The sequence below is a fragment of the Bacillus sp. DU-106 genome (assembly GCF_004799705.1).
In the GTDB taxonomy this organism is placed as follows: domain Bacteria; phylum Bacillota; class Bacilli; order Bacillales; family Bacillaceae_G; genus Bacillus_A; species Bacillus_A cereus.
Window position 1 is genome coordinate 3,616,075 of the sequence record NZ_CP026607.1, and the last position, 57,671, is coordinate 3,673,745.

Genomic DNA, 57,671 nt, shown 5'->3' on the forward strand with positions numbered 1-57,671 from the left:
AAATCTATAAACACTTGTTGCATAAGTGGATCAAGTCCAGATGTTGGTTCATCTAAAATTAACACCTCTGGATCGTGCATAAATGCAGCGACTATCCCTACTTTTTGCTTCATTCCTTTAGACATTTTGCGAATCGGTGTTTTCACATCAAATTGCAGACGCTCTATCAGTTCATCTCGTCTTTTCGTATCCTTTAATCCACGCATTCCCTGCATTAATTTTAAAAACTCTAATCCATTCATTCCTTCAATAAAAGAAATTTCACCTGGCAAGTAACCAACTTCCCTTTGAATTTTCGCTGCTTCATTCCAACAATCTAATCCAAAAATTGTCGCTTTACCAGCTGTCGGTTTTATAAATCCCATTAAATTACGAATCGTCGTTGATTTTCCGGCACCATTCGGTCCTAAATAACCAAATACTTCTCCCTCTTTTACATCAAATGTAATATGAAACAAACCTTTTCCATTCGAAAACTGTTTTGTGACATCTTGAACTGAAATCATAATTCCACCTCATTTTTTGAAATATTTAATGTTTGATATTTCAAAATTATTGTACTCCTCATCTTCCATATTCGCAACAACTTTTTGAAATATTTATTAGTCCATATTTCAAAATTATTGTTTTCCATTATTTTTTCTTGTATATTTTAAGTGAGGTGATTGCATTGAACGGCTTTGAAAGAGTAAAAGAAAAGAAAAAGCGTGCCATTAAAGAAGCAGCATTCGTATTATTTTCAGAACGTGGATTTAATGAAGTGAAAATAGAACATATCGCAAAAGAAGCAAACGTTTCTCAAGTTACAATTTATAATCATTTCGGAAGTAAAGATGCGTTATTTAGGGTGCTTATACAAGAATTTATCATATCTGAATTTCAATATTATAAAGAGCTTGCAGAAGAAAAATTACCTTTTCATGATATGATGCAAAAAATGATTGTAAGAAAAATGAATACTGGCGGATTATTTCAACCTGATATGTTACTACAAATGATGCAAAGGGACGAAGAACTCCGTAAGTTTATTTATAGTTATCAAAATGAAAAAATCCTACCCTGGTATTTAGAAATATTAGAACAAGCTCAGCGCAAAAACGAAATTAATCCACACCTTACTAAAGAAATGATGTTACTTTACATTCAAATGTTTACAAAATTAGGTGATGAATTTGGAGCACAACTTCTTGAAGGAGATCGGGAAAAACATATAAAAGATATCGTTACGATGTTCTTTTATGGACTGTCCGTCCCAGAAAAATAATTGTTTCTAAAAAACAAATACAATCACCAAAAAGCCCTTTGGATATTTAAATCTCAAGGGCTTTTTCATATCAAATAAATAGCTAAAACTAACTTTATCTTAAAGAAGTTAAATGCTGCTTTATAGATAACACCTTATTATAGATTAACTCTTTTAGCATAACAGGCTGAATTGAAATAATCGTTTCACCGAAATTCAGAAAATAATTTGAAATAAAATCAGATTCTTGCTTGTTAAAATAGCCTGTTATAATGTAATTTTCATTTTCCTTTTGCAACCTCATGGAAGGGTAATTCTCTTTATCAAAAATGTCTTTTCCTTTTTGATTAACAATGACGCTAAAATCAATTGCATCAGACTTTCTGTGAAAGGTAGTAAGATAACTTAATAATTCTTCAAGATTTTTTGGATGAACATTGCTTGTTTCCACAATAGAAAGAATTTTATCACATCTAATTATTTGAACATGATTTGTCTCAAAATTAAAGATTTTAGCATACCACTGGCCAAATTTAGATTCTATTCGAATAAATTGGGCAACCAATGCTTTCTCCTCACCTTTTTTTAAATATGTTAAATGATAAACTTGCTCAGCAAAAATTCCCTGTAAAATTTCTTTTAAGAACGGACTAAAATTACTATGATTTGTTACTTCAAAGGAAAGCGTTCGTTCCATAATTGAAATATTTTTACTCACATTATCAGGTAATACATGTTTAAATTTATTTTCAAGCGCAATACTTTCTACATTAAATGGTTTTGTCTTGTATCCATTTAGCGTAAGAATTGAAAAGTATAACGCATACATTTCATCCACACTAAAATAAATTGGCGATAACACACTATTTTCTATAATTTTATAACTTCCATTTCTACCTAATTCAGAATATATGGGTACACCTATTTCTTCCAATGATTGAATATCTCGCAACGCAGTACTTTTAGAAATATCATATCTAGCCATTAAATCTTTTAAATTAAAATATCTTTTATTATTTAAGAAAATAAGCATGTCATTTATTCGTTCAGTTTTTTTCATATTTCCCTCCCAAAAAGGTATCATGTATTGAAACCTTTTTAATCTATATTATAATTATCAACTAATAAAGGAGTTATATATTTATGACATTAGAGATAGCTATTTTTCTTTCAATGAACGGGCAAGCAAAGGAGGCGATTAACTTTTATACACGTAATTTAGAAGCCAAAAAATTAATGATTGTTACGTATGAAGAACTGGCGAAAAGAGATAGTTCTTTTAAATTTACAAGTGAAAATAAAGATCATATTGCTCACTCTGTTTTACAAATTGGGAATACAAAGCTAATGATAGCAGAAGATACAATGAAGCATAATGAACGTTATAACGTTGGAAATAACATGTCACTTTGCATTCAAAGCGCTAATTTAGAAGAAATACAACGGTTTTATAATAATTTAATTTCCGATAAGCATGTGAAAATAATCTCTCCGCTAGAAAAAAATATATTTAGTGAAGCATATGGTATTATTGAAGATCCTTATGGCATACAAATCCAATTAATGTATGATAAACGACTAAACTAATTAATTAATCATATTCACATATTCCTAATAAAAAAGACACGAATTTCGTGTCTTTTTATTTTATAGAAATGACTCTACCCTTTTCACTACTTTCAATCGCTAATTGAATCATTTTAATAACATCTAAACCTTCTTTTGCTGTTACAGGTAGTTCCTCACCATTGAATATACTATCTCGTACACCTTTATAATAATTGTCATAACAACCGACTTCTGTTGGAATACGCTCTAAGCTTTCTTCTGTTTCTAAAGTAGCAAAATTCTCTTCATCGTCTACTCCATAACCGTTATCACCTGGCTTCATTCCATTTTTTAATTGCTCTTCCTGCGAATCCATACCGTACTTCACGATAGAACCTTTCTCTCCATGCACTATAAAATGTGGTCCAGCTTTTTTCACATAACTGCTACTACGTAAAATGACACGTTTAACTCCGTAATGAAGTACTATGTGGAAATAATCATCCACCTCTGCACCTGGTCGTTGTTTTATTACATCTGCACTTATCGCATCTGGTTTCCCGAATATTGATAACGCTTGGTCAATTAAATGTGATCCTAAATCGTATAATATACCGGAGCCTGGTAGATTTTTTTCTCTCCATCGATCACGTACATGTGGACGGAAACGATCAAAATTCGATTCATATGCGTATACATTCCCTACTCTGTTTTCTCCTAACAATTTCTTAATTGTTAAGAAATCATTATCAAAACGACGATTATGATATACGCTTAACATTACATTATGCTGCTCTGCTAATGAAATAAGCTCTTCCCCTTCTTCAATTGAGACAACAAATGGTTTTTCTACAACAACATGCTTACCTTTTAAAATTGCTTCTTTTACATATGGAAAATGAGTTGTATTAGGTGATGTAATAACAACTAAGTCAACATCAGCTCGCTTCACCAATTCATCAATTGTACTAACAACATTAGCGTTTGGTAATGTGTCTTTTACTACCTCTTCTTTTGAGGATAATACAGCACGAATATCATATTCTTCTATTGTTTGTAATAGTGGGATATGAAATGTCGTACTAGAAAAACCAAATCCTACAATCCCTACACCTATTTTTTTCATGTTGCCCCTCCATTTGTGCCGCTTTAACGAGCAGTAAGATTCCTAACCCAAAATTCAGTGAAAGCTAAGGAATTAGGTGAGGAATCAACTGCTTGTTAAAGCCCGATTAGTTGAACTTTATGAGAACGATTTCATTCAGTTATTATAACAAGATTATTATTATTTACATAATAAATTGCCTAGAAAAAAGCATCTTGCTACTATTCATAGCAAGATGCCCTCTTTATTCTGGTCTTTTCTTCGTCCACGTTTCTACTACTTCACCAGTATCATTAACATCTAGCACAAGGCTACCATTACTATACCGGTCTTTATTTCGATACGCTTTCGGATCAATTTCTTCTACAATGTTTTTCTCTGTCTTCATGTAAACTAATTCATCGTCCCGAACGATTTCAATACCGACAATGCGGTACGGATTACGTTTTAATTCTTTGAAAATAACAAGACCTCGCTTCGCCCTCGTTGATTTCTCAATTTCTGATGCTTTTAGGCGTTTTACAGCACCGCGCTGTGTTACGAGAATAAGTTGATCTTTGTCACCATTTAACGGTTTACCAGAAGCGACATAGTCATCTTCTTTTAAATTAATTGCTTTCACTCCAGCAGCTCTTACACCGACTGGACTTACTTCCTCTTCATGGAAAATAAGTGCATATGCACCGTGTGTAGCAAGAACGATATCACTCGTTCCATCTGTCGCAAATATATCGACAACTTCATCATCTTTTTTCAAGTTTACAGCAACGAATGCTCTTGAATAACGCTGAACTTTATATTGATTTAATTCTGTTTTCTTTATCATACCATTTCTTGTTACAAATACGATAAATCGTTTTTCTTCCTCAAAGTTCGGTACAACCGTTGCCCAAATGATTGTTTCATCCCGGTCGAGTGAAACGATATTAGCAACGTGCTGACCTAAATCTTTCCAACGAATATCTGGCATTTCGTATACTGGCAGATATATATAGTTTCCTTTATTCGTAAATAAGAGGATTGTCTCTGTCGTATTCGTATCGAATCGTTCAAGTAAGATGTCACCCTCTTTCATACCGAAGTCTTTGCCGTTTGAGGCATTATGTGAGCGCCATCCAGTACGTTTCACATATCCTTCTTTCGTTACAGTAACGATGACATCTTCTTGTGGGATCATCACTTCTACATCGATTTTAATTTCCTCGATTTGATCTTCAATAATCGCGCGTCGATCATCACTATACGTTTTCTTAACTCTCTTTAAATCAGTTTTAATTACTTGAAGCAATCTTTTTTCACTTTGTAAAATTGCCTGTAGCTCAATAATTTTCTTATTAAGCTCATCTGCTTCTTCTTGTAACGCCGTAATGTCTGTATTCGTTAAGCGATATAATTGCAAGGAAACAATTGCTTCTGCCTGTGCTTCTGTAAAGCCAAATTTTGCACTTAAATTATCTTTCGCGTTACGTTTATCTTTTGAAGCTCGAATTGTCTCAATTACTTGGTCTAAAATCGATAATGCTTTCTTTAAACCTTCTACAATATGTTGACGATTTTCTGCTTTTCTTAATTCATATTGCGAACGTCTCGTAATAACCTCTTTTTGATGTCCAATATAAGCATCTAAAATTTTCGGTAATGTCATAAGTGTTGGACGACGATTATTGATCGCTACCATATTAAAGTTATATGGAATTTGCAAATCTGTATTTTTATATAAATAATTTAAAATACCTTCGGAGTTTGCTTCTTTCTTTAATTCAACAACAATTCGTAAACCAGTACGATCTGTCTCATCACGCACTTCAGCAATACCATCTAACTTTTTATCTAGACGTAATTCATCCATTTTCTTTACAAGGTTTGCCTTATTCACTTCGTAAGGAATTTCAGTGATTACAATTTGTTGTTTCCCACCGCGCACTGTTTCAACTTCTGCTTTTCCGCGAATAATAATTTTACCTTTACCTGTTTCATACGCCTTTTTAATACCATCAATCCCCTGAATAATACCACCTGTTGGGAAATCTGGTCCTTTCATAACTGTTAATAAATCGTCAACAGTACTATTTGGCTTATCGATACGCATCATTGTAGCATCAATAACTTCTCCAAGATGATGCGGAGGAATTTCTGTTGCATAACCAGCGGAAATCCCTGTAGATCCGTTCACTAATAAATTCGGGAACGCTGCTGGTAATACAACTGGTTCTTCACTCGTATCATCAAAGTTTGACACGAATTCAACTGTTTCTTTATCAAGATCACGTAATAATTCAGATGCGATTGGTGATAAACGAGCTTCCGTATAACGCATCGCTGCCGCTGGGTCCCCATCAACACTACCGTTATTACCATGCATTTCAACTAAAACATTACGTACTTTCCAAGTTTGGCTTAAGCGTACCATTGCTTCATATACAGAGGAATCTCCATGTGGATGATAATTACCGATAACATTACCTACTGTTTTAGCTGATTTACGAAACGCTTTATCATGTACATTACCTTCTACATACATAGAATATAAAATACGTCTTTGTACTGGCTTTAAGCCATCACGTGCATCTGGAAGTGCACGATCTTGAATAATATATTTACTATAACGTGCAAAGCGATCACCTAACACGTCTTCAAGCGGGAGGTCATGAAACTTCTCTGCTTGCATGTTATTCCACCTCCGTCTCCATAATCATTTCATTTTCTAAAATATTTCCTTCTTCTTGCATACCAAACTGTACATTACGTTCAATCCATTTACGGCGCGGTTCTACTTTATCGCCCATTAACGTTGTAACGCGGCGCTCTGCCCTAGCTGCATCATCAATTTTCACGCGAATTAATGTACGCGTTTCAGGATTCATTGTTGTTTCCCATAATTGATCCGCATTCATTTCACCAAGTCCTTTATAACGTTGTAACATATAGCCTTTTCCAACTTTTTTCGTTACACCGTCTAATTCCTCATCTGACCAAGCGTATTCAATTACCTCACTCTTACCTTTTCCTTTACTTACTTTGTATAAAGGAGGAAGTGCGATAAATACTTTACCAGCTTCGATAAGTGGCTTCATATATCTGTAGAAGAACGTTAATAACAATACTTGAATATGAGCCCCATCCGTATCGGCATCGGTCATAATTACAACTTTATCGTAGTTAATATCTTCAACATCAAATTCATTTCCTACACCGCCGCCAATCGCATAAATGATTGTATTAATCTCTTCATTTTTAAAGATATCAGCAAGCTTTGCTTTTTCTGTATTAATTACTTTACCACGTAACGGTAATACGGCCTGGAAACGTCGGTCTCGTCCTTGTTTCGCAGAACCACCGGCAGAGTCACCCTCTACTAGGTACAGTTCATTTTTTTGCGGGTTACGTGATTGTGCAGGTGTTAATTTCCCGCTTAACGTACCTTCTGATTTTTTCTTTTTCTTACCACTACGCGCTTCTTCTCTTGCTTTACGGGCTGCTTCACGGGCTTGTGCTGCTTTAATTGCTTTTCTCACAAGAAGTGTAGCTACATCAGGGTTTTCTTCTAAAAAGTATGCTAAATGCTCAGATACAATGGCATCAATTGAAGAACGCGCTTCACTTGTACCTAGTTTCCCTTTCGTTTGCCCTTCAAACTGAAGCACTTCTTCTGGTACACGTACCGAAACGATAGCCGCTACACCTTCACGAATATCTGTACCTTCTAAGTTTTTATCTTTTTCTTTTAATAGTGCTACTTTACGAGCATACTCGTTAAACACACGCGTCATCGCTGTTTTAAATCCAGCTTCGTGTGTTCCACCATCTTTTGTACGTACGTTATTTACAAACGAAAGAATATTTTCTGAGTAACCATCATTAAACTGGAATGCTAGTTCTGCTTCAATCCCGTTTTGTTCACCAGTGAAATATACAACCGGGTGAATTGAATCTTTTTCTTCGTTTAAATATGAAACGAAAGCTTCGATTCCTGTTTCATAATGAAATATATCTTCTAAATCATTACGTTCGTCTTTTATCGAGATTTTCATTCCTTTTAATAAGAATGCAGATTCACGTAATCTCTCACATAATGTTTCATAATTGTAATTTGTCGTGCTGAAAATCGTTGTATCTGGTTTGAAGTGCATTGTCGTACCAGACTCTTTTGTTTTCCCGATTTTCTCTAACGTTGTTGCAGGAACGCCACCATTTTCAAAACGTTGTTCATAAATGTTACCATCACGCTTAATTGTTACTACTAACCATTCTGACAAAGCGTTTACAACTGATGCCCCAACACCGTGTAAACCACCACTCGTTTTATAGCCACCTTGACCAAACTTACCACCTGCATGAAGTACAGTTAAAATAACTTCAGGTGTAGGTTTCCCAAGTTTATGCATTCCCGTAGGCATTCCTCGCCCTTTATCTATAACGCTAATACTATTATCTTTATGTATTACGACTGAAATTTCGTCGCCAAATCCCGCTAACGCTTCGTCAACGGAGTTATCTACTATTTCATATACTAAATGATGCAATCCACGGCTATCCGTACTCCCGATATACATACCCGGGCGTTTTCGAACGGCTTCAAGTCCTTCTAACACTTGAATCGCATCTTCATTATATTGGAACTGATGCTTCGCCAAACTCCTTGCCCCTTTCCTAATCCAAAATCAGAACATATGTTTCTATTATAGAATAACGCCTCGACTATCGTTTTGGCAAGTTATCTTATCTCTTTTATATACCATCTTCAATAGAAAAATCCTTGTTTTCTCACAAGGATTCCTCTAGGCTACTATTTCAGAAAAATAATCGTTTGTCAACGAGAAATGGATATGTATTCCAAGATTACACATTCCAAACCTTTATTATGATCCAAATGATCAAGATCCAAAATGGGATTACAAATAACAATCCCCAAAAACAGCCTTTAAAAAATCTCATGATGAACACCTCGTTCATCGGCCCTACTTATCTATAATGAGGGCTGAATCAATCTTTCTACCTTTAAATCTATACTATTTTGTCATCGCATGTTCTACTTTAATACAACGATCCATTATTACAGTATAGTCTTTTTCTTTTAAAAGTTTATATGTATCCTCATCTTGTACTCCTAATTGTGCCCAAAAAACATCTGCATCAATCTCTACAAATTCTTTTGCAACATCCATTAAAAACTCTGAGCGACGAAATACATTTACAATGTCAACGTGTTCCTTAATATCCTTTAGTGAAGAAACTGCCTTTTCTCCGAGCACCTCATCTACTGTCGGATTAACTGGAATAATGCGGTATCCAGCATCTTGCATTGCTTTTGAAACCATATACGATGTACGTTCTGGCTTATCTGATAATCCAACAACCGCAATTATTTTGCTTTTCTTTAACACTTCACCAATTTCCGTACGAGTTGGGTTTTCAATTGTCATAATTAATCCCTCCTATTCCTTTAGTATAGCCGATAAAGAAAGTCTCTTTCAATATGAAAGAGACTTTCTTTTATTTCGATTATTGATTCTTTGTAGCTGAATTATCTGCTAAAGTAGCCGATTTCGTCATTTTTTGACCGTTACGGTAGAATGTAACTTCTACTTTCTCGCCTACTTTTTTCTTTTCATATAAATATTTACGGAATTGAAGAGCATTCTCTACTTTTTGATTATCTAATGCTACTACAATATCATATTGCTCTAAACCAGCTTTTTCAGCTGGTGATATTGGGTAAATTTTACCTAATACAACGCCGTTTGTTACTTCTTTCGGTACTTTCAATTGATTGACTGCATAAGCTTGCACATCTTCTAGTGAAACAACACCTACTCCAAGAGCTGGACGTTTTACTACTCCATCTTTTTCAAGAGATTCAATAACTGGTTTTGCGATGTTAATTGGAATAGCAAATCCAATTCCTTCAACTTCTTGTTGTGCAATTTTACTTGAATTAATCCCAATTATTTCACCATTTTGGTTAAATAATGCACCACCACTATTACCTGGATTAATCGCTGCATCCGTTTGAATAACTTGTGCTTGCCAATCTGGTCGTTTATCCCCATCAATATCAACCGGAATTTCGCGTTCTTTACTACTGATTATACCTTCCGTTACACTTCCATCAAATCCAAGTGGATTACCGATTGCAATGGCTTTTTCACCCGCACGAAGTTTACTTGAATCACCTAAAGTGGCAACTTTATTTACATTAGATCCATCAATTTCAACAACCGCTAAGTCTAACCAAGGGTCCTTACCAACTAATTTCGCATCAACTTGCTTTCCGTCGCTCAGCTTCACAGCAAGTTTATTTGCTCCATCTACTACGTGGTTGTTTGTTACAATATATGCTTTATTTCCTGCTTTTTTATAAATAACACCTGATCCTGAACCGGCTTGTTGTTCTTGACCTGTCGGTTGCATTGCAAATGGATCAACACTTTGTTGCATATTAATAACACCTACAACAACATCTTTCGCCCCTTCAATCATACCAGGTAAATCAGTTTCATTTTTCGCTTTATTTACAACAGGAACTACAGTACCTTCTACTTTTGAATCCGAACTAAATGATGATACTGGCGCTCCATTATTTTGAGCCCATGGCATATATGGTGCTGCAAAACTAATCGAAACCGCTCCGACTACAGCTCCCACTAAACCTGTGAAGAAATAGCCTTTTTTACTACCTGATTTTCTCACTTCTCTCGTTTCACTATGCTCTTCATTTAAATTTGGTCCGTCGTAATATCCCATGTTTTATTTCCCCTCTCTGGTGAATTCGTATTTTCAGTATAGTCACGTTTTGTGTCCTTCTTGTGAACTCATCGTGAAATCCAATTAAAAAAATACACTTATCTAACATTGTAGACAAAAAAAGTATTTTTTGTACATTTTACCTTCAAAAGAGAGTATAAAATTACCATTTCCCTAGGCTAAATTAAACAAATCGTTCTAGATTATTCTTCAAATTTATAACCAACTCGAATAACAGTACCGATATGCTTCGCTTTATCTCCTAGCTTATTTCGAAGTTTTTTAATATGGGTATCAACCGTTCGGTCATCACCGTAATAGTCATATCCCCATAACTGGTCTAATAAATGTTGACGTGATAACACAATTCCTTTGTTCTCCATTAAATACACAAGAAGTTCAAATTCTTTATGTGTCAATATAATTTCTTCTCCATCTACTAAAACAGTTCTAGATAGACGATTCACTTCTATTCCAGCTAAAGACATAGCATTTTCTTCCGCTACTCCTACCGCACCATCCGCACGTTTCAATAACGTCTTTGCACGAGCTACTAATACTTTCGGGCTAAATGGTTTCGTTACATACTCGTCTGCACCTAATTCGAAACCTAGCAATGTATCATCCTCATCCGAACGTGCTGTCAACATAATAATTGGTACTGCTGATTCTTTTCTAATTCTTCTACAAACAGACCATCCATCTATTTCCGGTAACATAATATCTAACATAATTAAATCAATTTCATGCTCTGCAAATAACTCTAACGCTTTTTTTCCATCTTCTGCTTCGATTACTTCAAAGCCTTCATTACGAAAATAATCACTAACAATTTCACGTAATCTTCTTTCATCTTCAACAAGCAATACCGTTTTGTTCATATAATCTATCCCGCCTTTTTACTCTTTCAATCGAATAATACGTTGATTGGAGCTTCCGCGAAATGGAAGTGTTAAATCTTTTTCCTCAATTTCAAACCTTCCATCGACTAAAACATCCCCATAATGTAACAACTCTATCATATCATTATTTTGAGAACTCTGTATCTCTTCTAACGTATAACCTGTATACATCCATAGGTTTTTTTTCAAATCTTTCACGATTTTTGCTACCATTTTCACTTCAGCAGCTTGAAAAAATGGATCTCCACCTGAAAATGTTACATCAGTTAATGGATTACTTGCAATCTCTTTCACAATTTCTTCTACTGTCATTTCCGTTCCGTTGCAAATATTCCACGATTTCGGATTGTGGCAACCAACGCAACGATGCGGACAGCCCGCAAAAAACACGACTGTCCGCAATCCTTCTCCATCTACTACACTATCATGAATAATATTCATCACTTTCATTTATGTTTCACCCGATCTATCTCTTCACTACGTTTCGCACTATTCCACTTTGACATATCTCCTACAAGATAGCCTGTTATACGGCGAATTCTTTCTATATTAGCCTCATCTTCATTCCCGCAACTTGGACATTCATTCCCAATAACCCCGTGATAACTACAGCACTTACAACGGTCAACAGGATGATTAATTGAACCGTATCCAACGCCATGTTCTGCCATGGCTTGTACAATTTGTTTTAATGCCTTTTTGTTATGCATTGCTGCTCCGTCTAGTTCAATATAAGTAATATGTCCCCCGTTACATAGAGCATGAAACGGGCCTTCTAAACGGATTTTATTTATCGCTTGAATGTTATAATAAACTGGAATATGGAATGAATTCGTATAGTAATTATGGTTCGTTATACCGCTAATCACGCCAAATTCTTTTCTATCTTTTTTCACAAACTTCCCTGATAATCCTTCTGCTGGAGTTGCAATTACTGAGAAATTCAGTTGATGTTCTTCTGTCGCTTTATCCATTCTATCTCTCATAAAGGAAATAATTTCATACCCAAGTTTCCATGATTCTTCATCTTCCCCATGATGCTTTCCTGTTAAAGCTACTAAACATTCCGCAAGACCGATAAAACCAATACTTAACGTGCCTTGTTTTAAAATCGAGGCTACGGAGTCTTCAGGCTGCAACGTTTCTCCACCACGCCATACACCTTGTGAATATAAAAACTGAAAATCTCTTGCTCGCTTCGTACATTGATACGCAAATCTTTCTAATAACTGCTTAATTCCTAAATCTAAATAATAGTTTAGCGCTTCAAAAAACGCTTCTTTTGAACCACTAATTAACGCTAATTTCACTAAATTAATAGACGTAAATGATAAATTCCCTCTACCAATCGCTGTTTCTCCTCCATGTATATTAGACATAACACGAGTACGACATCCCATGTAACATACTTCACTTTCTGGTCTTCCATCATAATGCACTGCATTAAACGGAGCATCTAAAAATGAAAAGTTAGGGAATAATCGCTCTGCGGTTGTCTCTAATGCTAATTCAAATAAATCGTAGTTCGGATCACTTTCTTCAAAATTCACACCTTTTTTCATCTTGAAAATTTGAATCGGAAAAATCGGTGTCTCTCCTTTACCAAGTCCAGCTTGTGTCGCTTTTAAAAGTTGTTTAATTAACATTCTTCCTTCTTTCGATGTATCTGTTCCATAATTAATAGAAATAAACGGTACTTGTCCTCCGCCCCTACTATGCATACTATTCGAATTATGAACGAAAGCCTCACACGCTTGATACGTATCATTTTCCGTTTCTTTCCATGAAAATTCTTCTATTTGTTCTTTCGTAAGCGGATATGATTGTAATCGTTTTTTATGTCTCTCAATTGTTTTTCGTACATAAGGTGCTAAATCAATATCAAAGAGTGCAAACGATTGACCACCATGCTGCATATTTTGATTCGCTTGAAAAATAATAGACGAAAGAGCCAATGCACTTTTAATGTCTTGCGGTTGTCTCATATGTCCATGTCCAGTATGAAAACCATTAGCAAGCATTTGCGCTAACGGAATTTGTGAACAAGTCGTCGTTCCTGTTGCATAAAAATCTAAATCATGTGGATATAATATATTTTCATTTATCGCTTTTTTCACTTGATCTGACAATAAATTCTCAACAGCATAATATTTTGCACTCTCAGATGCGAACGTTCCCATTACGCCCATTGGAGAGCGGCCATCTACATTTGCATTTTCTTGCATCAAATCTTGTTCATTGCCGTGGACTATTGTCTCAAACACTTTCATTAATTCTTCTTCTCCACGTGTATTATTTTGTAACATTTATAACCCTCCACCAATATGTTGTTATCTTTTGATTAAAATGTTACTACATATAGTCTTACTGTTTCTGTGAGAAATGTAACATTACTGTGAAATTTTTTTCACGAAATAATGAATTTTTCATTTACAAAAAAGAAATGTGCTCTTTACAAATGTATGGTACAATATACGGGAAAAACTCTTTTTACCCTTTATCAACACATTTGAATAAAGGAGACTGAACTTATGGTTACTACATATCTTTTATTTATCGTTGCCTACTTACTTGGCTCGATTCCATTTGCACTAGTTGTTGGAAAAATCGGCTACGGAATCGATATTCGTGAGCACGGGAGCGGTAATCTAGGCGGAACAAACACATTCCGCACATTAGGGAAAAAAGCAGGTTTTACCGTTACAATTGCTGACATTTTAAAAGGGACATTAGCAACAAGTCTACCAATGATTTTCGGATTAGATATTCATCCACTATGGTTCGGGTTAGCGGCTGTTCTTGGACATGTCTATCCAATCTTCGCGAAATTCCGCGGTGGTAAAGCAGTTGCAACTTCTGCTGGGGTGCTATTATGCTATTCACCAGTTGTTTTTGCAATATTGGCTGTTGTATTTTTCACCCTTTTATTTACAACAAGATACGTATCACTTTCTTCTATGGTAACAGCAGTTGTTGCTGTTATTGCATCCATTGTTAGCGGGGATAAAATCTTCATTATTGCGATGTGTTTATTAGCAGGTATGGTTATTTATAAACACCGTGCAAATATCGGACGAATTATAAATAAAACTGAACCAAAAGCAAACTTTTCAAAAAAGCAAAAATAAGATCGTAACCCACATAACGCAAAAAGAAAACGTGAAGCATATTAATAGCGTCTTTTTGCGTTATTTTTTATACTAAAGAAAAAGCAACATAATTTGGAGGAACTATACATGAATCTTTCCGTAACAAAAGAAGCAGCACAATGGTATAAAACTGAATTAAACTTACAATCAAATGAAACACTACGCTTTTTCGTACAATACGGTGGTTGCAGTACTGTGCAAAAAGGACTTTCTTTAGGTATTCGTAAAGATGATCCTGCACATCCTGCTGTTCAAATTCAAGAAGAAAGTATTAATTTCTTTATTGAAGGCGATGATGAATGGTTCTTCGATGGACATAATTTATCTGTTACACTTAACGAAGGTGACGACTTCCCACAATTTAATTATGAAAAATAAAAAAACGTGGCTTCTGCCACGCTTTTTTATTTTTTCTTAATTTCCTCATATTTCGCATACCACTCAGGATATAACTTTTTAAATGATACAGGGCGGAACCCTTCTTTTTTCGCACAAATATTCGTTGTGCTTGCAGTAATACACAGTTCACCATCACCATTATATATTTCATATCCATATACAACGCGAAGTGGGCTCACAGTATCTACCCATGTTTTTACGCTTGCTTTTTCTCCGTAACGCATCGCTTTACGGTATGAAATTTGTAAATCTAACACAGGAGAAATAATTCCTTCTTTCTCCATTTCAACATATGAAAAACCTAAATCTTGTATAAGTTTCGTGCGACCTAACTCAAGCCACACTAAGTAGTTTGAATGGTAAACAACACCCATTTGATCTGTTTCCGCATAACGGATTTCAACTTCATGTTCTGCTACAAACATATGTATTCGCCTTCTTTCACTTCTGCTACCTTGCATACATTTAATCATAATACAGTGACATCAAAAATAAAATAAAAATAGTGAATCTTTTCCCGAAAGGAGCAAGCATATGATTCAAATTGTAACGGTTCGTAGTGGTGATAGCGTATATAGCTTGGCATCAAAATATGGATCAACACCTGACGAAATAGTAAAAGACAATGGATTAAATCCAGCTGAAACGCTCGTTGTTGGTCAGGCACTTATCGTTAATACGAAAGGGAATAATTATTATGTACAGCCTGGTGACAGCCTATATCGAATCTCTCAAACATATAATGTCCCCCTCGCTAGTTTAGCTAAAGTTAATAATTTATCTTTAAAATCTATTCTCCATGTCGGACAACAATTATACGTACCAAAAGGTACAAAACGAGCTGTAGAATCCATCGCTTATTTACAGCCTTCCACTATACCGATTAAAGAGAGTTTAGTTAATGCTACACGTGCCATCAATCCATTTTTAACATACTTAGCTTATTTTAGTTTTGAGGCAAAAAGAGATGGCACATTAAAAGAACCTACTGAAACAGCTAAAATCGCTAATATTGCAACGCAGGGTAAAACAATCCCTATGCTCGTTATTACAAATATTGAAAATGGTAATTTCAGTGCCGATCTAACATCGGTTATTTTACGCGACGCAACGATTCAAAACAAATTTATTACTAACATTTTGCAAACAGCTCAAAAATATGGCATGCGAGACATTCATTTCGATTTCGAGAGTGTAGCACCTGAAGACCGCGAGGCGTATAATCGCTTTTTACGAAATGTAAAAACACGCTTACCTAGCGGGTACACATTGAGCACAACTCTCGTACCGAAAACAAGTTCAAATCAAAAGGGAAAATTTTTCGAAGCTCACGATTATAAAGCGCAAGGGCAAATTGTTGATTTCGTCGTCATTATGACATATGACTGGGGATGGCAGGGCGGGCCACCGATGGCGATTTCTCCTATCGGTCCGGTGAAAGAAGTACTTCAATATGCAAAATCTCAAATGCCTCCCCAAAAAATTATGATGGGGCAAAATTTATACGGGTTTGATTGGAAGCTTCCATTTAAACAAGGAAATCCACCCGCAAAAGCAATTAGCTCTGTCGCAGCTGTTACACTAGCTCGTAAATATAATGTCCCTATTCGTTATGATTTCACAGCCCAAGCTCCTCATTTTAATTATTTTGATGAAAACGGCGTGCAACACGAAGTTTGGTTTGAAGATTCACGGTCTGTTCAAAGTAAATTCAATTTAATGAAAGAACAAGGTATAGGTGGTATTAGTTACTGGAAAATCGGTTTACCATTCCCACAAAATTGGCGTTTACTTGTTGAAAACTTTACGATTACGAAAAAGGGCTGACAAAAGTCAGCCCTTTTTGTATATTTTGTTAAGATTCATCTTTGATTTCACTTTTTAATGAGTCAATACTTTCTAAACGTCTTTGATTTTTTGCTTCAATAGCAGCACGATCTTTTTCATTAGAAAGTTCCGCTGTTTCTTTTGCTTCATTAAAGTTATCAACTGTATTTTGCACCATTTCTTGTAACTTTTCAGCGTTGTCACTTCGATTATCTGGATTTGGCATGTACTTCCCTCCTAATATTGTATATACACACCATCTTAAATTACCTATCTTTCCTCAAATTTATACATAAAAAAGGAGAATGTAATATTCTCCTTTTCTTTAACCATTATCAACAATCGGTTGTTTACCTGTTTGATCTTGCATTTGCTTTCCTTTATTTCCACCAGCTTTTTTTGATTGTGTTCCAATATGATTCGGTGCAAAGTCTTTTGAATTTTTTTTCGGATTACCCATTACTATCGCCTCCTTAACACTAGTATCGTACTAGTGTTAAGAATTATTCAGCTTGCTTAAAAAGTTTCATTTCATAACGTTTTTCAATGCGCTCTTCAATGCGATCAATTGCCTCACGATCGCTTAATAATTGTTGTTTATTTTCATTTACAAGTTCTTCAAACGATTTACGGCGACTTCTTCTCATGTTGTTCACCCTCTCTCCTTCGCTTTCTTATTACATAGTATGAGCAAACGAAAAACTCTTTAATCAGATTTGTGAGAAAATTTTATGTTTTAGTACTCCTAAAAAAACTCCGTGTACAATATATTGCACACGGAGTTTTTCATACCATAATATTTAAATACTCTTTCAACTTTTCATCTGCATTCATTTCATTTTCTTTATAATCATGAAGCGCCTGTAATACAAAATCATACTGTTCTAAAATATAACTTTCTAATCTCATAACATCCTCTAAGCTATTAAGCATAATTCTCGTATTACCAACTTCACTTTTTAACGCTGGTTCACATTTTAAGCTTGTACATATTTCTTTCACATCTTCTTCTAATATCTCTGTTAATACATATTTCTTTCGCCCTTTTACCTTTACTCTCATAACTGGATAAAAAGCTTTTATATCTAAATAACTTCCTACGTTCATACAACGTAGCCATTCTACATTCCGTTTATTACATGCAAGTATTTCTTTCACCGCTTCATATACCGCAGTTTCATCAAGCATAGCCTTATTTACTTTTCGTTTCCCTTCTTCTTCAATAGCTGCACACTTTTGATAAACAGCAGCACACGTAATGCAATCGTCAAATGCATTATGAGAGCTTAAACGAATTCCAAGCATTCGTTTTAACGTTTCAAGTTTATGATTAGGCGCATGCTTCATGTATTTCTTCGCTAAAAATACAGTATCAATTACTTTATTTTTAGGTTCAGGCAACCCAAGCATATTTACATTACTTTTCAAAAAGCGCATATCAAAAGAAGCATTATGGGCCACAATAACATTTGTATGTAAAAATGCTAAAAATAAAGGTAACACTTCTTCAATCGTCGGAGCATCTGAAACGCGATAATTAGTAATACCTGTTAAACTCGTTATTCGGTCCGGAATTGGCCGCTCTGGATTCACGTATGAAACAAATTGATCTACTAATTCATGATTACGATATTTCACTGCTGCAACTTGAATAATTTTATCATTATAAGGGTTAAATCCTGTTGTTTCAAAATCAATTACAACATAATCTAACGGTAAGGATACATTCCCCACTCCATACACTCCTTTATCTCTAAACGGTTATATTTCTTACATCATATCATGAAGTGATTACTACTTGAAAAAGAAAAGGCAGAAATGGGAACTCTCCACCTCTACCTTTTCACCATTATTTTAATTTAGCAACTCTTTTCTCCATCTCTTTTTGTGTCATCGGCCCAATAAACTTATCTTGAATGACACCTTTTGTATCTATAAAATACGAAGTTGGAATCGTAATTACTTTATACGCTGTTGTCACATCAATGTTCTTGTCCAATAAAACAGGAAAAGTAATTCCTTTTTCTTTAATAAAATTGCTTACCTTCTCTTCCCCCCCACCTTTTTCTGAAGGCGTATAATTGACCGCTAAAATTTCTACGTTCTCTTTATGTTCTTTATAGAAAGCCTCCATATCAGGCATTTCTTGTTGGCAAGGTCCACACCACGTTGCCCAAAAGTTTAAAATCACTTTCTTTCCTTTTAAATCTGATAGCTTTACATTCGTTCCATCTAACTTCGTTAATTCGAAGTCTGGCGCACTCCTCCCTATTTCAATACCATTCCTTGCGATAATCTCTTTCATCGCAGCTTCACTTTTTTCTTGCTTCACTTTTACCGCCTGCTCTTTATTACCAAACTGTTCATAAGCTGCATATCCCGCTAAACAAAGTAACACTACAATAATCGTAAGCTTCCGCCACATTTTATATCACCCTAACGTATTATCTTCTTTTAACACATTCATCAAAATACTATATACCTTATTTTAGCTTATACGGACAAGCTTGGAAATATTCACATTCTAAATAATCAGAATTTTTATAACTATGATGAAATATTTACCTTTACATCATATAATTAGAAATAAATATAATATTTTACAATGAAAGGAGCTCTCATGAATTTATTTGAAAAAATACTTCTATATATTCTTAGTTTTATATTTTCCCCAATCGGAATTATCACATGGATTATCTCACTATTTAGTAAAGATCCTGAAAAAAAACAAGTTGGACGTATTTGTCTCTATATCGCATTAATCTCATTTATCCTTTGGGCAGGCCTCGGCATTATTACTTTTTTCACGATGACTACCATTACTACTATAGAATAGTTATAGAAAGGATGATTATTTTGGGAGAACACCCTATCACCAAAGAGCTACGCTATATACGAATATGCTTAGTTATTTTAGTAATCGTTCTTTTATTTTTCAACAGTGAAAAAGTCGTTGAAATTTCTACAAATCATGATTCCATAGAAAATGTTCCCACCAGTAATATGACACAAATTGCGGAAAATACATTCGCTATTCAAGAATATAATCCATTACTAAGTAGCGAACATACAATTAAGATTTTCAAATATAATCCAGATACAAATCAACTTACTCTCGTCAAAGAAGTTAATTCTAGTGATCCGAATTCTTATACTTATCAACTTAATGAGAACGAATAAAGTGAAACTTTAATCAGCCCTCACCAATCGGGCTGCCCGGCAAATAGCGGAATAAAGATAAGGGCATTACATATCTCTTATCTTTTTGTTTGCAACTCTTTGTACAATGAGTTGCAATTTAATAATTCTCTAGGATTCCCACATTCCACAATAGTCCCATTCTTTATGACAACAACACAATCTGCTATCATCGCTCTCTCTACATCATGTGTTGCCACAATTCTCGTTACATTTCTCCCTATTCCTTCAATTATATTCCAAACCAGTTCTTGATTGCCTGGATCTAACCCAGCCGTCGGTTCATCTAAAATAATAAGAGTTGGATTTGATACAATCGCTCGCAATAATGCGAGACGTTTTCTTTCGCCTCCTGAAAGCTCTTCACCGCTTTTATGTAGCACAGTTTGACTCCCTTCAGGTAACCCTCTAATAATCGGCGTTACATTTATAAGTTCACTATTTTTTTCTAACTGATTTTCTAAACACTCTTCCCCGAAATACATATTCTCTGTTACCGTCGTTCGGAAAAAACGTGGTTCTTGCCAAACTGTAGTCATACGAGCTTCATTACCATAATAAGCAATGCTACCGTTAGATGGTTTATACAAGCCCGTTATTAACTTTAAAAGCGTTGTTTTTCCTGCACCGCTTTCTCCCACAATAATAACGAGTTCACCAGGACGAATTTGCAAATCAATATTACGAATTCTGCATTTCTCTTCGTCATTCTCCTGAAATGAAACATTTGTTATCCTGATACCCATCGCTCTTTCTACATTGTTATCTGCTGCTCGTTTATTTAAAAAGCAAAAAGTTCTATTTGCCGAAGCGACTGCAACTTGTGTCATTATTAATAAATCGCCTACATAACGGACAGGGAAAAAGAGCATCTCAATTGTCGCTAACACTGCAATGAGTGAACCAACTTCTATTTCTCCCCTCATTATTTTTTGTGCACCTATAATGAGAACAAGGATATATGCTCCTGTTTCAATCACCGTTCCAACTACTCCAATACAATGTTGCATCATCGTCTTCTTTACTTCCGATTTATACGATTGTGCCGTTACTCTTTTAAATAAGCGAATTGCCCATTTTTCTTTTTGTAAACTACGTAAATCTTGTACTCCTTTTACAAACTGTGACACCATCTCTACGACACTTGACTGATTTTTTTGAGCAATGCTTGCGATATTTCTTACCTTTTCCCCAAACAACATCGGAACTGTTGCACTTAAAAATAAAAACGGAGTTATCCACAATATGAACTGTATATCTATATGTTGTAGTGCTATGAACGCACCTATAAATTGCGCAATGGCATGTATATATTCTATTAATATAGAACTATATAACCTAATCCAATTCGGAATATCAGATACAACTAGCGTCTCTAACTCTCCTTGTTTAATTTTCTCACTCTCTTCAAACGGTAATAGGAAAAAATGGCGCAATACATCTATACGCTTCTCTCGTAATATTCGCTGACTCGCTTTTGAGCTTATATAATCAAATGAGAGGTTGTTCACCCACATCAACAAGCGGCAAACTGTAAACAAAGTAATGTAAAAATATGCTCCCTTCAACTCCCGTTGAATCAAATTATCTACAATTAGTCCCATGAATAGTGGCCGAGATAAATTTAAAATCGCTGCAAAAAGCCCACTACATACAGCTGCTATTACTAATATTTTTTCTTTCTGTAACGGTAACAAAATTCTTTTATATTCTTTCATGACGTTTCCTCCATTTTTTCACAGTAAAAAGAAAGGGATGAAACCAAATGGTTTCATCCCTTTCCATAAAATAAGGAAGCTAACAGTTGTTAGCTTCCTTCTCGTTCATTTCAATTATTTAGTTTGACACTTTTGACTCTTCAATTTTCTCACGAAGAACCATTTGCAGAATACCACCGTGACGGTAGTAATCAATTTCAACTTCACTATCGAAACGAGCTACTACTTCAAATTGTTTTTCGTTGCCATCTAAATCAGTTGCAACTACTTTTACAAGATCACGTGGTCTAACTGATTTGTCGATTTGAATTTCAAATGACTCGTTACCAACAAGACCTAACGTTTCAGCACTTTCGCCATCTTTAAATTGAAGTGGTAATACACCCATTAACACTAAGTTACTGCGGTGAATACGTTCGAAGCTTTCTGCGATTACTGCTTTAATACCTAATAAGTTAGTACCTTTCGCAGCCCAGTCACGAGAACTTCCCATACCATAATCTTTACCAGCAACAACTAGAAGACCTGTGCCATCTTCTTTATATTTCATAGCAGCATCATAGATTGATGTTACTTCACCAGTCGGCCAGTATGTTGTATATCCGCCTTCTGTTCCTGGTGCAATTTGGTTTTTAATACGGATGTTCGCGAATGTACCACGCATCATAACTTCATGGTTACCACGACGAGAACCGTAAGAGTTAAAGTCAACTGGTTGTACGCCGTTTTCTAATAAGTAGCGTCCAGCTGGTGTGTGCTTACCGATTGAACCTGCTGGTGAAATGTGGTCTGTCGTTACAGAGTCACCAAATTTACCAACTACGCGTAAGCCTGATAACGTTTCAACTTCACCTGGTTCTTTAGATAAACCTTCAAAGAATGGTGGGTTTTGAATGTATGTTGAATCATTATCCCAAGTATATAAAGCTTCGTTTGAAGTTTGGATTTCATTCCAACGCTCATTGCTATTAAATACTTGTGCATATTCTTTCTTGAACAGCTCAGATGTAACAACGCTTTGAACTACATCTTCAATTTCTTTAGCTGATGGCCAAATATCGTTGAAGTAAACAGCATTACCATTTGCATCTTTACCGATTTCATCATTTTTCAGGTCAATATCAACAGTACCTGCAAGTGCATATGCCACAACAAGTGGTGGTGATGCTAAGTAGTTCGCTTTTACAAGTGGATGAATACGACCTTCAAAGTTACGGTTACCAGATAAAACAGATGTTACTAATAAGTCGTTTGCTGCGATTGCTTCTTCTAATTCTGGCGCTAATGGACCAGAGTTACCGATACAAGTCGTACAGCCGTAACCAACTGTTTGGAAACCTAATTGGTCTAAATATGTTGTTAAACCTGATTTATCTAAGTACTCAGTAACAACTTTAGATCCTGGTGCTAATGATGTTTTTACGTACTCAGGTACTACAAGTCCTTTTTCAATTGCTTTCTTCGCAACTAGACCTGCTCCAATTAATACGTATGGGTTTGATGTATTTGTACAGCTTGTAATTGCTGCGATTGCAATTGCACCTGTTTTCATCGTTACTTCTTTATCTTCTAATGTAACCTTCACTTCTTTATCGAACTCTTGCTCATTAAATCCAAGTCCTTGTGTTCCAACTGGTGCTACAACAGCTTTGTGGAACGCATCTTTCATATCTGAAAGTGGAATTAAATCTTGTGGGCGTTTCGGTCCAGAAAGGTTAGATTCAATTGTATTTAAATCAATTTCAACAAGATCAGTGTAAATTGGATCTTTGCTGTCTGCTGTATAGAATAAGCCGTTCGCTTTACAGTATTCTTCAACAACGCGAATTTGTTCTTCATCTCTACCTGTTAAACGTAAGTATTCTAATGAAATATCATCGATTGGGAAGAATCCACAAGTTGCGCCATATTCTGGTGCCATGTTTGAAATTGTTGCACGGTCAGCTAAAGGCATGCTCTTTAGTCCATTACCGAAGAACTCAACGAATTTACCAACTACACCTTTTTGACGTAATACTTGTGTTACTTTTAATGCAACGTCAGTTGCTGTAGTACCACTTGGAAGTGTACCAGTTAATTTTACACCGATTACTTCAGGTACTGGGAAGTATGAAGGCTGTCCAAGCATTCCTGCTTCTGCTTCAATACCACCAACGCCCCAACCAAGAACGCCGATACCGTTAATCATTGTTGTATGTGAGTCTGTTCCAACTAATGAATCTGGGTATGCAACTAAGTCACCTTCAGCATTTTTCACCGCGTGAACAACTGGTGCTAAATATTCAAGGTTTACTTGGTGTACAATACCTGTAGCTGGTGGAACTGCGCGGTAGTTATCAAATGATTTCTGTGCCCAGCTTAAAAATTTATAACGTTCTTCATTACGTTTAAACTCTAAGTCCATGTTGAATGCAAGCGCGTCTGCCGTACCCGCTCTATCAACCTGTACAGAGTGATCGATTACAAGGTCTACAGTAATTTCCGGATTAATTTTATCAGGATCCCCACCCATGTCTGCCATTGCTTTACGAAGCGAAGCCAAATCAACAACAGCTGGAACACCAGTGAAATCTTGTAAAATTACACGAGATGGTTTAAATGGAACATCGATATCTTGCACATCTTTCGTTCCCCATTTCGCTAAATTTGTAACATGCTCTTCTGTGATTACACGTCCGTCTACTTGACGAAGTACTGATTCAAGTAAAACTTTCACGGAATATGGTAATTGAGATACGTTGCCAACCCCTGCGTTTTCAAGCGCTTTCAAATCATAATAATGATACGTTTTTCCATCTACTTCAAAAGTTGCGCGTGATTGAAATGGATTATGTTTGACCATTATGTTTCCCCCCTGTTAAACGTGACTAAGTTGTCTGAATATAAAATGTAGACAAACTTTTCAATACCTTACGATAATATCTTATTACAACTTTCTAAATAAGTAAATAATAAGAAACTTATAGATTATCATAAGTTTTCTTTATGCTTCTAAATTTGAATAGTGTTCATGTTCCTTATGAATACTATTACCATAAAGTAAAGTGCTCTATTAGCGCTTTCTTTACAGTTCATACATACTATGAACTGCTCATCATGCAACTTACAAAAAAAGTTATAGAGGTGAAATAAAATGGGTAAAAGAAAAGCAAATCATACTATTTCAGGAATGAATGCGGCATCTGCACAAGGACAAGGTGCTGGTTATAACGAAGAGTTTGCAAATGAAAACTTAACTGCTGCAGAACGACAAAATAATAAGAAACGCAAAAAGAACCAGTAACGAAAAATCCCAAAAGGAGCATTCACCTTTTGGGATTTTTTCTAATGTTTATAACGTAGTAATTCCGAAACCGTTACAAATCGATAGCCCTGCTTTTTCAGTTCAGGTAAAATTTTTGCTAGCGCTGCTACTGTTTGACTACGATTATTTCCCCCATCATGTAACAATACAATATCACCACTTTTTGCATTTTTCACTACATGATTTACAATGGATTCAACCCCTGGATTTGCCCAATCACGTGGATCTTGATGCCACGACCATAGAACAGTTTGATAACCAGCTTCTTTCGCTGTTTTAAATACAGCATCGTTAATATATCCACCCGGTGGACGGAATAGCAAAGGTTCTTTCACCCATTTTTCGAAAAATTTCTTTCCATCTAAAATATCATTTTCTAATTTTTCATCTGATGAATTACTCGCATACAAATGATTCATCGTATGATTTCCAATTTCATGTCCCTCTTTTAACACTTGTTTCACTAAATATGGATTACGCTGAACCCGAAATCCAATCATAAAAAATGTCGCTTCTGCTTTATATTGACGTAATAAATTTAAAATTTGTGGTGTATAAGTTGGATCCGGTCCATCATCAAATGTAATAGCAATAATCTTTTCATTATTAGGTACTTCCCATGTTACATAGCCAGTTGGTTCTAGCTCTTTTCTGAGCAACATTTTCGCTTCCACTTTTTCAACTTGAAATATATGTACTACGCATAATAAAGAAAAAACGAGTAGAAAAATTTTCTGTTTTAGCATAATATTCGTTAAAGTAATGAGGTTGTCGAATACACAACAACCTCATTTACTTTTCTAATTGATCTACATGCTGCATAATATTTTGAAGGTTATTTTCGTATTGCTCAAGTTGTGGGCGTTGTGTTTCTGAAGCTACTTCTAGTGCATTTTGAATTTGTTCATACGCTTCCTGAACCTCTTGGCGTAATTCTTTTAAATCATGACCGTAGTTTGGATCATTTTTTACAATGTTGTTAAATGCATTTTCTGCTTGTGTAACACCTTGCTGAGCTGCTTGGAACGCTTGTTGTTTATCTTTATGATATGGCATTATATAATCCCCTTTCCATAATAGTTAGTCCCATTTATCTTTACCTTTTTTTCTAAAAACATTCTCGTATAAATTTGCAAACTTCTCTCATTCTAAAGAGGAAGAGGAGGTGTCACATACAATGGGAAAAAACAATCGTGAAGCGAAAGAAAAAAAAGGACAACCTGAACCATTAAGCGGATCTCATAAAGTAAAAAACCGTAACCATTCACGCCAAAAACATCATGCGCATCATGATATGTAAAACAAAAAGTGCACACTAGCTATCTTTTCCACATACAATGTTTATATTTTTCCATTTATTCTTCACCCCTACTTCATTCATGCATAACATAGTATGAATTGAGATTTTACGGAGGGTGTCTTACATGGGCAAGAAAAAGAAGGATTGTCTTTTTCATGTTGATGGTTTCGAAGAATGGATGGATCAATTTTGTTCTGACTCTTGTAGTAACTTTAGTTTCCCAAATCAAATTCATATTGACCTTTGCGAAACGGAACAAGAATACATTTTGGAAACAGATGTACCAAATGTAACTGAACAAAATGTAGTCATTAAAAAGATGAAGACAGGCCTAACCATTTGCATACTTCATAATAATATTTCTTTACAGCGGATCATTCCTTTACCCGATAATATTATTTATAAGAAGATGCTAGCCTGCTTAGAAAATGGATATTTAGCCATTCATATTTCCAAAAATGAAGTTGCTGATAAGCATGAAAAGAAAGTTCTTTTTTCAAATTAAGAGTTAATATAATACACACTAAGCCCCAGTTGGTTACTGGGGCTTATGTTATTTCGCATGCATTTCTATATTAGAATTTCTATCATATCTTTTTTTCGATAAACCTTTTGTAACTAAAAGCACAGGAAATGCCACAGTTGAAAATATAGCTAGTGCTGAAAATATTGCAAACCCATTTTGGTACCCGTAGTAATCGAGAAGTACTCCTCCAAACCACGGACCTATTACTGCTCCAATTCCCGAGAAACCCATCGCACCGAAGTATGTTCCTTTTAGATGCGCAACAGCAATATCATCAATAAATACATCCGTCATTGAAAACATTAAGACTTCTCCAATTGTAAAAATAATTGTACAGACGGCAGCACCTAGCATAGATTCTACTACTCCAAATCCAAACAATCCTCCGCTCACAAATAAAGTTCCAACCATAATGGATGCTAATGGTGTGTATTTTTTGCACATTTGAATAACAGGGTATTGGATAATCACTACAACAATTGCATTTAAAGCGAGCATATATGAGAATAGCTTCACTCCATCCTCAAATATATGTGCATTTGCAAAATATTGAGATACTGTCGTCGTTAAATGTGAAAAACCGCAATTACTCAAAATAATACCGACTAAAGCAACTAAAAATACTATATCTTTTCGCAATATACGCATTGCATTTAACATTGTAACAGGTTTTTCTGTACTCACTTTCTTTTTTTCCATTGGATACTTCTTAAATTGGAACGCTAATATAGCTGTATATAGAATATATACCCCAGCTGCTACTAAAAAAGGAATTGTTGATTTTGCACTTCCAATCTGTAATCCAACAATTGGTCCAATAGCAACTCCAACATTTATTGCACCGTATCGTAAGTTATAGACAAGTAACCGATACTCAGGCTTTGTTAAATCTGATAATAATGCTCTTGATGTTGGCTCAAAAAACGACCTACATAATCCATTTAAAGCGTTTAATAAAAAGAAACTTAAAACATGATCCGCAAGTGAAAAACCTATAAACACAAAAATCCAAACGATCATGGACCAGAGCATAATCGTTTTCCGGCCAAATCGATCTGATAAATTCCCTCCGATAAAACTAGCAAAAACACCAACAAGTGCACTCGTTCCGATAATAGCACCAGTCATTCCAGCTGATACACCTTTAACAGTCGTTAAATAAATCGCTAAAAAAGGGATACTCATTGAAGTTGCAAACCTAGCAAACAATGTCCCTAAAATAATACTCATTCCAAGCGGATGAATATGCTGTAACTTCCCCTTCATCGTTAAACCTACTCTCTCTATTTTCACAAAAAAAGAAAGCAAAGGATCTGCTTTCTTTTCCTTTTTCTATACTTGAGCTGTTGATACCCGAGTTGTTCTCGTTATGTCCATATCAATTCCATATGTGAACTGTAATTCTTTACACACATCTTTAATTAAGATTGCGACATTATACTTTTCATTAAATTGTAAAACTATGTTTTCTACTTCTTCATATGTATACTTATATTCCCCTGTAATGACACTTTTTAGATCAAAGCATTCGTTAATACAAAGTTGTACAAGTAGCTGGTCATATTTCTCTATTACATCTTCTTTCTTCCAAAGTAACTCTTTTACATATAATCGATCAAACTTCACACTTTCTCGATTACAATCCGTTAAAATCCGGGTCATTTCGTTTAATTCTCGATATAATTCGGAAATATTTCTACTTAAACTAAGCAGTTTATCTACGCCGTTTTCATATAACATATTCATTCCACCCCCGCATTTTCTTTTTCTTATTATAGCAAGAAAATTCTAAAAATAGTTTCTTTCTTCTGAAATATTAGGAAACTAATTTCAATTGCTTTACAATGAAACTAGTTAATGCGAGAGGAGAAAGAAAATTGGAGCACAAATTATATTACACTGACGCTTATAAGCAAGACTTTACTACTAAAATTATAAAGCAAGATTATGATAAAGACGGTAACTTATACGTTGTTTTGAATGAAACAGCATTTTATCCGACAGGTGGCGGACAACCATATGATACTGGTACATTAAATGATATCAATGTAATCAATGTAGAAGAGATAAACGGAGAAATTCGTCATTACATTGCAGAACAATTACATACAGAAGACATAGAAGGTAAAATCAATTGGGAGCGCCGTTTTGATCATATGCAGCAACATGCGGCTCAGCACATTTTATCTGCTGCCTTTTGGGACCATTTTAACATGCCTACAATTGGATTCCATCTTGGTAAAGAAACAGTAACAATTGATTTAGAAACAGAAAATCTTCATGCAGAAACGGTTGAAAAAGCAATACAAATTGCAAACAAAATTGTTTTTCAAAACCATCCAATCCGCATCCAGTGGATGAACTTAGAAGAAGCGAAAACGTTGCCCCTTCGTAAAGAACCGACTATGACAGAAAATATACGCGTTGTTATGATCGAAAACTTTGATTATAACGGCTGTGGCGGAACACACCCGAAACGTACTGGTGAAGTAGGTCCTATTCAAGTTCTTAGCTGGGAACGCAATAAAGGTGGCATACGACTAACGTTTATCGCTGGCTGGCGCACACTTAAATTAATAGGGCAGCAACAACAAATTATGAAGAATGTTTCCAAACAATTAAACAGTAGCGAAACTGATATTCCAACAAAAGTGGCGCAACTGCTTACTTCTCAAAAAGAAAACGAAAAAGCAATACAAACAATGAATGAAAAATTATTATTTGCAGAGGCAAATGAACTACTTCAACACCCTACGGAAATACATGCCGGCATACTTATTTCTAAAGTATTTACAAATCGTTCTATGCAAGAAATCGCAAAGCTTTCCGCTATTATTACAGAACAACAAGAGCATGCAATTACGTATTTCGTCATCGAAAATGATGACAAACTACAATGTATTCTCGCTTGCGGAAAATCAGTATCACTCGATATGAATGCTCTTTTAAAAGACGCTCTTCCTACAATCGAAGGAAAAGGTGGCGGAAATAAGAAGAGTGCTCGCGGTGGCGGGAAAGCAATTATGAGCGGAGATGAATTTTTAAATCAGCTTGTTTCTTCTTTACAGTCAGCAGTTTAAAACATGTTATGAAGGATAGCGAACGGCTATCCTTCCCCTATATTTACAGACCTATATTTTGTTTCAAACCTTGATAACTCCCTGCATTTACAAAACCTTCACTTATAAGATTGATAAAAGTTTCCGAAAAACCATAATGACTTAAATCTTTAATCGGCACCATTTGCACATCATGAATTGGATTATGATCAAACTCGTTAGAAGGTAGCATAATTTCACCTTCAATCCTTTTAAGCAAAAACGTTATATGTAATAAAGACGGGCGAGCATCTGGTTTATCACAAACATAGAGTAGCTTCTGAATGTTAACTTCTAACCCTGTCTCTTCTCTCATTTCTCGAATCATTGCTTCCTCTAACGTTTCGCCATTCTCTGCTCTTCCTCCAGGTAAAGACCAATTTTGATTAGCCACTTTTTGCTTTACTAGCAATACCTTTTCATCTTCAATTAAAATTCCTGTAACACGAACTTGCATTACATTTTCCATATGCAATCTCCTCTTCCCATTATATTTACAAATTAACCCTTCCATAAAAAGAACATATGTTTTATAATTGAAGAAAATTATGGAAGAAAGTAGTTGTTACATTCATGCGTCCACCTTTAACAAAGTCTATATCAATTGAAGATTTCCAAAACTATTATTGGCTAAAAGCAGAACTCCAAACATTTTGTCGTGAGAATGGGTTGCCAGCTAGTGGCTCTAAGATCGAAATAACCGATTGTATCTCACATTATTTAACTACTGGTAAAATATTAAAAAACAGCTCTGTTCAAAAGGTGAGTAAAGCTTCCCTATCCTATAAAGACCTTTCTCTTCAAACGATTATTACTAACAATCACCGCTGTAGCGAAGATGTTCGTGCTTTTTTCAAAGAAAAAATCGGAACAAACTTCAGCTTTACAGTAGCTCTTCAAAAATTTTTCAAAGAGAATGTTGGAAAAACATATGAAGACGCGATAGCTTTTTGGCATGAAGAAAACGAACGAAAAAAAGACCCTACATACAAAACAACTATCGGTGCACAATTTGAATACAATCGCTTTACTCGTGACTTTTTCGAAGATCCAAATAATAAAGGGAAAGCAAAAGCTGATGCGATTGCTGCTTGGAACGAAATGAAAGCGAAGCCTGGTAGTAATGTTTATGTTCCTCAAAAAGTAGAAAACTAGTTACCTCGCTAGTCTTCTATTTTCTCAAATAATAGCGCCATCCCTATCCCGCCTCCAATTCCTAATGTAGCAATTCCATATTTCATAGACTCTCTTTGAGCCTGATAAAACAAACGTGTTACCAGCATAGCACCAGATGCACCGTACGGATGACCGAGCGCAATTGCTCCACCATTTACATTTACTTTTTCGTACGGAATTTGTAACTCTTTTGCGCAAGCAACAACTTTTGAGGCGAATGCTTCATTTATTTCAAAATAATCGATGTCCTCTACTTTTACATTCATTTCGTTTAATAATTTGTTCACCGCAAATATCGGACCAGTCCCTGGAAGCTTGGGATCCACTCCCACTACAGCACTACGAACGAAACGAAGTACAGGCTTGTATCCTAATTTTCGGGCTTGCCCCTCTTCCATTACAAGAACGGCACATGCTCCATCATTTACACCACATGAATTCCCCGCCGTTACTGTACCATTTTGTAAAAATGCAGGTTTTGTTCTTTTAATCATTCGTTCATAATTCATTTCTAGCTTTATAGATTCATCTAATACTCCATTAAAAGACAATATTTCATCATATATAAATCCTTTTTCTAATGCTTGCAGTGTTCGTCTGTAACTGAGGCAAGCATACTCGTCTTGCATTTCTCTCGTGATGTTATAACGTTCTGCAACATATTCAGCCGCTACTCCCATGTCAGGATCACCAATTGTTTCAGGTGAAAATCGTGCTCTTTTTTGAAAAGGTGACGTACTTGTACTCTCTACTCCCCCGGCGATATAACACTTACCTGCCCCGCCTTGAATGAGATGACACGCAGTTCGAATTGCTTCTAAACCAGCACCACATTGCCGATCAATCGTTACACCAGGAATATGATAGCCAAGTCCCGCCTCTAAAGCAGATAGTCTCGCAACATTCCCTCCTGGCCCAACAACATTACCTAATATGACATCATCTATTTCCCTCTCAATCCCTTTACTTAAAAACGTAAGAAGCGGCGTTGTTAATTGCTGAACTTCATACTCTTTTAACATCCCATTCTTCTTACCAATAGGTGTTCTTTTCGCCTCTACAATGACTGCTCTATTCATATATTTTCTCCCGGTTTTCAATCATACTTTTTGCTTCCATACGAGCGATTTTCCCACTATTTGTATAAGGTATTCCATCTACAAAATGCCATTCTTTCGGTATTTTAAAAGAGGATAATCTCTGTAAGCAAAAACTCTTTAATTGTTGTTTCGTAGCACTTCCTTTTACGATCGCGACGGGCTTTTCACCCCAGTAACTATCTTTCACACCAATTACAACTATTTCATCAACAGCTGGGTGTTCATGTAATACACTTTCTATTTCTTCTGGATAAATATTGATTCCTCCAAATAAAATCATATTCTTCTCTCTACCAACAATATATATAAAGCCTTCTTCATCTTCATAGCCTACATCTCGCACTGTCATCCAACCTTCTGCATTCAACTCCCGTGTTAAAACCCCATCTATTATGTATCCCATAAAAAACTGATCACTTTTCACATAAACAGTTCCTATTTCACCTTTTTGTACTTCTTCGCCTGCTTCATTACATATTCGAACTTGCACATTATGACAAGGTTTTCCTACTGAATTTGGCCTTCTTTCGCTTTCTGCATCGACTAGTGCTGTTACAAAACTTAACTCTGATGCACCATAAAATTCATATCTTTTCGCATAAGGAAATATATTCTTTATTTTTTCTTTCGCTTCAGCTTCCCATTTCGCTCCTGACGAAATAATTTTCACTTTATTTTCTATTAATCTACTTTCTTTATATAAAGATTCAAGCATTGTCGGAACTGTATACATAACTGATATATTTTCAGTTTCTAACTTATCTAATACTTGATTTGGAAAGAACTTTCTCATAATGTGCACTGTTTGTCCTACATATAATGCACTTATTGCCCCGTATAAGAAAAGAGAATGAACGAGCGTCCCAGCTATTAAAATTGAATCCTCCCTTTTCATATGAAAGTCATGTACATTACAATCAAAACTATGAACCCACGATTGCTGTGCACGTAAAAATGCTTTTGCTGTTCCTGTTGATCCTGATGTAAATCCCATATAAAAAGGAGCATGTTGTACACTTTCTACAGTGGAATATGTAGGAAGATATTTCTCTATCATTCTTTTCCACTCATCAATTTCAATTACTCTTCCTTCTTCATCCAATAGATCATTCACCTTATATCGTTCTGTCACAATCATATCCGGATTACTAATTTCAATTCTTTCTCTGAGCTCATCTTGTTTCCACTTTATATCTAACGGAACACAAACCCACCCGGCCATAGCGGCACCAGAAAATAGTTGTAAAAACTCTATATGATTTTCTAATAGGATTGCTATCGTTTTATTCTTCGATTTTTTTCATTTAACCAGCTCGCTACTTTACAAACTGATTCAAACCACTCTTTATATGTTAAAACTCTATCATTTTCCTTTATCGCTATTTTATTTGGTTGTAAAGAGGCATGCTTTTTATATTCTTTTGTAATCCCCATATGAGACGTCCTTTCTTTACAATAATAATAAAAAGAAACACGCAATTAACGTGTTTCTTCCCTTTATCATCCCGCATTTGTATATTTTCCATTCTTTAAAGCGGGCGTAATAATATGTTTCAATGAACGATGTAATTTTGTTACGAGAACTGCCGCAATAATTGCTTTTATACAATCCCCTGGTAAAAACACAGCACTCACTTTCATTGTCTCCCATACAGAAACATCCATTAAGAACGCTTGTACAGTAATACCAAATACATAAACTACGAAAATACCACCAATTATATTAATACATAATACTTTTATAATAGAAACTTCACGTAAACGCTCAATTAAATAACCAATAACAAACGCCCCAATGATGTAACCAAGTAAATATCCTGCACTTGGTCCAACAAATACACCAGGGCCACCGCGTCCACCAGCAAGCAATGGTGCTCCAACTCCTACAATAAGTAAGAAAATAAGCTGACTTAACGCACCTAGACGTGATCCTAACAACCCACCCGCAAGCATAACACCGAGTGATTGCAATGTAATTGGAACTGGTGTAATAGAAAGAGCAATCGGAGGTATTAACCCTAACACTCCCATAATAGAACTAAATAAAGCGACAAAAACTAAGTTTTTTGTATTCATATTTGCTTCTCCTATTTGTAAACTTAAAATTCATTTTAGGTAACATATCACAAAAATCATATTATCTTTCCATTCTTCTTTTGTCAACCATTAATGTATTAGAGTTTACAAATAGAAGTTCACTTATTTCTCTCTATGCAAATGCTCCAGTTCTTTCCGAAGCGCCTGTTTTAAAAACTTCCCAACAGATGTTTTCGGTATTTCTTCCATAAAGACAATATCATCTGGCAACCACCACTTCGCAAACTGTGGTTTTAAAAACTCATATATTTCTTCTTTTGTAACCGTACTATTTTTCTTTTGAACAACGCAGGCAATTGGTCGCTCTTGCCACTGAGGGTGAGGAACTGCAACGACAGCCGCTTCAAATATAGCATCATGTGCCATTAAAGCATTTTCAAGATCGACCGAAGAAATCCATTCTCCCCCGCTTTTAATAACATCCTTCGTACGGTCAACAATTTTCACGCAACCTTCCTCATCCACTGTGACAACATCACCAGTATATAACCATCCATCGCGAAAACCTTCGACAGTACGATCATCGTTATAATAGCTTTCAGCGATCCAAGGTGCTCGTAAACATAGTTCTCCCATCTCCGTACCGTCCCACTTCACTTCACCATTTGTACCGACTACTTTCATCTCTACACCAGGGACAAGATACCCTTGCTTTGATCTAATTTCTAATTGCTCTTCATACGATAATTCTGTTTCATAACTTTTTAAACGTGCAAGTGTTACGAGTGGGCTTGTTTCGGTCATACCATATGCATGGATGAAAGGAACATTGTGTTTCTGTTCAAATGCTTTAATAACACTTTTCGGTGCGGCTGCACCACCACATAGTATTCTCGTCATACTAGATAAATCATAACTATTATTTTCTAACTCTTGTAATACACCAAGCCAAATTGTCGGCACACCGGCAGCTAACGTCACTTTTTCAGATTGGATCATTTCTAATAAAATTTTCGGCGTAAACATCGGTCCTGGAAGAACTTGTTTTGATCCAAACCAAGTAGCAGCGAAAGGAAGTCCCCAAGCATTCACATGGAACATCGGTACAATTGCCATCGCCGCGTCACTTTCCGATAAAGCAGCTGTATCCGCTAAACCGAGTGCCATGCAATGCAGTACAGTACTACGATGCGTATATACAACACCTTTCGGATTTCCTGTAGTCGCTGACGTATAACACATACCAGCTGGTGTATTTTCATCAATATCTTTTACAAATTGGAAATTGGGATCGCCTTCTTCTAATAGCTTTTCATAATGATATACAGGCTTCAGCGTAGTGTTTGGGAGTTCATCTTTATCAGTCATAATAATGTAAGCTTGTACAGTTGATAATTGTGATTGAATATTTTCAACAAGCGGTACGAGATCTTCATCTATAAGTAGAATTCGGTCTTCTGCGTGCTGAATAATGTATGAAATATGTTGAGGAGATAAACGAATATTAATTGTGTGTAAAACGGAAGCAATACCAGGAATAGCAAAATACGCCTCCACATGTCGATGATGATTCCACGCTAACGTTCCTACACGTTCGCCTTCCTTAATCCCAAGCTTTTTTAACGCACTAGAAAGTCTTCTCGTCCTTTCTCCTAGCTGCTTATACGTTAATGTCGTAATGGTATCATGTGTACGAGAAACAATTTCTTTCTTTGAGAATAACTTTTCTGCTCTTTCCATCATAGAACTAATTGTTAGCGGTACATTCATCATCATATTGGTTACATCCCCCTTTAAAGCGTTTTCATTTTTTCGTTTATTATAACAGACTTCCGCAAATGATTACGACATTTTTCTGTATTTTCTGAATTATTTCTTTGGAAATAATTCAGAACGATAAACTATCTACCTTTTTTCTTACTTTCTTTTTCAGTTTAAAAATAAAACGATTACTGTATTCCTTATTTTCTACTAAAATTCGATATATCTCCCATACTCCTAACACACGAACAAAAAGATAAACTCCGATTTGTTGTTATCAAAATAAAAAAACTCCTTGATTCATTTAAAGGAGTTTTTCAATGTAAGATATTTCATTGATTCATATATCCTTCTCTAGATATACAATATCTTTTTGTATCGCGATTCTTACCTTTAATAAACATATCCTTCTGAATTGTATATTTGTACTCCATATTCAAACGTTTCATTAATTTTTCAGATGCTTCATTTTCTGAATCACATCCCGCTTCAATACTATTAAGATGCAACTCATGAAAACCATAGTAGAAAAAAGCTAATGCAGCCTCCGTGGCTAATCCTCTTCCCCAATATTTTCGAGATAAGGCGTATGCAATTTCTGCTGTATGTGTGACCAAATCATATTTTATAAATCCACACGTACCTATAAGTTTTTTCTCCTCTTTTAATACAATTCCAAGAGGTGCTACTTGCCCTTCATTATATTGCCCCACAATCTCTTCTACATAGTTATATGTGTCACATAACGATCGATGAGCATCCCATACAGTAAAAGTTGTCATCTCTTTATCTGTAGCATACTCATATATATGTAAACTATCACTCATATTCGTTTTCCTTAACATAAGTCGTTTCGTATACAACGTTGGATATGACCATTTCTCAATGATCATAACGGCTTCTGCTTAAACTTTTCATAATGTCGTACTTTTAATAGAAGGATATTCCCGCAATCTGTACAAATATAAGCATCCACCGGTGAAGATGTGAACATCGTTTCCTTTTTCCGTATTTGTGCATATCCGACAAACTCACCTTCTCCTATGTTTTGAGAACCACAATTAGAGCATGTCTGCACGGTTTTTTGTTTCATGAGAGCACCACCTTTAATCTGTTTCCACTCCCTTCGACAGCTCACTTCCATTTCCCTTCCAAAAAACCTCTTATTCTCTCACATTTCAACAGGAATCTCAAAACAAAAATCGTATATGTACTATGAAATATATTTATTAACGGAGGAATTTTATGACTACTGTTATGACACTCGATATAGCAACAGAAATTGAAAATGCAGAAATTGATATGCTCTCTTCTAGATTAGAGAGACTACAAACAATAAACGGAAACCCAATGCAAGTGCAAATGAAAAAATTCGGTAGCGCCACTGCCTTTTCATCAAAAATAATTGCTGGTCCAGCTTTTAATACGGTAAAAGGTATTACAAATGCAGATGCGATTGATGCAATCATTTCTTATTATGAATCACTACAAATCCCTTGTCGTTTTGAAATTACCCCAGCACAAGGTACAACTGAATTATTTCAATACTTATCTCAAAAAGGGTTTTATCAATCTAGCTTCCATACTGCTTTGTATAGTATACCGAGAGAGGGTTCATCACTTCTTCCTTCTAATATTACAATACGAAAACTAAAAGAAAATGAGTTTGATATTTTTGCAGACATTTATGTACGTGGATTTAATATGCCATCCTTTACAAAAGATAGTGTGCGCCAAAATAATGAAATTCTTTACAATGAACCAGGGTGGCATTTTTTCATAGCTGAAGTCCAAAATATCCCTGCTGGTATTGGTGTCCTGTATATAAATAAGGGTGTCGCATCATTAGCTGCTTCTGCTACTTTGCCAGAATTTCAGCGTAAAGGCTGTCATACTGCATTAATTCAAAAACGAATTAAGAAAGCTATTGAATCCAATTGTACTTTAATAGTTGGACAAGCAAGGTTCGGTAGCGGCAGTCAAAATAACATGGAACGTGCTCACATGAAAATCGCTTATACAAAATCAATATGGACCGCAAAAGACATATTATAATTTACTTTATTTCTCCTTCCGTTACATTTTTAAACATTTTATGACAATTCCTTTTCTATCCTATTAATCATTTGAATATTCAAACTAGATTTGTTACGCTATTACTAGATACATCATTCAACTTGCAATATGAAAAGAGAATTCTAATCAAACTACAAGGAGGAGAAATGTATGACTAAACATGATCATGGTTTAAAAGAAAAAGTAGAAGGTGCCATTGATAAGGTAAAAGGTGAAGTAAAAGAAGTTGTTGGGAAAGTAACTGACAATAAAAAATTACAAGCTGAAGGAAAATGGGATAAGGTGAAAGGCACTGCTAAAGATACAGTTGGTAATGTGAAAGAAAAAGTACATGAATATAAGGAACATAAGAAAGAAAAATAAAAAAGAGCCCATCGGCTCTTTTTTTATTTCCCTTCATTTTTCTCTAACACGTATAAATCTTCTTCCATATTCGTTAATTTCTCACTTACAAGCTTTCTTGCATCTCCAATTGCTTGATTGTATGCAAATGGTCCAACTAATTTAATCATTTCTTCTATTAAACGCTCTGCTTGGAAACGCCCAATTTCATCTAGATCTTCTTCCATGAAAAATTGCTGAATTTGCGCTACAAGCTCTTCTTTTTTATCATTTGGTATTTTTATATTCATCATCGTTGTTACTCCTCTATATTTAAGATAATATCTTCCTTAACTCTACCATAGAAAAACGATTACCAGGACAGCTTTTTGTAACTCCTTCTAACTCCCTATGACCTAGTATATTTTCTTTCTTTATAGCAAATTGCTTCATAAACATTTTGCATAAAGAATATAATGCATTCACTTGCGGGGGAGTGGGATCGTATTTATCGAAATTTCCCGTCATACATATTCCAATTGTATGACGGTTATGGTCTTTCGCGTGCGCTCCAATATGTAAACCTCGCCCTTCCACTACAGTTCCATCCTTTTCGATAAAATAGTTGTAACCAATTCCGCTCCACCCCCTTACAGTTTGATGAAATTCATGCGTTTTATACACGTCCCATCCATCTTCAGCTGTATGGTGAATAATCAGTTTGTTTACTTTTTCTAAAGGAACTAATTCATCTTGAAATGTTAGATTGACACGTTTAATTTCCATTTGAACTGCCTCCTCTTAAAAATCAATCATAATAATCGTTTTATCATCTGGCCTTATTCTCTTTTCCGCTTCTAGCTCTTCAATAATTGCTATATATTCGTTTATACTATTCTTTCTTATATATGCAACAGTTTGTTCTAATGACCAATCTGGGTGAAATAACCCGTCTGAACAAATAAAAATCCCACTCACTTCATCTGTATGTAATTCACCATGTTGTAAATAATGTATCGCTTCTTTCATTCCATTTGCAACTGAATAACCATTTGGCATATTTGCAAGATAACGATTGTATTTTAACTGTTCTCGAACATCTTGAAAAACATATTCTTCTGGTACAGATAACCCTTTTTTACGATCTTCTTCCCTCTTCTTTTTTGCTCTTTTACTAATTCCTTCAACTGTGTCTTTCGTTAATACTTGCATCGTTCCATTTTGAAAAGTTGCGACAATCATACAGTCCCCAAGCTGCGCATATTCAATTTTCTCACCAACTATTTGGACTGCCGCGATACATGTGCACCACAAATGCTCTTTTTTTCTCGTGTCTACTTCATATTCTAACATTTTGCTTTGCAATACTTCATTTGCTTTGGCAACTGCAAATTGTAAACTATGATTCTCTCGTAATGCAGTAAAATAACTTGCAAATAAATGCGAAGCGATGTATGCTCCATTATGTCCCTTTTCATCACGAAACGGGACAAGTGGTGTTGCACCGTCACATACACCATAAATCTTTTTTTCTTTATTACAAAAATAAGAATCCTCACATTCTTGCTTCAACGGGCTTTTCTGTTGATATGTTTTTATCTTCACAACTGTATCCCCTTTCAAATGATAAAATACTCAAATTCTTTTGATTAATCTAATTTACCTAAATAAACTGTTTTTACCCAAAACTTTCAATATCATATATAATCTTGAAATAATATGAATTTTTCAGTGAAGGACGGGAAAGAAATGGTCAGATTCCTTGGTGTTATTATCGGTTCTATTATTATTGCGGTTGCCTTTAATCTTTTCCTTATCCCCCACAAAATTTTAAGTAGTGGAATTGGCGGAATTGCTATTATTTTAGGGATTGTAACCCCTGTAAACACAGGCATTATTAACTTTGTATTAAACTTACCTATCCTTATTTTAGGGTACATAGGTCTTGGAAAAAAAGTAATTTTTAACACAGTTGTCTCTGTAGTTGTATTATCTGTTGCATTATACTACGTTCCAGTAAAAGTCGTAGCAACAGATCCATTGTTATCTTCTATCTTCGGAGGTGTAATCGCCGGAGCTGGTATTGGTCTTGTTTTTAACTGTAATGGATCCACTGGTGGATTTGATATTATCGGTATGCTTTTATCCCGCAAGCGAGACATTAAACTTGGCGGATTCCTTATTATTTTAAATGCAGTCGTTGTAATAATCGCAGGATTCTTCTTCACCTGGGATGTTGCACTTACAAGCTTACTTTCAATTTATGTAACTGGTAAAGTAATTGATGCTGTTCATACAAAACATCGTAAAGTTACACTTATGATTGTAACAAATGAAGCAGAAAAAATGAAAAAACAACTTCTTTCAACTGTTGTACGTGGAATAACGTTACTTGATGGCGAAGGTGCTTATTCAAGCGAGAAAAAGCGTGTACTTATGACCGTCGTTTCTCGTGAAGAATTAGCAAGTATGAAACTAACAATTTCTGAAATCGACCCGAATGCATTCGTTAATATTACAGAAACTGTAGAAGTGTTAGGACTTTTCAGAAGAAGTTAAAGACTAGGTGGGAATCCACCTAGTCTTTATTTTGCATAAATTCAATTCGGTTTCCAAATGGATCTGACACGTAAAATCGAATTACATCTGGCCTTGCATAATCATCAATCACTTTAACACCTTGCTCTATAAGTGTTTGCTTAAATTCATTAATTTCATTCACATAAAAAGCTGGATGAGCCTTTTTAGCTGGTGTAAAGTTCCGCTCGACACCAATATGGATTTCTTGATTTCCGCATTTAAACCAACATCCACCTCGTTTTTTCAACTCTTCTGGCTTTGGAATTTCTTCCATACCAATCGTATTCCCATAAAAATCACGCGCCTCTTCTTCACACCCTACAGGTGCAGCTACTTGCACGTGATCAATCCCTTGAATATAATTTTTCATTTTCTCTCCCCCTCCTCTACCCTAATGTTATACGGAAAACAACCGTCTGTAACTTACAAAAGGTTTATAAAACAATATAAGCTCCCCTTATTACCATCCTGCATTCACCTTGCAAAAAATAAAAAAAACAAAATTTATTCTATAACTTCCATTTTTTATAGAAATACACATTACATCTATATTATAGTTATGAATAGACAAATCTTTTTAGATGCTATTTGTACGGAGGAACTATTATGAGTCGTAAAAAATATTCACCAACTCAAAAAAAACGTCATCCGAACATTTCTAGACGTTTGCGAAACCATATACAAGATCGTTCATTAACAGAAATGTACGCATCTCTGTTCGAACACAATCCTGATAGTATTATTTCATTAAATTTAGAAGGAGTTATTCTACATATAAATCCTTCTGCCGAAAGAATATTAGGTTACACTTCTTTAGAATTAGAACAGAAAAATATTACCTCTATTTTAGAAGCCCATATTTCTGAGCAAGTATTACAAAATATAAAGAATACTGAAGCGGATAATCAACAAGAGTATATCTTATCTATTTATCATAAAAATGGATTCTTATTAGATGTTGTGACAAAACTAGTTCCTATTTTTGTTCAAAATCGTCTTACTGGCGTATATGCTATTATGAAGCCGCTTGAAAAATCAGAAAGAATTGAGAATATGCTAAAAGAAAGTGAGAAGAGATTGCGTACATTAGTAAACTCCATGCCTGCGTTTGTTATTTTTAAAGATCATGAAGGGCGCTGGCTTGAGGCAAATGACTACGCACTTTCTTGCTTCAATTTCCATCATGTACCTTACCACGGGAAAAAAGATAGCGAACTCATTCAATATAATGAAGCATACCGAGAAGCTTTTTTACATTGTGAAGAAATTGATGAACTAGCATGGCAACAAAGACAAATTCTTCATGGCGAGGAATTTATTATACATAGAGATGATTTCGATCTAATCTTAAGTATATCAAAAGTCCCGCTTTATCATCCTGACGGTTCTCGCAAAGGTCTTATCGTGATGGGGAGAGATGTTACTGAGCTAAAAGAAACTGAAAAGTTATTACGAAAATCTGAGAAGCTCGCAGTAGTCGGACAACTGACAGCTGGAATTGCCCATGAAATTCGAAATCCACTCACTTCTCTAAAAGGTTTTCTAACGTTGCTCCTCCCTGAAATAAATGAGGAGCAAAAATGGTATATCGATGTTATGTTAAGTGAGATTTCACAAATGGAATCCATCACGAGTCAATTTATGGCGATGTCTAAGCCACAAGTATTATCTATCCAAACTTGTAACATACAAACTTTAATTGAAGAGGTAGTTACATTTATTTTACCGACTGCAATTATGCATAGCGTTCATATCATCATGGATCATTTTGATTACGTATATGATATTCAATGTGACGGTAACCAATTAAAACAAGTTTTTATAAACATATTAAAAAATGCGATAGAAGCGATGCCAAATGGCGGAAATATTTTCATCCAAACAAAACCATTAGAGGATAATTTCATCTTAATACGAATTATCGATGAAGGTTGTGGCATTCCAGAAGATCGTATCTCCCGTCTAGGCGAACCTTTTTATAGTTTAAAAGAAAAAGGCACAGGACTAGGATTAATGATGTGTTACAAAATAATTGAAGAACATCATGGTAAATTACACATTTCAAGCGAATTAAATAAAGGTACGATTGTTGATATTGAGCTACCACTTTCTTCATCTCATCTTGCAATCCAGTCTTAAATAAAAAAGAAGCATCTGCTAATCGTTAGCAGATGCTTCTTTTTTTAAAATGCTTTGTCATACCACTCTTTTGCTTTTTCTACTTCACCCATCGTTAATTGATGCCCTCGATTTTCCCAATGCATTGTTACATTCGCATTTGCATTTTCTAATAGTACCTTCAATTCCTCTGACTCTGCTGATGAACAAATTGGGTCATTTGTCCCAGCAGCAATAAACACAGATTTCCCTGCTAAATTTGCTAATTGCATTCCTCTTCTAGGTACCATTGGGTGATGAAGCACAGCACCTTTCAATGCATTTTCGTAATGGAATAATAAGCTTGCTGCGATATTTGCCCCATTCGAATAACCGATAGCTACAATGTTATTTCTATCGAATTTATATTCTTTAGCCGCTTCATCTAAAAATTCATTTAATTCCTTCGTACGGAAAATTAAATCCTCTTCATCAAAAATGCCCTCTGCTAATCGGCGGAAAAAACGCGGCATCCCATTCTCTAACACATTTCCCCTAACGCTTAATACCGACGCTTCCGAATCAACTATTTCTGCAAGTGGTAGTAAATCTAATTCATTACCACCTGTGCCATGAAGTAATAACAGCACTGGTTTTGACGTATCTTTTCCTTTTTGAAAAACATGTTTCATCATAATCCTTTTCCCCCTTCAATCACTTTAATCTAAATTTCTCACTTCAAATGGTAAAAGCGTTTGTTCAATCTGTTTTCTATGTTGTTCATATTGTTCCGGTAACTTTAATTCCTCCCCCATCGTCTCTAACGATTCATCATGAGCGAAACCAGGAGGATCTGTTGCAATTTCAAATAAGATTTCACCATGTTCTCTAAAATAAATCGCGTTAAAATAATTTCGATCTTGTACAGGAGTTACGTGATATCCAAAACGCGACACATACTCTTTCCAGTCTAGCTGATCAGCATCATCACTCGCTCTCCAGGCTATATGATGAACTGTACCAACGCCCATTTGGCCACGACCGATTGTTGATAATTTCAAATCAATAATATTTCCAATGTCAGCAGAAGAACGGAATCGAACAAATTCGCCCTCTTCTCCAATTTTTTCAAGACCCATAATATGTTCTAACAATTCAGCTGTTTTTTGAGGCTGTGCAGATAAAAGAACAGCACCTCCAAACCCCTTAATTGCTACTTCTGGTGTAACTTCTCCAAAACTCCAATTGTTTAATTCGCCTGCTTCTCTTTCAACTAATTCTATATGCAAACCATGCGGATCATCAAATTCTAAATACTGCTCTCCAAAACGAGTCATTTTTGTATACGAAACATCGAATTTTTCTAATCTATTTTCCCAAAACTCCATTGTACCTTTTGGTACAACGTAAGACGTAATTCCTACTTGACCGTCCCCAATAATACCTTGACGAGCACCTGCCCATGGGAAAAACGTAATAATTGTTCCAGGCTTTCCTCCTTCATTTCCAAAATAAAGATGGTACGTACCTGGATCATCAAAATTCACTGTTTGTTTCACTAAACGTAACCCTAATACACCAGCATAAAAGTCTACATTTTCTTGTGGATGCCCTACAATCGCTGTAATGTGATGGATTCCCATTGTTTTCTTTTCCATTTCTTCCACTCCTTTTTTATTTCATTATAAAAATTCTTTTACATTTAAATTCATTATTCATTTTGTCCATGCTGCAAAGTAAAATCCGTTATAATAATTTTATCTCGAATTCGAGATATTAATTACAAAAATACCTATTGGTGTCTAACCTATCAAATTATCTTGAACTCAAGATAATTTACAAAAAATATTCGTTCGATTTATAACCATAATATTTCTTCATTATGCATGTTATTTATCTCGAACTCGAGATTTATTATAAGTTACTTATTTTTTATTGTCAATAAGTCCTTACTTTCATTTTACATGTAAAAAGAGTAAACGCTATTCATCGTTTACTCTTTTTGCAAATCATTTCTTTTCTTCTTCCAGTACTGCTTCCATCTCATTAAATTCACGATGAACTGCCTTAACGGGTTCTTTCGTTAATAAACTTACAACGATAACAGTTAATAAACTACAGAAGAATCCAGGTACCATTTCATACATAGTCGCTTTTAAACTTGGAATTTGTACCCAAGTGATAACAACTAATGCACCGACAATCATCCCAGCAAGAACGCCCCATTTGTTCGTTCTCTTCCAATATAAACTTAATAAAATTGCTGGTCCAAATGCTGATCCAAATCCTGCCCAAGCATATCCAACAAGCGTTAAAATTGTATCACTCGGATGATACGCTAAAACAACTGCAATCATCGCTACAACTAATACTGACAGCCTACCGATAAATACAAGTTCTTTATCACTTGCATTACGACGGAAAAATGTTTTATAGAAATCTTCCGTTACTGCACTTGAAATAACAAGTAATTGTGAGGAAATACTACTCATAATCGAAGCCAAAATAGCTGATAATAAAAATCCTGTAATATACGGATGGAATAAAATATTTGAGAATGTTACAAAGACCATTTCTGGGTCTTGTAGTGTCGCATTATTTTTAGCATAATAGGCGATACCAATTAGACCAGTAAGCATTGCACCTATAATTGAAATCGTCATCCAACCGATACCGATTCTACGAGAAGTTTTTAAATCTTTAATAGAGGTAATTGCCATAAAGCGGACAATAATATGTGGTTGACCAAAATATCCAAGGCCCCATGCTAAAAATGAAATAATACCAAGTATTGTGGTCCCTTTAAACATATCTAAATGCGATGCATCGACTTGCTTAATCGTATTAAATGTTTCTGTTACACCACCGACATCCGTAAAAGCAACAATTGGCACTAGTACAAGCGCAATAAACATAATACAACCTTGCACAAAGTCCGTCCAACTTACGGCTAGAAAGCCACCAAATAGTGTATACGCAACAACGACACCTACTGTTACAAATAAACCAATTTTATAATCAAGGTTAAAAGAATTTTCAAACAAACGTCCACCTGAAACTAAACCAGCCGACGCATAAAATGTGAAAAATACTAAAATGACGATAGCGGAGACAAAACGAAGTATTTTCGTACGATCTTTAAACCGATTCTCTAAAAAGTCTGGAATCGTAATTGAATCATTTGCCACTTCTGTATACGTTCGTAAACGCGGGGCAATGATTAAATAGTTTGCATACGCACCTATTAATAAACCTATCGCAATCCATACACTTGATAATCCTGTTGCATACATCGCACCAGGTAATCCCATTAGCATCCAGCCACTCATGTCAGAAGCACCAGCTGATAAAGCTGTAACTGCTGGACCAAGTCCCCTTCCACCTAACATATAATCTGATAAATCGGATGTCTTCTTATAAGACCAATATCCGATATACAACATACCTGCCATATAAATAGCAAGCGAAACCATAATTTCAATCTTCACCAAATCTCTCCCTTAGTCCATAAGCCATTCAAAATTTCGAAAAATGACTTTTTCTATTTTCTTGTTTTCGCTTATGGTTCCCTACCTTAACAAACATTTTTTGTTCTTTCAAGTGAACGAGCACTTTTCATTACATGTGAAAACCTTTATAAACGCCTTTATCCCAGTGGATTACCCTGTTTTCAAAAGGAATTAAAATAAAAATATTCAGATAATTAAACGCCTTATTTTTTAATAAAAATAAGCCATACAAATGTATGACTTTTAATCTATTAAACACAGCTTACTATTTACTAGTAGGAAACAATTCTGAGAGAGGAACTACCCGCCCCATCTCGTCTTTAAATACAATATGCTCTCTCTTTAAATGACGCGGGCTCTTCACTCCCACCGCTGCCGCTAATGAAAATAAACTATATCTCATACTAATAATATAATTCATGACTCGCCACTTCTTCTCATACGGATCTAACGCTTTTTGATAATGCGGATTCGTCGTGGCTACACCAGATGGACATTGGCCAGAATTACATTGAAGGGCCATAATACAGCCGCTTGCCATCATAAATCCGCGGGCTGAACTTACAGCATCCGCCCCAATCGCTAAAGCAATCGCTACTTTATCTGGTGTGATTAATTTACCCGATGCAAATACTTTAAACTTGTTACGAACACCATAATGGTTTGCTGTATCAATAAATGTAAGTAATGCTGGAATAAGCGGCAGTCCCATACAATCTGCCATCGATTTATACGTTGCCCCTGACCCGCCTTCTGAACCGTCTATTGTAATAAAATCTGGATAAATGTTTAGTTCTTTCATTGTTTTTATTAAATCTTCCAAAGGCTTCTGCTGACCAATTACAATTTTCATTCCAACTGGTTTACCGCCGCTTTCTTGCAACTGTTGAATAAAATAAAGTGTATCCGCTGCATTCTTTAAAAATGAAAATCGATTCGGTGAATTAATCGTCTCTCCCTTTCGGACGTTGCGAACAAACGCAATTTTCTCATTTACTTTTTGCCCCTCTAAATGACCACCACGTATTTTAGCACCTTGCCCAAATTTCAATTCGAATGCTCTAATATTACTTTCTTTCACTTTCTCCATGAATTTTCCCATTGAAAAATTACCGTCTTCATCACGGTATCCAAATAACCCTGGACCAATTTGCGCAACGATATTCGCTCCTGTATGTAAATGTTCTGGAATAACGCCACCTTCACCCGTATTAATCCACGATCCGCCTGCCATTTTTGCTCCAAGACCACTCGCTAAAATATAATTTTCTCCAATCGCACCATAAGAAGTCGCAGATGCACCAAACATGCCATGTAGCTTCCACGGATATTTACGGTTCTCACCGACTATAATTGCATCATCTTCTTCGTACAGCCAAAGATTCGTTGTATCCGCTGTCAATTTTTCTCTTCTTGAAAATAACCCTTCTTTATGAATCACGTACTTTTTACCTTCTCGCTCTTGCGTGAGATTCACACTTAATTCCTCCGTTAATATCGGAAATAATGTATTAGCAATATAATATCCAGAAGCTTCAAAATCTCGTTTTGATCCAAAACCAAGTATTTCAGAGCGATATTTTGCTAAAAACATAACACTTTGAAAATCATAACGTGAGAAAGGCTTTCCATCCGTATCATGATCAAACCAATATTGTCGAAATTCAGGCCCTATCTTTTCCAGTAAGTAGCGCATTCTTCCTAAGTACGGATGTAATTTTAAAATAGAATGATGTGTTCGTTTTTTTATAAAAAATGTAATGATAAAAAAGACGATTAAAAGCAACATTAAAAATAGTAATATACTAATAATAACGAGTAGCGTTTCACTCATCCCGCTTCCCCCTATGAAATTCCATAATAAAAGGAGAACACTAGATGTGTTCTCCTTTTATCTTTATTCATACTAACGTAGCAAGATGCTCTTTCGCGTCATATTCAACTAAACTTTCAGCGTGTTTAATTCGATGAACAAAGTCTGGATTAGCAATTAACGGTCTTCCGAATGCCGCTACATCAATCGTTCCTTCTTGCAACGCTTCTTCGGCCTCTTTCGGATTTAAATTACCAACCCCAACAATCGTACCATCCCAATATTTTCTTACTAGTTGATGAAAATTCTTTCCGTCAGCAATCTCTTGGGTATAATTCATCGTTGAAGGATGGATCATCGTTAACCCAACCTCTTTAAACATATTTATGAACGTTTCAATTGCAAACTCAGGGTTTTCCCACATATAAGTAGGATTATCACCTTTGAAAGCAGAGAAACGAAGAAGTGTTTTATTAGCTCCAACAGCTTCTATTACAGCCGCCGTTACTTCTTTCATAAACGTTAACCTTTGTTTTAAATCACCGCCATATTTATCTGTTCGCTTATTCGCAAACTCATACGTAAATTGATCGATTAAATATCCGTGTGCACCGTGAATTTCTACTCCATCAAATCCAGCTTCGATTGCATTTTTCGCAGCTTGTGCGTATTGACCGATCACTTCTTGTATTTCTTCTAACGTCATTGCTTCTGGCGTATCAAACGGTTTACGAAAGCGTGGAACATTTCCCTCTGCAGCGATAGCCGACGGTGCTTGTGGCATTTGACCACCAATTATTTCATGATGACTCATACGCCCAACATGCCATATTTGAGCAATAATCGTCCCGCCTTCTTTATGTACTGCCTCTGTAACAGGTTTCCAAGAATCGATTTGTTCTTGTGTATAAATACCTGGTACTCCTGGGTTTCCTTTTGCTCTCGGACTAATGACAATTCCTTCTGTAATAATTAGTCCAATTCCATCTGCAGCACGTTTTCTGTAGTACTCCACTACATCCGCACCAACTACTCCAGTCTCATTATCTGCAAAGCATCTTGTCATCGGTGCCATCGCTATACGATTACGAAGAGACCAAGCTCCAACTTGAATTGGATCAAACAACTTTGTTTCTTCAACGTTTCCAAAAAATCCCCCAGCATTTACATTTGTTCCTTCATAAATACTCGCTGCTTTATTACTTGAACTTGTCATTTTTCTTCCCCCTAAAAAATCTTACTATAATCGCATCATACTTACTTTTAGATAGTAACGTCAATTTTTACGACTTTACAATAAAAAATTCGAATATCCAAAAAATAAAATACTTTAAATAATATTAAAAAGGTTTCCTTAGGAGGAAACCTTTTTTGTTGACCATATATGGCTGTCAATTCGTTTATCTCTTTAATAAAAAAACACCTTATCAATAGAAGTGAAAATGGTTCAGTATTCTTCTAAAAATAATAACTTATATACCTAAAACAATGAAAGCCCTACCTCTCTTTCATCCTTACGGCTCCTCGTCCGTGCCAGTGTGAATCAGGATTGCAAAAATCAAGTAACTATTTTATCGAAGTATTCAATTAAACTTCGAACATTCATAAATGAAATTAAAAAATAAAAATGGATTTGATTGTAGTAATAACAATAGAGGTAATGCTCTAAAAGTGGTTTGAAAGAGTTGAATGTCTTTGAAATGATAAATTTTCTATAATTATGTTCCCAAAAAATTCAAGATCTTTTTTGGGATATAATACATTATTTGTAATGAACCTTAACAAAAGCTTTTTATCTGATTTTCTGTGATACCTTCAATTAATCCCAGTTCACTAATCAAAAATTCATATGCGTTATCTAACATCTTCTTTTCGCTTGCATTAAGTGCTTTTTCTTTCTGTATACGCATTAAATCACGCACAACTTCAGCACCTTCTTGCATTTTACCCGTCTTTATTTTATCAGTGTTCAATTTATACCTTTGTTTCCACGTAAGTAATCTATCTGATTCCCCATGTTGAAAAATATCCATTATGTGTGCTAATGCGGTTATATCCGTAACTGGACGTATATTCGAATTCAATATTCTCCCTGCTGGAATCATTAGTTCCATATTACTAGCCGACATTTTTATAACATAATACTGTTGTTTTTCTCCTGAGATTTCCTTCTCTTCTATGGCTTTAATTATACCTGCTCCCTGCATTGGATAAACAATGTTATCGCCAATTTGAAACAAATAATCCACCTCCATATATGGTAACCTTCTCAAGCTTAACATACTTTTAGTTTTTTAGCAAAATTTTTATTTTATCATAAAATTATTTTACACGTCAACACTTCAGAAGCAAGAAATTAAATTTACACAATAAACTATAAAAATCGCAATTCCATTAACGGTTCCACACACATTCATTCTCTTTTAATACAAAAACACATCACTACATTTAAGTAGTGATGTGTTTTTGTTAAGGCATAAATAAAGATCTACTTTTCCGTCTATATACTAACTTGCTTACTAACCGTTTCCCTCGCTAAAAGAAAACTCATAATCACTTGCGCTGCTACTCTACTCGTCATATCTCTGAAATCAAGAGTTGGATCAATCTCTACTATATCCATCCCTTGAACGAGCGGTTCTTTACCAAGGAATTCAATCGCATCTAGTAAAGTCGTACTATCCATTCCACCAGGCCCAATTGCTGGACAACCTGGTGCAAACGCTTGGTCTAGCACATCCATATCAAGAGAAATATAAATAGAAGTCACACCTTGATTTCTTAATAATTCAATACTTTCCGTGATAATATCTTTTATTTCTCGCTCTCGTACGTCTTTCATTGTATACACTGTTACACCATGCTCTATTGCATATTCATGGTACGCACGTGCATTAGAAAAATTACGAATTCCAATTTGAACAAGTTGTTTCCCTGTAATGACATCATTTTCTAGTAAACTACGGAATGGTGTACCATTTGACGGGCCTCCATCATCTAAATTACGTAAATCATGATGAGCATCAAATTGAATAATCCCGACCTTTCCTTTACTGTTTGCAAAGCCTGTTATACTCGGAAAACTAATCGAGTGGTCACCACCAAGAACGATTGGTATCATGTTCGGATTTACTTTCGTTACATGACCAACTGTTTTCGCAATTCGGTTATGACTTTCTTTTATATCCGTCACATGCATCGTAATATCGCCGCAATCATATAAGACACTTTCTTTCATATCGTGTTCTTCTGTAATTGCATATGTGCTGTATGCATCTAACATCGCACGAATTGTCTTTGGAGCAAAACTCGCTCCTGAATGACTAATAGATGGTTTAGAAAGGGGTGCTCCAATTAAGGCAGCACCGAATATTTCTACACCTTCCTCCCAATCTTTAATCATCTCACTCCATTTTGTCACTTCACGATCAATAAACTTTGCGTTTTTCTTTAAATAGTGGCCGTGCTCCACGATTGTTCACCTCTTGTATATGCAATATTACCATTCTTCCATACTGTATTCACATGACTTACGCCGTAATGATACGGTACGTAAGCATAATTGTAAGCATCCCATAAAACTAAATCTGCCTTACGACCAACTCTAATTTTCCCAGCTACATCACCACGGTTAATGGCATATGATGAGTTAACCGTTACGGCATTCCAAACTTCTTCTGGTGTCATTTTCAATTTTAGCATCGCAATGCTCATAATAAGCTGAATATTTTCAGTTGGACAGCTACCTGGGTTAAAGTCTGTAGCTAACGCAACTGCAACACCTTCATCAATCATTTTACGACCGCGAGCAAAGCTTTCTTTATTTAAATAGAAAGTTGTTCCTGGTAATAATGTTGCTACTGTATTCGAGTTTGCAAGCATTTCAATCCCTTTATCAGAAGCGCCAACTAGATGGTCTGCTGATGCTGCACCGATTTCTGCCGCTGCTTCCGCACCACCAAGAGGGTCGATTTCATCTGCATGAATTTTCACATCAAAGCCAAGCTCTTTCGCTTTTAATAAAAATTCTTTTGATTCTTCTACTGAGAACACACCTGTTTCACAGAAAATATCAACGAATTCCACCAATTGTTTCTCTTTCATTTCTGGTAATAGGTCTAACATCCATTGTAAAAATTCTTTCGATCTACCTTTATATTCTTTCGGAACTGCATGAGCACCTAAAAATGTGGAAACTAAATCGATCGGATGCTCTTTTTGTAATTGTGCAGTTGCCTCTAATTGTTTCCATTCCGTCTCATCATCTAATCCGTAACCACTCTTCGCTTCTACAGTTGTAACGCCGAAAGATAACATACGGTCTAAATGGAATTTCGCTTTTTGAACAAGTTCTTCTTTCGATGCTTGTTTCGTTGCATTTACAGTTGAAAGAATACCTCCGCCTTGTTCTAAAATTTCTAAGTACGGAACTCCTTGTAATTTTAGCGCAATTTCATTTTCACGAGATCCACCAAATACAAGATGGGTATGCGGATCAACAAGACCAGGAGAAACCATTTTCCCCCCGCAATCAATAACTTCTTTCGCTTGTAATCCTTTCGCTTCTTCCGCTGTTCCAACGAAAGTGATTACACCATTTTCAATTCCAACCGCACCGTTTTCGATAACAGGAAGCGTGTTCATCGCTTCTCGTCTTAACAAGCCATCTTCTTGATCCATTGTTAGTAATTGACCGATATTGATTAGTAAAGTGTCCAGCATGTTTTCTCCTCCTTATTTCATCATTGGAATGTTAACGCCTTTTTCTTTCGCAGTTTCCACAGCTAAGTCATACCCTGCATCAACGTGACGAACAACACCCATACCAGGGTCAGAAGTTAATACGCGCTCAATACGTTTTGCTGCTGCTTCTGTTCCATCTGCAACGATAACCATTCCCGCATGAAGTGAATAACCCATACCAACGCCACCACCGTGGTGAACAGATACCCAGCTTGCACCGTTTACACTATTAATTAATGCATTTAAAATTGGCCAGTCAGCTACTGCATCACTACCATCTTTCATCGCTTCTGTTTCACGGTTTGGAGATGCTACTGATCCACAATCTAAATGGTCACGACCGATAACGATTGGTGCTGATAATTCACCATTTGCAACCATTTCATTAATGATGCGACCAAATTTCGCACGCTCACCGTAACCTAACCAACAAATACGTGATGGAAGTCCTTGGAACTCAACTTGTTGACGTGCCATACGAATCCAGTTACATAAATGTTCATTATCAGCGAACTCACGTAAAATTACTTCGTCTGTTTTATAAATATCTTCTGGATCACCAGAAAGCGCTACCCAGCGGAATGGCCCTTTTCCTTCACAGAATAATGGACGAATAAATGCTGGAACGAATCCTGGGAAATCGAAAGCATTTTTCAAACCTTCATCGAAAGCAACTTGGCGAATGTTATTTCCATAATCAAATGTAATTGCGCCTTTTTCTTGCATCGCAAGCATCGCTTCCACATGTTTTGTCATACTTTCTTTTGATAATTGTACGTAACGTTCTGGATCTTCTTCACGAAGTTTCGCTGCTTCTTCTAATGTGTAACCTACTGGAATATAACCGTTTAATGGATCATGAGCAGATGTTTGATCTGTAACTAAATCTGGCGTAATATTACGCTTCACTAGTTCTGGTAAAATCTCTGCCGCATTTCCTAACAAACCAATTGAAATTGGTTCTCTCTTCTCTTTATACTCGTTCGCAACAGTTAATGCTTCTTCTAATGATTCTGTATACATGTCACAATATCTCTTTTCAATACGACGATCAATGCTGCGCTTATCAACATCAATAGCAATAACAACACCGCCGTTCATCGTTACAGCAAGAGGTTGTGCACCACCCATACCACCTAAACCAGCAGTAAGTGTTAATGTACCTTTTAATGAACCGTCGAAATGTTGACGAGCTGCTTCACCAAATGTTTCATATGTTCCTTGTAGAATCCCTTGTGTTCCAATGTAAATCCAGCTACCAGCTGTCATTTGTCCGTACATCATAAGACCTTTTTTCTCTAGTTCTCGGAAGTGATCCCAGTTTGCCCATTTTGGTACTAAGTTTGAGTTCGCTAACAGAACGCGAGGTGCATCTTCATGTGATTTAAAAATGGCAACTGGTTTTCCTGATTGAACAAGTAACGTTTCATCGCTTTCTAACGTTTTTAATGAATCTACAATCGCCTGATAGCTTTCCCAGTTACGAGCTGCACGGCCAATTCCGCCATACACAACTAATTCTTCTGGTTTTTCAGCAACTTCCGGATCTAAATTGTTCATTAACATACGAAGTGCAGCTTCTTGCACCCACCCTTTCGTTTGTAACTCTGTACCTCTTGGCGCGCGAATTGTTTGTTGTACTTTTTCCATTTCAATCTCTCCCTTTTCTCGTTTTATAGTGCTGCGTTTACATCCAATCTTTCTTTTATCGAATAATTCGTTTTTAACCAATGTGCAATATTTTCAATATCCGTTGAGAAGATGCGATCATTTGTAATAGATGGTACTTGCTGACGCCCTTGATGGTAGAAGCTCTTCGTCACTGTACTCATGTTTTCAATCCCGCGATATTCTGCCGCTTGCATCGCACAAATCATTTCAATTGAAAGAACACGTCTTACATTTTGAATAATTTGATGTGCATGACGTGAAGCGATTGTTCCCATACTTACGTGATCTTCTTGGTTAGCTGATGACGGGATTGAATCAACACTCGCCGGATGTGCTAACGTTTTATTTTCAGAAACTAGTGACGCTGCAGCATATTGCATAATCATTGCACCAGACTGAAGTCCTGGTTCTGGACTTAAAAATGGCGGTAAATCGTTTAACTGCGGATTTACTAAACGCTCAATACGACGCTCTGAAATGTTTGCAAGTTCCGCCATTCCTACTTTTAAGAAGTCCATCGCAAATGCAATCGGTTGACCATGGAAATTACCACCTGAAATTACTTTTTCCCCGCCATCAAAGATTAGCGGATTATCTGTTGCGGCATTCATTTCAATTTCTAATTTTTCTTTCACATAATTCAAAACTTGCCAAGAAGCACCGTGTACTTGCGGGATACAACGAAGTGAATAGGCATCCTGTACACGTAGTTCTCCTTGTTTTGTTGTTAACTTACTATCATGAAGAATGTCACGAATTCTGCTTGCTACATCCACTTGCTCTTTATAGCCACGTGCTTTATGAACATTTTCATCAAATGCATCAATAATGCCTTGTAACCCTTCAATTGTCATCGAAGCAATTAGTTCAGCTTGATATGCCGTTGCTTCTGCTTCTATATAAGAAAGAACTCCTTGTGCTGTCATCGCCTGCGTACCATTAATTAACGCAAGACCTTCTTTCGCTTCAAGTTCAATTGGCTCAAGCCCTTCTTCTGTAAGAGCAACCATTGCATGAACGCGTTTCCCCTTATAGAACACTTCACCTTCGCCTAATAATACGAGCGCAAGATGAGATAAAGGTGCTAAATCTCCACTTGCACCAAGTGAACCTTGTTGCGGAACGACTGGATGAATTTTACGATTTACAAACTCAAGAAGCATATTTACAACAAGCGGCCTTACGCCTGATACTCCTTTAAGCATCGTGTTCGCTCGTAAAATTAACATTCCGCGCGATACTTCTTCCGGGAATGGATCACCTATCCCACATGCATGTGACTGAATTAAATTATGTTGAAGTGCCTTTACATCATCTTTTTGGATAAGCACATCACTAAACTTTCCAAATCCAGTTGTAATACCGTAAACGACTTTTCCGTCCTCTACAATTTTCTCAACTACTTCGCGGCACTCCGCTACCTTTTGCATACTAGTTGGACAAGCTGTTACACCTTCTCCTTCCAGTAATAACCTCTTCATTTCTTCAACTGTCAATGTATGTCCTGTTAACGTAATCATCATTTTTCCTCCTTAAAAAGGCAAAAGGGGACCTTATCTTTTTAAGACAGACTTCTGTCCTAAAAAAGTAAGGCCCCCTTCTAACTAATAGACTATGGGCAAATCATATGTGATTAATTCCTAAACCAATCGCCTCATGCTCAGATCCTTTTACAGGTGCACCAATCGTTCCATATAATGCAACAGCAACCCATTCGCCTTCTTTTTTCCCGTCGTATGGTGTACCGCGCACAATCGCAAAACGAAGTCCTACTGTACGAAGAACGTCTGCTAACTGAATTTGACCTCTCGTCACTCCGTACAAAGCTTCCATAATTGCATGATAAAGTGCATGTGTTTCTCTGTAAACGTCTGTTTCAATAACTTGGTTGCTTTTAGCCGCTGTTTCCATTGCTGCGACAACCTTTTGCGAATTCATCGAACCCACTTTCCCCGTACAATACTTCCAACCTTTTGGAATGGATAATACAGGACTTTCATTCTCATCCGCAAGTGCCAACAGCATGGCCATACGACCAATTCGATGTGTTCCTTGAAGAAGCATGTGACTCTCTCATTTCTTTTGAATTATTTGAATATTACTTAATTTAAGAATATATGAAAACGGTTAAATCGTCAATAGTTTAAAATCATATTCAAACATTTTTTTCATCCCCCTAATTTTGTGTACACAAATGATTTACACAAAATTTCCAGACGTGCTATAGTCTCACTAACAGATGCAAAGGGGCGAAATTTCAGTGACAAAACGAAAAGATATTCATTTTCGAATTGAAGAGAAATTACTTGAAAGGTTTGAATCAGCACTCCATTACGAAGGTTTAAAGAAAACAGATGTATTAACACATGCAATCCAACAATTTTGCACAAAGGTGGAATGTGACAAAATGAATGATGTAAAACGTCAATATAACGTTAGCAACCATTTACAAACACGCATCGACACACATACACATTACGAAGAAAAACACGTAGATTTAGATAAGATCGTCATTGAACATTTACACCTTCAAGGGGATGAAAACATATTAGAGGTTGGGTGCGCTAGTGGAAAATTCCTTTCCCTTTTACAAACAAATGGTCATAAAGGCCCATTAACCGGGTTTGATCAATCCGAAGCTATGCTTGCTGAAGCTGCTAAAATAAATAACTTAATAGAATGGAAACGAGGGGACGCTAGTAAACTTCCTTTCGAAACAAATTGTT

The 57,671-nt window shown here is 35.8% G+C and carries 60 protein-coding genes and 2 pseudogenes (2 of these 62 only partly in view); 17 read left to right on the forward strand and 45 right to left on the reverse strand.

Annotated elements, in window-relative coordinates; all coding sequences use genetic code 11:
- A protein-coding gene (locus C3Y97_RS18210; RefSeq protein WP_000626569.1) for an ABC transporter ATP-binding protein crosses the window boundary here: on the reverse strand, positions 1-506 show its 5' portion. 388 nt of this gene lie to the left of the window's left edge; the window shows 506 of its 894 coding nt (coding positions 1-506); it begins with the start codon at positions 504-506; its stop codon lies beyond the left edge, outside the window.
- A gap of 155 nt (positions 507-661) precedes the next feature.
- On the opposite strand from C3Y97_RS18210, the gene C3Y97_RS18215 reads away from it, so the two are divergent.
- A complete protein-coding gene (locus tag C3Y97_RS18215; RefSeq protein ID WP_127064066.1) occupies positions 662-1,264 on the forward strand; it encodes a TetR/AcrR family transcriptional regulator in 603 nt (200 codons plus the stop codon).
- 94 nt (positions 1,265-1,358) lie between these two features.
- On the opposite strand, the gene C3Y97_RS18220 is transcribed toward C3Y97_RS18215, so the two are convergent.
- Positions 1,359-2,327, reverse strand: a complete 969-nt coding sequence (locus tag C3Y97_RS18220) for a helix-turn-helix transcriptional regulator (RefSeq protein WP_002041615.1) — start codon at positions 2,325-2,327, stop codon at positions 1,359-1,361.
- 59 nt (positions 2,328-2,386) lie between these two features.
- On the opposite strand from C3Y97_RS18220, the gene C3Y97_RS18225 reads away from it, so the two are divergent.
- A complete protein-coding gene (locus C3Y97_RS18225) occupies positions 2,387-2,830 on the forward strand; it encodes a VOC family protein (RefSeq protein ID WP_136363599.1) in 444 nt (147 codons plus the stop codon).
- Positions 2,831-2,885: 55 nt separating this feature from the next.
- Here the strand turns inward: C3Y97_RS18225 and C3Y97_RS18230 are convergent, their stop codons facing one another.
- The 8 genes from C3Y97_RS18230 to C3Y97_RS18265 form a co-directional block, all read right to left on the reverse strand.
- Positions 2,886-3,917 (reverse strand): oxidoreductase, encoded by a 1,032-nt coding sequence (locus tag C3Y97_RS18230; RefSeq protein ID WP_000719745.1) that lies wholly within the window; start codon positions 3,915-3,917, stop codon positions 2,886-2,888.
- A 223-nt stretch (positions 3,918-4,140) separates the two neighbouring features.
- On the reverse strand, positions 4,141-6,564 hold the full coding sequence (gene parC / locus C3Y97_RS18235) for a DNA topoisomerase IV subunit A (RefSeq protein WP_136363600.1): 2,424 nt from the start codon (positions 6,562-6,564) through the stop codon (positions 4,141-4,143).
- A 1-nt stretch (position 6,565) separates the two neighbouring features.
- Positions 6,566-8,530, reverse strand: coding sequence for a DNA topoisomerase IV subunit B (gene parE, locus C3Y97_RS18240; protein ID WP_001062194.1), 1,965 nt, complete (start codon positions 8,528-8,530; stop codon positions 6,566-6,568).
- Between the two features lie 375 nt (positions 8,531-8,905).
- Complete coding sequence (locus C3Y97_RS18245; protein WP_000151376.1) at positions 8,906-9,319, reverse strand: CoA-binding protein; 414 nt, start codon at positions 9,317-9,319, stop codon at positions 8,906-8,908.
- A gap of 79 nt (positions 9,320-9,398) precedes the next feature.
- Positions 9,399-10,640, reverse strand: a complete 1,242-nt coding sequence (locus C3Y97_RS18250; RefSeq protein ID WP_000542646.1) for a S1C family serine protease — start codon at positions 10,638-10,640, stop codon at positions 9,399-9,401.
- 203 nt (positions 10,641-10,843) lie between these two features.
- Positions 10,844-11,521 carry a response regulator transcription factor gene (locus C3Y97_RS18255; protein WP_001044679.1) on the reverse strand — a complete coding sequence of 226 codons (678 nt, stop codon included), beginning with the start codon at positions 11,519-11,521 and terminating at the stop codon, positions 10,844-10,846.
- An 18-nt stretch (positions 11,522-11,539) separates the two neighbouring features.
- Positions 11,540-11,992 carry an anaerobic ribonucleoside-triphosphate reductase activating protein gene (nrdG, locus tag C3Y97_RS18260; protein ID WP_000867081.1) on the reverse strand — a complete coding sequence of 151 codons (453 nt, stop codon included), beginning with the start codon at positions 11,990-11,992 and terminating at the stop codon, positions 11,540-11,542.
- A complete protein-coding gene (locus tag C3Y97_RS18265) occupies positions 11,989-13,848 on the reverse strand; it encodes an anaerobic ribonucleoside triphosphate reductase (protein ID WP_086692770.1) in 1,860 nt (619 codons plus the stop codon). Before C3Y97_RS18265 ends, nrdG begins: the two co-directional genes overlap by 4 nt.
- Before the next feature lie 225 nt (positions 13,849-14,073).
- On the opposite strand from C3Y97_RS18265, the gene plsY reads away from it, so the two are divergent.
- Together plsY and C3Y97_RS18275 are read left to right on the forward strand one after the other, a co-directional pair.
- Positions 14,074-14,670, forward strand: a complete 597-nt coding sequence (gene plsY, locus C3Y97_RS18270; RefSeq protein WP_000258974.1) for a glycerol-3-phosphate 1-O-acyltransferase PlsY — start codon at positions 14,074-14,076, stop codon at positions 14,668-14,670.
- A 108-nt stretch (positions 14,671-14,778) separates the two neighbouring features.
- Positions 14,779-15,069, forward strand: a complete 291-nt coding sequence (locus tag C3Y97_RS18275) for a HesB/YadR/YfhF family protein (protein WP_136363601.1) — start codon at positions 14,779-14,781, stop codon at positions 15,067-15,069.
- A gap of 26 nt (positions 15,070-15,095) precedes the next feature.
- On the opposite strand, the gene C3Y97_RS18280 is transcribed toward C3Y97_RS18275, so the two are convergent.
- Positions 15,096-15,515 (reverse strand): acyl-CoA thioesterase, encoded by a 420-nt coding sequence (locus C3Y97_RS18280; RefSeq protein WP_000495817.1) that lies wholly within the window; start codon positions 15,513-15,515, stop codon positions 15,096-15,098.
- A 109-nt stretch (positions 15,516-15,624) separates the two neighbouring features.
- Between C3Y97_RS18280 and C3Y97_RS18285 the strand changes: the two genes are divergently transcribed.
- Positions 15,625-16,917, forward strand: a complete 1,293-nt coding sequence (locus C3Y97_RS18285) for a glycoside hydrolase family 18 protein (RefSeq protein ID WP_000614859.1) — start codon at positions 15,625-15,627, stop codon at positions 16,915-16,917.
- A 28-nt stretch (positions 16,918-16,945) separates the two neighbouring features.
- On the opposite strand, the gene tlp is transcribed toward C3Y97_RS18285, so the two are convergent.
- The 5 genes from tlp to C3Y97_RS18310 form a co-directional block, all read right to left on the reverse strand.
- Positions 16,946-17,143 carry a small acid-soluble spore protein Tlp gene (gene tlp / locus C3Y97_RS18290; protein WP_001133511.1) on the reverse strand — a complete coding sequence of 66 codons (198 nt, stop codon included), beginning with the start codon at positions 17,141-17,143 and terminating at the stop codon, positions 16,946-16,948.
- A gap of 99 nt (positions 17,144-17,242) precedes the next feature.
- The gene (sspN, locus tag C3Y97_RS18295; RefSeq protein WP_000527987.1) at positions 17,243-17,377 is read right to left on the reverse strand and encodes an acid-soluble spore protein SspN; all 135 of its coding nucleotides are present in this window, start codon (positions 17,375-17,377) and stop codon (positions 17,243-17,245) included.
- 43 nt (positions 17,378-17,420) lie between these two features.
- Positions 17,421-17,564, reverse strand: coding sequence for an FbpB family small basic protein (locus C3Y97_RS18300; protein ID WP_001254703.1), 144 nt, complete (start codon positions 17,562-17,564; stop codon positions 17,421-17,423).
- A gap of 139 nt (positions 17,565-17,703) precedes the next feature.
- Positions 17,704-18,651, reverse strand: a complete 948-nt coding sequence (locus C3Y97_RS18305) for a 3'-5' exonuclease (protein WP_000528757.1) — start codon at positions 18,649-18,651, stop codon at positions 17,704-17,706.
- Positions 18,652-18,766: 115 nt separating this feature from the next.
- Positions 18,767-19,342 carry a redoxin domain-containing protein gene (locus C3Y97_RS18310; protein ID WP_136363602.1) on the reverse strand — a complete coding sequence of 192 codons (576 nt, stop codon included), beginning with the start codon at positions 19,340-19,342 and terminating at the stop codon, positions 18,767-18,769.
- Between the two features lie 195 nt (positions 19,343-19,537).
- On the opposite strand from C3Y97_RS18310, the gene C3Y97_RS18315 reads away from it, so the two are divergent.
- Positions 19,538-19,753: a hypothetical protein gene (locus C3Y97_RS18315; protein ID WP_001047912.1), complete on the forward strand. Its 216-nt coding sequence runs from the start codon at positions 19,538-19,540 to the stop codon at positions 19,751-19,753.
- A gap of 11 nt (positions 19,754-19,764) precedes the next feature.
- On the forward strand, positions 19,765-20,097 hold the full coding sequence (locus C3Y97_RS18320; protein ID WP_074555548.1) for a YmzC family protein: 333 nt from the start codon (positions 19,765-19,767) through the stop codon (positions 20,095-20,097).
- Positions 20,098-20,174: 77 nt separating this feature from the next.
- Here C3Y97_RS18320 and C3Y97_RS18325 read toward each other — a convergent pair whose 3' ends face one another.
- Together C3Y97_RS18325 and acnA are read right to left on the reverse strand one after the other, a co-directional pair.
- Positions 20,175-21,833: an ABC transporter ATP-binding protein gene (locus tag C3Y97_RS18325; RefSeq protein ID WP_033695656.1), complete on the reverse strand. Its 1,659-nt coding sequence runs from the start codon at positions 21,831-21,833 to the stop codon at positions 20,175-20,177.
- A 118-nt stretch (positions 21,834-21,951) separates the two neighbouring features.
- Complete coding sequence (gene acnA / locus C3Y97_RS18330) at positions 21,952-24,675, reverse strand: aconitate hydratase AcnA (RefSeq protein ID WP_000238564.1); 2,724 nt, start codon at positions 24,673-24,675, stop codon at positions 21,952-21,954.
- Between the two features lie 291 nt (positions 24,676-24,966).
- On the opposite strand from acnA, the gene sspO reads away from it, so the two are divergent.
- The gene (sspO, locus tag C3Y97_RS18335; RefSeq protein WP_000518051.1) at positions 24,967-25,116 is read left to right on the forward strand and encodes a small acid-soluble spore protein SspO; all 150 of its coding nucleotides are present in this window, start codon (positions 24,967-24,969) and stop codon (positions 25,114-25,116) included.
- Positions 25,117-25,157: 41 nt separating this feature from the next.
- Here sspO and pdaB read toward each other — a convergent pair whose 3' ends face one another.
- Both pdaB and C3Y97_RS18345 read right to left on the reverse strand, forming a co-directional pair.
- The gene (gene pdaB, locus C3Y97_RS18340; RefSeq protein ID WP_136363603.1) at positions 25,158-25,883 is read right to left on the reverse strand and encodes a polysaccharide deacetylase family sporulation protein PdaB; all 726 of its coding nucleotides are present in this window, start codon (positions 25,881-25,883) and stop codon (positions 25,158-25,160) included.
- A 46-nt stretch (positions 25,884-25,929) separates the two neighbouring features.
- The gene (locus tag C3Y97_RS18345) at positions 25,930-26,193 is read right to left on the reverse strand and encodes a hypothetical protein (protein WP_001146294.1); all 264 of its coding nucleotides are present in this window, start codon (positions 26,191-26,193) and stop codon (positions 25,930-25,932) included.
- Positions 26,194-26,314: 121 nt separating this feature from the next.
- Here C3Y97_RS18345 and C3Y97_RS18350 point away from each other — a divergent pair, with 121 nt between their 5' ends.
- Both C3Y97_RS18350 and C3Y97_RS18355 read left to right on the forward strand, forming a co-directional pair.
- Positions 26,315-26,437 carry a small acid-soluble spore protein P gene (locus C3Y97_RS18350; protein ID WP_000517649.1) on the forward strand — a complete coding sequence of 41 codons (123 nt, stop codon included), beginning with the start codon at positions 26,315-26,317 and terminating at the stop codon, positions 26,435-26,437.
- Between the two features lie 124 nt (positions 26,438-26,561).
- Positions 26,562-26,942, forward strand: coding sequence for an Hsp20/alpha crystallin family protein (locus C3Y97_RS18355; protein ID WP_000516748.1), 381 nt, complete (start codon positions 26,562-26,564; stop codon positions 26,940-26,942).
- A 48-nt stretch (positions 26,943-26,990) separates the two neighbouring features.
- On the opposite strand, the gene C3Y97_RS18360 is transcribed toward C3Y97_RS18355, so the two are convergent.
- Positions 26,991-28,229: an MDR family MFS transporter gene (locus tag C3Y97_RS18360; RefSeq protein ID WP_000676811.1), complete on the reverse strand. Its 1,239-nt coding sequence runs from the start codon at positions 28,227-28,229 to the stop codon at positions 26,991-26,993.
- 66 nt (positions 28,230-28,295) lie between these two features.
- The gene (locus C3Y97_RS18365; RefSeq protein ID WP_000965149.1) at positions 28,296-28,703 is read right to left on the reverse strand and encodes a hypothetical protein; all 408 of its coding nucleotides are present in this window, start codon (positions 28,701-28,703) and stop codon (positions 28,296-28,298) included.
- A gap of 137 nt (positions 28,704-28,840) precedes the next feature.
- Here C3Y97_RS18365 and C3Y97_RS18370 point away from each other — a divergent pair, with 137 nt between their 5' ends.
- On the forward strand, positions 28,841-30,043 hold the full coding sequence (locus C3Y97_RS18370; RefSeq protein ID WP_149287933.1) for an alanyl-tRNA editing protein: 1,203 nt from the start codon (positions 28,841-28,843) through the stop codon (positions 30,041-30,043).
- Positions 30,044-30,086: 43 nt separating this feature from the next.
- Here C3Y97_RS18370 and C3Y97_RS18375 read toward each other — a convergent pair whose 3' ends face one another.
- Positions 30,087-30,530, reverse strand: a complete 444-nt coding sequence (locus tag C3Y97_RS18375) for an NUDIX hydrolase (RefSeq protein ID WP_100655026.1) — start codon at positions 30,528-30,530, stop codon at positions 30,087-30,089.
- Positions 30,531-30,634: 104 nt separating this feature from the next.
- Here C3Y97_RS18375 and C3Y97_RS18380 point away from each other — a divergent pair, with 104 nt between their 5' ends.
- A complete protein-coding gene (locus C3Y97_RS18380) occupies positions 30,635-31,216 on the forward strand; it encodes a DUF6434 domain-containing protein (RefSeq protein ID WP_001247728.1) in 582 nt (193 codons plus the stop codon).
- A gap of 8 nt (positions 31,217-31,224) precedes the next feature.
- Here C3Y97_RS18380 and C3Y97_RS18385 read toward each other — a convergent pair whose 3' ends face one another.
- From C3Y97_RS18385 to C3Y97_RS18415, 7 genes and pseudogenes are all read right to left on the reverse strand, one after another.
- The gene (locus C3Y97_RS18385) at positions 31,225-32,316 is read right to left on the reverse strand and encodes an acetyl-CoA C-acyltransferase (protein WP_100655025.1); all 1,092 of its coding nucleotides are present in this window, start codon (positions 32,314-32,316) and stop codon (positions 31,225-31,227) included.
- Positions 32,309-33,771: pseudogene (locus tag C3Y97_RS18390) on the reverse strand (acyl-CoA synthetase). Before C3Y97_RS18390 ends, C3Y97_RS18385 begins: the two are co-directional and overlap by 8 nt.
- A 66-nt stretch (positions 33,772-33,837) precedes the next feature.
- A complete protein-coding gene (locus C3Y97_RS18395) occupies positions 33,838-34,413 on the reverse strand; it encodes a biotin transporter BioY (protein ID WP_100655024.1) in 576 nt (191 codons plus the stop codon).
- A gap of 123 nt (positions 34,414-34,536) precedes the next feature.
- The gene (locus C3Y97_RS18400; protein ID WP_000980172.1) at positions 34,537-36,150 is read right to left on the reverse strand and encodes a long-chain fatty acid--CoA ligase; all 1,614 of its coding nucleotides are present in this window, start codon (positions 36,148-36,150) and stop codon (positions 34,537-34,539) included.
- Positions 36,151-36,262: 112 nt separating this feature from the next.
- Positions 36,263-36,403 (reverse strand): annotated as a pseudogene (locus tag C3Y97_RS18405) (helix-turn-helix domain-containing protein); the annotation flags it as partial.
- Positions 36,404-36,467: 64 nt separating this feature from the next.
- Positions 36,468-37,028, reverse strand: coding sequence for a GNAT family N-acetyltransferase (locus tag C3Y97_RS18410; protein ID WP_136363605.1), 561 nt, complete (start codon positions 37,026-37,028; stop codon positions 36,468-36,470).
- Positions 37,025-37,228, reverse strand: a complete 204-nt coding sequence (locus tag C3Y97_RS18415) for a hypothetical protein (protein ID WP_000810948.1) — start codon at positions 37,226-37,228, stop codon at positions 37,025-37,027. Before C3Y97_RS18415 ends, C3Y97_RS18410 begins: the two co-directional genes overlap by 4 nt.
- Before the next feature lie 152 nt (positions 37,229-37,380).
- On the opposite strand from C3Y97_RS18415, the gene C3Y97_RS18420 reads away from it, so the two are divergent.
- Positions 37,381-38,190: a GNAT family N-acetyltransferase gene (locus tag C3Y97_RS18420; RefSeq protein WP_100655023.1), complete on the forward strand. Its 810-nt coding sequence runs from the start codon at positions 37,381-37,383 to the stop codon at positions 38,188-38,190.
- Between the two features lie 171 nt (positions 38,191-38,361).
- The gene (locus tag C3Y97_RS18425; RefSeq protein WP_000160410.1) at positions 38,362-38,574 is read left to right on the forward strand and encodes a CsbD family protein; all 213 of its coding nucleotides are present in this window, start codon (positions 38,362-38,364) and stop codon (positions 38,572-38,574) included.
- Between the two features lie 23 nt (positions 38,575-38,597).
- Here the strand turns inward: C3Y97_RS18425 and C3Y97_RS18430 are convergent, their stop codons facing one another.
- From C3Y97_RS18430 to C3Y97_RS18440, 3 genes are read right to left on the reverse strand one after another with little or no spacing between them, the layout of a single operon-like run.
- The gene (locus C3Y97_RS18430) at positions 38,598-38,846 is read right to left on the reverse strand and encodes a DUF2164 domain-containing protein (protein WP_000981066.1); all 249 of its coding nucleotides are present in this window, start codon (positions 38,844-38,846) and stop codon (positions 38,598-38,600) included.
- Positions 38,847-38,865: 19 nt separating this feature from the next.
- Positions 38,866-39,318, reverse strand: a complete 453-nt coding sequence (locus C3Y97_RS18435) for a peptidoglycan recognition protein family protein (RefSeq protein WP_000404002.1) — start codon at positions 39,316-39,318, stop codon at positions 38,866-38,868.
- Positions 39,319-39,333: 15 nt separating this feature from the next.
- Positions 39,334-40,155 carry a protein phosphatase 2C domain-containing protein gene (locus tag C3Y97_RS18440; protein ID WP_002026192.1) on the reverse strand — a complete coding sequence of 274 codons (822 nt, stop codon included), beginning with the start codon at positions 40,153-40,155 and terminating at the stop codon, positions 39,334-39,336.
- A gap of 126 nt (positions 40,156-40,281) precedes the next feature.
- On the opposite strand from C3Y97_RS18440, the gene C3Y97_RS18445 reads away from it, so the two are divergent.
- Positions 40,282-41,091 (forward strand): YitT family protein, encoded by an 810-nt coding sequence (locus tag C3Y97_RS18445; RefSeq protein ID WP_000251344.1) that lies wholly within the window; start codon positions 40,282-40,284, stop codon positions 41,089-41,091.
- Between the two features lie 19 nt (positions 41,092-41,110).
- Here C3Y97_RS18445 and C3Y97_RS18450 read toward each other — a convergent pair whose 3' ends face one another.
- Positions 41,111-41,482 (reverse strand): VOC family protein, encoded by a 372-nt coding sequence (locus tag C3Y97_RS18450; RefSeq protein ID WP_000800772.1) that lies wholly within the window; start codon positions 41,480-41,482, stop codon positions 41,111-41,113.
- A gap of 236 nt (positions 41,483-41,718) precedes the next feature.
- On the opposite strand from C3Y97_RS18450, the gene C3Y97_RS18460 reads away from it, so the two are divergent.
- Entirely contained in the window at positions 41,719-43,251 is a 1,533-nt protein-coding gene (locus C3Y97_RS18460) for a BA3702 family sensor histidine kinase (RefSeq protein ID WP_000087650.1), read from the forward strand.
- Between the two features lie 44 nt (positions 43,252-43,295).
- On the opposite strand, the gene C3Y97_RS18465 is transcribed toward C3Y97_RS18460, so the two are convergent.
- The 11 genes from C3Y97_RS18465 to hutP all read right to left on the reverse strand — a co-directional run bounded on the left by C3Y97_RS18465 (position 43,296) and on the right by hutP (position 57,009).
- On the reverse strand, positions 43,296-43,904 hold the full coding sequence (locus C3Y97_RS18465) for an alpha/beta hydrolase (protein WP_000975492.1): 609 nt from the start codon (positions 43,902-43,904) through the stop codon (positions 43,296-43,298).
- Between the two features lie 24 nt (positions 43,905-43,928).
- Positions 43,929-44,867, reverse strand: coding sequence for a ring-cleaving dioxygenase (locus tag C3Y97_RS18470; protein WP_000412739.1), 939 nt, complete (start codon positions 44,865-44,867; stop codon positions 43,929-43,931).
- A gap of 351 nt (positions 44,868-45,218) precedes the next feature.
- Positions 45,219-46,697, reverse strand: coding sequence for a sodium/proline symporter PutP (gene putP / locus C3Y97_RS18475; RefSeq protein WP_000687591.1), 1,479 nt, complete (start codon positions 46,695-46,697; stop codon positions 45,219-45,221).
- A 286-nt stretch (positions 46,698-46,983) separates the two neighbouring features.
- Positions 46,984-48,552, reverse strand: coding sequence for an FMN-binding glutamate synthase family protein (locus tag C3Y97_RS18480; protein ID WP_000005169.1), 1,569 nt, complete (start codon positions 48,550-48,552; stop codon positions 46,984-46,986).
- 67 nt (positions 48,553-48,619) lie between these two features.
- The gene (locus C3Y97_RS18485) at positions 48,620-49,747 is read right to left on the reverse strand and encodes an alkene reductase (RefSeq protein ID WP_000204592.1); all 1,128 of its coding nucleotides are present in this window, start codon (positions 49,745-49,747) and stop codon (positions 48,620-48,622) included.
- 562 nt (positions 49,748-50,309) lie between these two features.
- On the reverse strand, positions 50,310-50,771 hold the full coding sequence (locus tag C3Y97_RS18490; RefSeq protein ID WP_170317877.1) for a CarD family transcriptional regulator: 462 nt from the start codon (positions 50,769-50,771) through the stop codon (positions 50,310-50,312).
- Between the two features lie 260 nt (positions 50,772-51,031).
- Positions 51,032-52,003, reverse strand: a complete 972-nt coding sequence (hutG, locus tag C3Y97_RS18495) for a formimidoylglutamase (protein WP_000399838.1) — start codon at positions 52,001-52,003, stop codon at positions 51,032-51,034.
- Positions 51,982-53,253 carry an imidazolonepropionase gene (gene hutI / locus C3Y97_RS18500; RefSeq protein ID WP_086692758.1) on the reverse strand — a complete coding sequence of 424 codons (1,272 nt, stop codon included), beginning with the start codon at positions 53,251-53,253 and terminating at the stop codon, positions 51,982-51,984. The genes hutG and hutI overlap by 22 nt, the downstream gene beginning before the upstream one ends.
- 12 nt (positions 53,254-53,265) lie before the next feature.
- On the reverse strand, positions 53,266-54,924 hold the full coding sequence (gene hutU / locus C3Y97_RS18505; protein ID WP_000416948.1) for a urocanate hydratase: 1,659 nt from the start codon (positions 54,922-54,924) through the stop codon (positions 53,266-53,268).
- Between the two features lie 23 nt (positions 54,925-54,947).
- Positions 54,948-56,465, reverse strand: a complete 1,518-nt coding sequence (gene hutH / locus C3Y97_RS18510; protein WP_000631874.1) for a histidine ammonia-lyase — start codon at positions 56,463-56,465, stop codon at positions 54,948-54,950.
- A 103-nt stretch (positions 56,466-56,568) separates the two neighbouring features.
- The gene (hutP, locus tag C3Y97_RS18515) at positions 56,569-57,009 is read right to left on the reverse strand and encodes a histidine utilization transcription antiterminator HutP (protein ID WP_000926516.1); all 441 of its coding nucleotides are present in this window, start codon (positions 57,007-57,009) and stop codon (positions 56,569-56,571) included.
- A 196-nt stretch (positions 57,010-57,205) separates the two neighbouring features.
- On the opposite strand from hutP, the gene C3Y97_RS18520 reads away from it, so the two are divergent.
- Positions 57,206-57,671, forward strand: the 5' portion of a protein-coding gene (locus C3Y97_RS18520) for a class I SAM-dependent methyltransferase (RefSeq protein WP_000166758.1). 485 nt of this gene lie beyond the right edge of the window; only the first 466 of its 951 coding nucleotides appear in the window; the start codon lies at positions 57,206-57,208; its stop codon lies off the right edge, out of view.

Bases quoted from the DNA above. Each gene is read 5' to 3' on its own strand.
- C3Y97_RS18220 (WP_002041615.1), bottom strand. From the start codon at position 2,327: ATGATACCTTTTTGGGAGGGAAATATGAAAAAAACTGAACGAATAAAT.
- C3Y97_RS18225 (WP_136363599.1), top strand. From the start codon at position 2,387: ATGACATTAGAGATAGCTATTTTTCTTTCAATGAACGGGCAAGCAAAG.
- C3Y97_RS18230 (WP_000719745.1), bottom strand. From the start codon at position 3,917: ATGAAAAAAATAGGTGTAGGGATTGTAGGATTTGGTTTTTCTAGTACG.
- parC (WP_136363600.1), bottom strand. From the start codon at position 6,564: ATGCAAGCAGAGAAGTTTCATGACCTCCCGCTTGAAGACGTGTTAGGT.
- C3Y97_RS18245 (WP_000151376.1), bottom strand. From the start codon at position 9,319: ATGACAATTGAAAACCCAACTCGTACGGAAATTGGTGAAGTGTTAAAG.
- C3Y97_RS18250 (WP_000542646.1), bottom strand. From the start codon at position 10,640: ATGGGATATTACGACGGACCAAATTTAAATGAAGAGCATAGTGAAACG.
- C3Y97_RS18255 (WP_001044679.1), bottom strand. From the start codon at position 11,521: ATGAACAAAACGGTATTGCTTGTTGAAGATGAAAGAAGATTACGTGAA.
- nrdG (WP_000867081.1), bottom strand. From the start codon at position 11,992: ATGAAAGTGATGAATATTATTCATGATAGTGTAGTAGATGGAGAAGGA.
- C3Y97_RS18265 (WP_086692770.1), bottom strand. From the start codon at position 13,848: ATGTTACAAAATAATACACGTGGAGAAGAAGAATTAATGAAAGTGTTT.
- plsY (WP_000258974.1), top strand. From the start codon at position 14,074: ATGGTTACTACATATCTTTTATTTATCGTTGCCTACTTACTTGGCTCG.
- C3Y97_RS18275 (WP_136363601.1), top strand. From the start codon at position 14,779: ATGAATCTTTCCGTAACAAAAGAAGCAGCACAATGGTATAAAACTGAA.
- C3Y97_RS18280 (WP_000495817.1), bottom strand. From the start codon at position 15,515: ATGTTTGTAGCAGAACATGAAGTTGAAATCCGTTATGCGGAAACAGAT.
- C3Y97_RS18285 (WP_000614859.1), top strand. From the start codon at position 15,625: ATGATTCAAATTGTAACGGTTCGTAGTGGTGATAGCGTATATAGCTTG.
- tlp (WP_001133511.1), bottom strand. From the start codon at position 17,143: ATGCCAAATCCAGATAATCGAAGTGACAACGCTGAAAAGTTACAAGAA.
- sspN (WP_000527987.1), bottom strand. From the start codon at position 17,377: ATGGGTAATCCGAAAAAAAATTCAAAAGACTTTGCACCGAATCATATT.
- C3Y97_RS18300 (WP_001254703.1), bottom strand. From the start codon at position 17,564: ATGAGAAGAAGTCGCCGTAAATCGTTTGAAGAACTTGTAAATGAAAAT.
- C3Y97_RS18310 (WP_136363602.1), bottom strand. From the start codon at position 19,342: ATGTGGCGGAAGCTTACGATTATTGTAGTGTTACTTTGTTTAGCGGGA.
- C3Y97_RS18315 (WP_001047912.1), top strand. From the start codon at position 19,538: ATGAATTTATTTGAAAAAATACTTCTATATATTCTTAGTTTTATATTT.
- C3Y97_RS18320 (WP_074555548.1), top strand. From the start codon at position 19,765: ATGATTATTTTGGGAGAACACCCTATCACCAAAGAGCTACGCTATATA.
- C3Y97_RS18325 (WP_033695656.1), bottom strand. From the start codon at position 21,833: ATGAAAGAATATAAAAGAATTTTGTTACCGTTACAGAAAGAAAAAATA.
- acnA (WP_000238564.1), bottom strand. From the start codon at position 24,675: ATGGTCAAACATAATCCATTTCAATCACGCGCAACTTTTGAAGTAGAT.
- sspO (WP_000518051.1), top strand. From the start codon at position 24,967: ATGGGTAAAAGAAAAGCAAATCATACTATTTCAGGAATGAATGCGGCA.
- pdaB (WP_136363603.1), bottom strand. From the start codon at position 25,883: ATGCTAAAACAGAAAATTTTTCTACTCGTTTTTTCTTTATTATGCGTA.
- C3Y97_RS18345 (WP_001146294.1), bottom strand. From the start codon at position 26,193: ATGCCATATCATAAAGATAAACAACAAGCGTTCCAAGCAGCTCAGCAA.
- C3Y97_RS18350 (WP_000517649.1), top strand. From the start codon at position 26,315: ATGGGAAAAAACAATCGTGAAGCGAAAGAAAAAAAAGGACAACCTGAA.
- C3Y97_RS18355 (WP_000516748.1), top strand. From the start codon at position 26,562: ATGGGCAAGAAAAAGAAGGATTGTCTTTTTCATGTTGATGGTTTCGAA.
- C3Y97_RS18360 (WP_000676811.1), bottom strand. From the start codon at position 28,229: ATGAAGGGGAAGTTACAGCATATTCATCCGCTTGGAATGAGTATTATT.
- C3Y97_RS18365 (WP_000965149.1), bottom strand. From the start codon at position 28,703: ATGTTATATGAAAACGGCGTAGATAAACTGCTTAGTTTAAGTAGAAAT.
- C3Y97_RS18375 (WP_100655026.1), bottom strand. From the start codon at position 30,530: ATGGAAAATGTAATGCAAGTTCGTGTTACAGGAATTTTAATTGAAGAT.
- C3Y97_RS18380 (WP_001247728.1), top strand. From the start codon at position 30,635: ATGCGTCCACCTTTAACAAAGTCTATATCAATTGAAGATTTCCAAAAC.
- C3Y97_RS18385 (WP_100655025.1), bottom strand. From the start codon at position 32,316: ATGAATAGAGCAGTCATTGTAGAGGCGAAAAGAACACCTATTGGTAAG.
- C3Y97_RS18395 (WP_100655024.1), bottom strand. From the start codon at position 34,413: ATGAATACAAAAAACTTAGTTTTTGTCGCTTTATTTAGTTCTATTATG.
- C3Y97_RS18400 (WP_000980172.1), bottom strand. From the start codon at position 36,150: ATGATGATGAATGTACCGCTAACAATTAGTTCTATGATGGAAAGAGCA.
- C3Y97_RS18410 (WP_136363605.1), bottom strand. From the start codon at position 37,028: ATGATCATTGAGAAATGGTCATATCCAACGTTGTATACGAAACGACTT.
- C3Y97_RS18415 (WP_000810948.1), bottom strand. From the start codon at position 37,228: ATGAAACAAAAAACCGTGCAGACATGCTCTAATTGTGGTTCTCAAAAC.
- C3Y97_RS18420 (WP_100655023.1), top strand. From the start codon at position 37,381: ATGACTACTGTTATGACACTCGATATAGCAACAGAAATTGAAAATGCA.
- C3Y97_RS18425 (WP_000160410.1), top strand. From the start codon at position 38,362: ATGACTAAACATGATCATGGTTTAAAAGAAAAAGTAGAAGGTGCCATT.
- C3Y97_RS18430 (WP_000981066.1), bottom strand. From the start codon at position 38,846: ATGATGAATATAAAAATACCAAATGATAAAAAAGAAGAGCTTGTAGCG.
- C3Y97_RS18435 (WP_000404002.1), bottom strand. From the start codon at position 39,318: ATGGAAATTAAACGTGTCAATCTAACATTTCAAGATGAATTAGTTCCT.
- C3Y97_RS18445 (WP_000251344.1), top strand. From the start codon at position 40,282: ATGGTCAGATTCCTTGGTGTTATTATCGGTTCTATTATTATTGCGGTT.
- C3Y97_RS18450 (WP_000800772.1), bottom strand. From the start codon at position 41,482: ATGAAAAATTATATTCAAGGGATTGATCACGTGCAAGTAGCTGCACCT.
- C3Y97_RS18460 (WP_000087650.1), top strand. From the start codon at position 41,719: ATGAGTCGTAAAAAATATTCACCAACTCAAAAAAAACGTCATCCGAAC.
- C3Y97_RS18465 (WP_000975492.1), bottom strand. From the start codon at position 43,904: ATGATGAAACATGTTTTTCAAAAAGGAAAAGATACGTCAAAACCAGTG.
- C3Y97_RS18470 (WP_000412739.1), bottom strand. From the start codon at position 44,867: ATGGAAAAGAAAACAATGGGAATCCATCACATTACAGCGATTGTAGGG.
- C3Y97_RS18480 (WP_000005169.1), bottom strand. From the start codon at position 48,552: ATGAGTGAAACGCTACTCGTTATTATTAGTATATTACTATTTTTAATG.
- C3Y97_RS18485 (WP_000204592.1), bottom strand. From the start codon at position 49,747: ATGACAAGTTCAAGTAATAAAGCAGCGAGTATTTATGAAGGAACAAAT.
- hutI (WP_086692758.1), bottom strand. From the start codon at position 53,253: ATGCTGGACACTTTACTAATCAATATCGGTCAATTACTAACAATGGAT.
- hutU (WP_000416948.1), bottom strand. From the start codon at position 54,924: ATGGAAAAAGTACAACAAACAATTCGCGCGCCAAGAGGTACAGAGTTA.
- hutH (WP_000631874.1), bottom strand. From the start codon at position 56,465: ATGATTACGTTAACAGGACATACATTGACAGTTGAAGAAATGAAGAGG.
- hutP (WP_000926516.1), bottom strand. From the start codon at position 57,009: ATGCTTCTTCAAGGAACACATCGAATTGGTCGTATGGCCATGCTGTTG.